We start from the raw sequence: 54,808 nt of genomic DNA on the forward strand, positions 1-54,808 counted from the left end.
GTCCGGTGAAGGTCTCCACCCATAAAGGATCAGCGCGCAACACCCCGCCCATACAAGGAAGATGCCCAACCACACGCTTCTGCAACAAGATTTAGAATCCGGCTGTGAGCAGCGATGACCTCGGCACGGTCGCGGCCCTGCACGATCCCGTGAGGCGGGCCGTCTACGAGTATGTGGCCTCCCTGGGGCGTGAGGCGGGGCGCAACGAGACCGCGGAGGCGGTCGGGGTGCAACGGACCCTGGCGGCCTTCCACCTCGACAAGCTGGTCGAGGCCGGCCTGCTGGAGGCGGGTTTCAAGCGCCTGACCGACAGGACGGGGCCGGGAAGCGGCCGTCCGGCGAAGGTCTACCGCAGGGCGCGAGGGGAGTGGCAGGTCAGCGTCCCGGCCAGGGACTACCGCTCCATGGCGTCGATGCTGGCCGAGGCGGTCGACCGCCTCGGCGGGGACGAGGTGGCCGACGAGGTCGCGCGGCGGGCGGGCGCGGAGCTGGCCGAACGGGGCGAGGACCTGGCCGGGGCGCTGCGCGGACGAGGATACGAACCCTACGAGGAGGACGGCGCGCTGCGGTTGCGCAACTGTCCCTTCCACGTGTTGTCGCAGGAGCAGCCGCTGCTGGTGTGCTCGATGAACCTGGCGCTGTGCCGGGGGCTGCTCGACGCCCTGGGAGAGGAGGACCGTACGGCCAGGCTGGACCCCCGTCCTGGGGAGTGCTGCGTCGCCTTTTCTAAAAACAATGAAGATTGACATAGAAGGGCGGTGGATGGTTTGCTGACGAGCATGCATCTCGCCCAGCTCAACGTCGGTCATCTGCGCGCGCCCCTCGAATCCCCCGAGATCGCCGACTTCGTCGCGGCCCTCGACCCCGTCAACCGTCTCGCAGAGGAGGCACCCGGCTATGTGTGGCGGCTCAAGGGAGGAGACGGGCCTCAGGACGTCGTCCATCACGACTACGGTGACCACCTGCTGATCAACTTCTCCGTGTGGGAGGACAGGGACAGCCTGTGGGACTTCGTCTACCGCAGCGCCCACCTGGGCTTCCTGCAGCGGCGCAGAGAGTGGTTCCAGCGCGTCGCGGAGCCGTACTCGGTGATGTGGTGGATTCCGCGCGGGCACGTGCCCACGCTGGAGGAGGGCATGGAACGCCTCGACCTGCTCAAGGCGCAGGGCCCCACGCCGGAGGCCTTCACCTTCAAGCAGTTCTACGAGAGCAGCGAGGCCGCGTGGCGTCCCGCCGCCGCCGAGGTCAGGAAGTAGGCCAGGTCCTCGTCAAGCCCGCGGCCCATCGTCGACAGCCTGACCGGGCAGTCCGCGAGGGCCTCGTAAAGCCCCTCGACCGAGACCCCGACCAGTTCGTGCCGTACGGCCAGCGGCGCGCACTGCTCGGCGACCCGGCTGCCGAAGTCGCCGGGCAACTCGGGCACCACCACCTGGGCGGGGGCGAGGGCGACCCTGCCGTAGGCGGTCAGTGAGTGGTGGGAGACCCCGATGTGGCGCTTACGCAGGTCGCCCTCGCTGACCCGCAGCGCCGCGACCGGCCTGCCGTCCAGCACGGAGGCCGCGTTGACCGCCTCGCCCGCCGAGACGCCGGAGAAGCCCCAGCGGGTGCCGGTGCCCAGGTTGCCGGGGCCCTGGGTGACGACCGCCACGTCGGCGCCCATGACGTGGCGGGCCGCGAGCAGGCCCGTGTGCAGCGTCACGGCCTCCACGTCGCCGCCGAACGCCTGGCCGACCGTAACCACCCCGTCGAGCCAGCCGATCTCTCTGAGCCTGGCGCAGGACATGGAGAACCAGGCGGGCAGCGCGCCGCCGTCGAGCATCACGTAGGCGACCCGGGCCCCGCCGGGGCGGGAACCGTAGAGGCCGCAGAGGATCGCGGGCAGCGCCGAGTGCAGGTCAGCGACCACGACCGGCATGCCGTCCAGCGAGTCGGCCTCGCGGAGCGCCTCGTGGAAGGGCGAGTCCTGCTCGTCCGCGCCGAGCACGGTGGCCTGCAAGGGGGTGTAGCGTGCCTTCACCAGGTGGCCGGGACCCTGTGGATCTTTCGGCAATCTGTTCGGGAGAGCCACCACCATGGCGTAACCTCCCGTACCGAGACCCATCGCGAGCGCGGTCGTGTTGAGGAGGACCGTGTCGCCCGGCTCAGGACGCCCGACCAGGGCGGGATAGGCCAGCGCGCGGACGACCCCCTCCTCGGTGGAGACCTCGATCTCCATCGCCCCCGACCACTCTCGCCGGACACGCGCGACCTCGCCCCTGCGCCATCTGATCACCGGGGAAGAGTAGCGCCACCTGGACGTAGAGTCATGTGAACAGGGAAGGAGGCCGGATGTCGCGCCGGAAGACCGAGCGGTTGCTGAACCTTGTGATCTGCCTGCTGGCCACGAGGCGGCCGCTCAGCGCCGAGCACATCCGCCAGGCGGTGCCGGGCTACGACGCCGCCAACGACGAGGCCTTCCAGCGGATGTTCGAGCGGGACAAGAACGAGCTGCGGGAGATCGGCATCCCGATCGAGGTCCAGAAGGACCCCTGGGAGGAGGACCCCGGCTACCGGATCGTCAGGGAGTCCTACGAACTGCCCGAGATCACCCTCGAACCCGACGAGGCCGCCGTGGTCGGTCTGGCCGCCCAGGTGTGGCAGCGCGCGAGCCTGGCCGAGGCCGCCAGCGGCGCGCTGCTGAAGCTGCGCGCGGGAGGAGTGGAGACCGACGAGGCGGACGGGATGCTCGGCGGGGCGCTCGAACTGCGCGTCGACACACGGGACCCGGCCTTCCCCGCGCTGTGGGAGGCCGTGCGCGACCGGCGCGCGGTCCGCTTCCCCTATCGGGCCGCGGCCAGCGAGAGCGTGCTGACCAGGACGGTCGAGCCGTGGGGAGTGGTCAGCCGCCGTGGCCGCTGGTACGTCGTCGGCCACGACCGCGACCGTGACGCGGCACGGGTGTTCCGGCTCAGCCGGATCAACGGCCCCGTCGTACCGGTCGGCCGCCCCGGCGCCGTCGTGGTCCCCGAGGGCGTCGACATCACCTCGATGGTCGGCTACCGCGACGAGATGACGGTCAGGGAGCGCACCGCCCTCATCCGGGTCCGCGAGGGCACCTGCCAGGGGCTGCGCCAGGTGGCCAAGGCCGTACGGCAGGGCACCGGCGGGTGGGACGAGCTGGACGTCGAGTTCACCGACACCGAGCGGCTCGCCGGGTGGGTGGCGGGCTTCGCCGCGGACGCCGAGGTGACCGGTCCGCCGGACGCCAGGGAGGCCGTGATCCGCCGCCTGAAGGGAGCCCTGGCGTGACGGGCGAGGACACACGAACGAGCAGGGGGAGCGCAGTATGAGCACGGCCGACCGGTTGCCCAGGCTGCTGGCGCTGGTGCCGTACCTGATGTCCCACCCCGGGGCGCAGGTGCCGGAGGTCGCCAAGGTCTTCGGACTGAGCGAGAAACAGCTCATCGACGACCTGCAACTGGTGTGGATGTGCGGGTTGCCCGGCCACACCCCGGGAGACCTGATCGACGTCTCCTGGGACGGCGGTGAGATCCTCATCGACAACGCCGAGACCATCGCCCGCCCGCTGCGGCTGGGCATCGACGAGGCGAGCGCGCTGCTGGTGGCCCTGCGGATGCTCGCCGAGCTGCCGGAGTTCGGCGACCGTGACGCGCTGGCGCGGGTCATCGCCAAGTTCGAGCAGGCCGCGGGAGAGGGCGCGGCGGCGGTCAGCAGCCAGGTCGCCGTCGAGGTCGGCGCGACCCCGGACGCCCTGCCGACCGTCAACGAGGCGTTGCGCCGCGGCCGGCGGTTGTCGCTGCGCTACCACGTGCCCGGCCGTGACGAGATCACCCCGCGCGAGGTCGACCCGATGCGCCTGGTCGTGGTGGACGGCCGTTCCTACCTGTCGGGCTGGTGCTACCGGGCCGAGGCGGTCCGGCTGTTCCGTCTCGACCGGATGCTCACCGTCGAGATCCTCGAAACGGCCGCCGACCCGCCCGCGGACGCGGTGCCCGACGAGGTGACACCCGGGGTGTTCCGTCCTTCGCCGACCGACGAGCTGGTCGAGCTCGAACTGACCCCCGCGGGTCGCTGGGTCGCCGAGTACTACGCGTGCGAGGAGGTCACCGAGCTGGGCGAGGGGCGCCTGAAGGTGGCGCTGCGGGCTCGCGACCAGGGCTGGCTGGTACGGCTCGCGCTGCGTCTCGGCGACACGGGCCGGGTGCTCTCACCCGCCTCACTGGCCGAGAGCGTCAGGCGGGCGGCGACCTCGGCGCTGAATCGTTACGAGTCGGTCTCCTGACGTGCGCCGTTATGATCGGCTGTCATGAGCTGGATCTTCGCCGCGGTCGGTCTCGCCTTCGCAGGCCTGCTGGTGCTGGGTTTTCTCGGGGTTCGCGTGCTGCTGGCCACCAGGGAACTGGGCAGGGAGGTCGACAGGATTCGCCGGACGATCACCCCCGCACACAGCGCCTTGAACGAGCAGGTCCGGACAATCCCATCCCGGAAGGGATGAGTCTGTGCCCGGGGGAGCGTACGATCGGGCAGGAGAGTGCGTGTCGTTCGGCCTAAGGATGTGTCATGCCTAACCTGGGACCCACCGAGCTGATCATCATCGGCGTGATCCTGATCCTGCTGTTCGGTGCGAAGAAACTGCCGGACGCGGCTCGCGGCCTGGGCCGGTCGCTGCGGATCTTCAAGTCGGAGACGGCCAAGCTTCGCGACGACGACGAGACGGATACCCACACGGCCACCCATACGGCCACCGTCGTCCAGGCGCAGCAGCCCGCCCCGGCTCCCCAGCCGCTCCCCACGGCTCCCACCGCCCAGACGGCCGAGGAGCAGGCGCGTGCCCTTGAGGAGCAGGCCGCGAAGCTGCGCGCCCAGGCCGGTGCGGCCAAGCCGCAGTAGGGGCCGTACCGCAGAGGCCGCAGCCAGGTCTGTGGCCGGCTCCCCACCACCTCACTCGTCAGACCGGGATTCGTGAATGGCGCTGCTGAAATGGCCCAAGCCGGGCTCGAACAGACCGGGATCGCCCACGGACTCCTCCGAGGGGCGCATGCCGCTCATGGAACACCTCCGTGAGCTGCGCAACCGCATCCTGATCTCCCTGCTCGCGCTGGTCGTCGGCATCGTTGTCGGCTTCCTGTTCTTCCAGCCGATCTGGACTTTCATCACCGAGCCCTACTGCAGCCTTCCCGCGTCGCAGACCCTGCGAGCCGGAGAGTGCACCTTCGCCATCCGCGGTGTCTTCGAGGCCTTCTTCGTCAACCTGAAGGTCGCGGTGATGTTCGCAATGGTCGTCTCCTCACCGGTCTGGCTGTATCAGATCTGGGCCTTCGTCACCCCTGGCCTGTACCGCAACGAGAAGCGCTACTCGCTGTCGTTCCTCGGCCTTGCGATCCCGCTGTTCCTGGCGGGTGCCGGTCTGGCCTACCTCATCATGGACACCGGTCTGGCGATCCTGCTCAGCTTCGCGCCCAACAACGCGATCCCGCTGCTGGAGATGGACGACTACCTCACCTACGCGCTGGTGATGCTGGTCATCTTCGGTGTCTCCTTCGAGCTGCCGTTGCTCATGGTCTTCCTCAACGTGATCGGCGTTCTGCCGCGCGCCACCGTGGCCAAGCACCGGCGCACGGTGATCTTCATCATGTTCGTCTTCGCCGCCCTCGCGACCCCGAGCACCGACCCGTTCTCGATGGTCGCCCTGGCGATCCCGATGGTCGTGCTGTTCGCCCTCGCCGAGGGCTTCATGTACCTCAGGGAGAAGAGAGCCCCCAAGGGCGAGGACTTCTCCAACCTGTCCGACGACGAGGCCTCCCCGCTCGACCTGGAGACGGATACCGATCCGCCGAAATAGGCGGTAGATTCCGGCCTCATGCCCGGAGAGATCGCCGTCCTCGTCAACCCCGCCGCCCGGGGCGGGCGCTCACGCGGGATGCTCGGCCCGGTGCTGCACCGGCTGCGCCGAGGCGACAGGAAGGTCTCCGTGCTCGTCGGTGACTCCGCCGCCGACGCCCTGGCCAGAGCCCGTACGGCTGTGGCCGCCGGCGCGAGCGCGCTGGTGGCCTTCGGCGGTGACGGGCTGGTGCACCTGGCCGTGCAGGCGGTCGCGGAGACCGGAGTCCCGCTGGGGATCATCCCTGCGGGCACAGGAAACGACATCGCCACCGCCCTCGGCGTCCCGCGGGGCAGACCTCTGGAGGCGGCCGACGCCGTACTCCGGGGCGGCAGCCGTACGGTGGACGCCGTGCGGACCGGGAACGGCGAATGGTTCGCAGGGGTGCTCGCCTGCGGCTTCGACTCCCGCGTCAACGAGCGGGCCAACCGGATCAGCGGGCCACCGGGCATGGCCAGATACCTGCTCGCACTGGCCACGGAACTGGGCTCCTACCGGCCGATCCCGTTCCGGATCACCCTGGACGGCCCCTCGGGGACCGAGACGATCGAACGGCGGGCCATGCTGGTCGCCGTCGGCAACACCTCCTCCTACGGCGCCGGGATGCGCGTGTGCCCCGGCGCAGTCCCCGACGACGGCCTGCTGGACGTGACGATCATCGACGCGGTGCCCGTCGGGCGTTTCCTGCGCGCCTTTCCCCGGGTCTACCGGGGCTCCCACATCACCCACCCCTTCGTCACGACCAGGCGCGTGCGCGGGATCACGCTGGAGGCACCGGACGTGGTCGCCTACGCCGACGGCGAGCGCCTGGGCCCGCTCCCTCTCAGCTGTGAGGTCGTCCCAGGGGCTCTGTCTCTTTGCTCCGCCTTGGGCGTCGCGGGGGCCTGGGCGCCCTGAGTCGGTGCTTTCCCTCGTCACTGCGTCGCTGCGCTCCTGCGTTCCTCAGTCCAAGCACCGACGCGCCCAAGCCGAAAACCCCTCACACACGGCACTGGGAAAGTGCAAACCGAACTTCTTACGCATGGCGTCGGGATCCTCCTCAACCCGGGTGGAGGGGGAGGCGGGCGATCTTCTGGGGTTCGTGGGGCGGACCGGAATCCTGATATCGGTAGGCTTGGAGACATGACGACCCCAGCGGAACGTTACGCTGCCTTCCGTCAGAGCCAGGCCGACAGCGGACCGGCGCTGACCTCGTTCCGCGGTCTTTACAGCTTCCAGCTGGACGACTTCCAGCTGGACGCCTGCCGGGCTCTTGAGGCGGGTGACGGGGTGCTCGTGGCGGCCCCCACCGGCTCGGGCAAGACCGTGGTGGGGGAGTTCGCGGTGCACCTGGCCCTGGAGGAGGGCCGTAAGTGCTTCTACACGACCCCCATCAAGGCGCTCTCCAACCAGAAGTACAACGACCTGGTCAAACGCTACGGCGCCGCCAAGGTCGGCCTGCTCACCGGTGACAACAGCGTCAACGGCGAGGCCCCGATCGTCGTCATGACGACCGAGGTGCTGCGCAACATGCTCTACGCCGGGTCGGGGACCCTCGCGGGGCTCGGCTTCGTCGTCATGGACGAGGTCCACTACCTGGCCGACCGGTTCCGCGGCGCGGTCTGGGAAGAGGTGATCATCCACCTTCCCGAGTCGGTACGGCTGGTCGCCCTGTCGGCCACGGTCAGTAACGCCGAGGAGTTCGGTGAGTGGCTGGGGGAGGTCCGCGGCGACACCAGCGTCATCGTCGACGAGCACCGGCCCGTCCCGCTCTGGCAGCACATGCTCGTCGGTCACCGCCTGTACGACCTCTTCGTCGGTGAGGAGGACGGCCGCAGGCCGCTGGTCAACCCCAACCTGCTGCGTCTGGCCAGAGACGAGGAGCGACAGGCGTACGGCAGAGGCCGCAGGGGCTACTCCCGCCCGCGCAGGGGCGGCCCGCCGGACCGTTCCCAGGCCATCGAGCGTCTCGACGTCGCGGGCCTGCTGCCCGCGATCACCTTCATCTTCTCCAGGGCCGGTTGTGACGCGGCCGTCATGCAGTGCCTGTACGCCGGGATCCGGCTCACCACGGACGCCGAGCGTCACGAGATCCGGCAGATCGTCGACGAGCGCACCGCCCACCTTCCGGACGAGGACCTCGCGGTGCTCGGCTACCTGGAGTGGCGCGACGCCCTGGAACGCGGCCTGGCGGCCCACCACGCGGGCATGCTTCCGGCCTTCAAGGAGGTCGTCGAGGAACTGTTCACCCGCAACCTGGTCAAGGCCGTGTTCGCCACGGAGACCCTCGCCCTGGGCATCAACATGCCCGCCCGCTCCGTGGTGATCGAGAAGCTCGACAAGTGGAACGGCGAGACCCACGCCGACCTCACCCCGGGTGAGTACACCCAGCTCACCGGAAGGGCGGGGCGGCGCGGCATCGACGTCGAGGGCCACGCGGTCGTCCACTGGCAGCCGGGCATGGACCCGTTGCAGGTCGCGGGCCTGGCCAGCACCCGCACCTACCCCCTGCGTTCCAGCTTCCGCCCCTCCTACAACATGGCGGTCAACCTGGTCGGCCAGGTGGGCAGGGAACGTGCCAGGTCGCTCCTTGAGTCCTCCTTCGCGCAGTTCCAGGCCGACCGGGCGGTCGTCGGCATCGCCAAGCAGCTGCGCCGTCATGAGGAGGCGCTGCGGGGCTACCGCGACTCGATGACCTGTCATCTGGGCGACTTCGAGGAGTACGCCGGGATGCGCAGGGCGCTGTCCGACCGGGAGGCCGAGCTGGCGCGTCAGCGCGGCGCGGCCCGCAGGGGCCAGGCGCTGCGCTCCCTTGAGGCGCTCAGGCCGGGAGACATCATCCGTGTGCCCGGCGGGCGCAGGGCCGGGGTCGCGGTCGTCCTGGACCCCGGGCTCAACTCCCGCGGTGAGGGGCCGGCCCCGCTGGTGCTGACCGCGGGCAAGCAGGTCAAGAAGCTCTCACCCGCCGACTTCCCCGTCCCCGTCGAGCCGGTCGAGCATCTGCGCATCCCGAAGAACTTCAACGCCCGGTCGCCGAGGGAGCGGGCCGACCTGGTCTCCTCCATGCACGCCAAGCTCGGTGACCGTGACCTCGGCAAGCCTCCCAGGGCGCGTGACCACGCCGCGGAGGACGAGGAGATCCTGCGCCTGCGCAGGGACCTCAGGCAGCATCCCTGCCACGGCTGTGACGAGCGGGAGGACCACGCCCGCTGGGCGGAGCGCTACTACAAGCTGCTCAGGGAGACCGAGGGCCTGCGCCGCAGGGTCGAGGGCCGCTCCCACGTCATCGCCCGCACCTTCGACAAGGTGTGCGGGGTGCTCGACCAGCTGGGATACCTCGACGGTGAGAACGTCACCGCGGAGGGTCGCAGGCTGGCCCAGCTCTACACCGAGCTGGATCTGCTCACCGCCGAGTGCCTGCGCGCCGGGCTCTGGGAGGGCCTGGACCCGGCGGAGCTGGCGGCCACCGTCTCCTCGCTGGTCTTCGAGTCCCGGCAGGCGGACGAGGCGCGTCAACCGAGGATTCCCGCGGGCGGGGTGCAGAAGGCGCTGGGCGACATGATGCGTCTGTGGGGCGACCTGGAGGCCGTCGAGAGCGACCACGGCCTGTCGTTCATCAGGGAGCCCGACTTCGGGTTCGCCTGGGCGGCCTTCCGCTGGGCCAGGGGGCACAACCTGGACGCGGTGCTCGGCGACGGGGTCAACGGTGGCGAGCTGGCCGCGGGAGACTTCGTGCGCTGGATCAAGCAGCTGCTCGACCTGCTCGGCCAGATCGCCGACGCGGCCCCGTCCGGCAGCAAGGTGAGGCAGAACGCGGGCAAGGCGATGGACGCGCTCAGACGCGGCGTCGTGGCCTACTCGTCCCTGAGCTGAGCGGATCCGGGGGAGGGCACGGGCCGACTGACCGTCCGGTCAATACCGCGTGACGGCGGGTGGGCGGAACGTCACCTTCAGGGCTGTTTTCCGGGATATCGCCTAGGAAATTCCCAAAGCGGAACCATGTTGGACCCCCGCCCAGGGAGGTAGGAATGCTCGCCCTCGTCGCCGCGCTGCTGTTCGTTCTCGCATTGATCTTCCAGATCGCCGGTGTGGCCGTCGGTTCCGTCGTGACCGTCACCACGCTCGTCCTCGCCGGACTGGCCCTCGTCGCCCTGCACCTGCTGGGCGTCGGCGCCGGCTGGACGCTCAAGAGGTAAGAGGCCCAGCAGGAGACCGGAGGCGGGCGGCCCGGCGGAGAACGCGGGAAGCCCGCCGTCAGGTCAGGCTGAAACGGACCTCCCGGGTCGCCGGGTCGGCGCGCGTCAGCCGTACCCGGACGGCCTCGCCGAGCGGGAGCCGTTCCCCGTCGCAGCGGGCCACCACGGCGGGGTCGGTGACCTGCACCAGCCCGCCGGACCGGCCCTCGTCCACGTCGATCACCACCGCGTCGAACGTCTGGCCGACCCGCTCACGCAGCACGAACGCCTCGACCAGGTCGACGCACGCCCGCTCGGCCGCGCCCGCGCGCCGTCCCGTCACCCGCATGACGCCGGGCAGCTCGCCCATGACCCGCTGGACCTCCTCGGGCACCGGCTCGCCCGCCGCGACCGACAGGCAGACCTCGGTGGCGTAGCGGTCGATGAGCCTGCGCAGCGGAGCGGTCACGTGCGCGTACGGCGCGGCGACCGCCGCGTGGCCCGCCTGGGCCGGGGGCGCGCCGTTGAAGGCCACGTATCCGGCCCCGCGCAGCAGGACTGTCGACTCCTCAAGAAAGGCGGCCTGCCCGGGGATCTTCGGGTCGAGGCCGTGGACGACCTCCCCGTAGCCAGCCCCGTCCGGCCACGGCACGCCCAGCGCGGCGGCGACCCGGCGAACCTGGGCGATCTTCTCGGCGGGGGCGGGCGGCAACACCCTCAGCAGGCCGATCTCGGCGTCAAGCATCATCGAGGCCGCGGCCATGCCGGTCAGCAACGAGATCTGCGCGTTCCAGGCCTCGGCCTCCATCGGGGCGCGCAGCTCGACCCGGTAGCCGTCCCCGTCCGGGACGACCTCCTGCTCCGGGGTCGGCAGCGTGACGCCGCCCCTGTCCCGTTCGAGTGCCAGCCTGAGCCTGCCGATCTCGGCCAGCAGCCGCAGCGTGCCGTCCGCGGTCCCGGTGTCGACCGCGGTCTGCACGTAGTCGTAGTCGAGGCGTTCCCGGCTGCGAACCAGAGCCCTGGTCACGTCGGCGCCGACGACCCTGCCCGCGGCGTCCAGGTCGACGCACCACAGCGCGGCGGGCCTGGTCGCGCCGGGCAGCAGGCTGGCGGCGCCCTCGGAGAGCACGGCGGGATGCAACGGCACCCGGGCGTCCGGCATGTAGACGGTCTCGCCCCGGGTACGGGCCTCGGCGTCGATCGCCCCGCCGGGCCGTACGAAGGCGGCGACGTCGGCGACGGCGTACCAGACGCGGTAGCCGCCGCGACGCTCCTCCAGGTGCATGGCCTGGTCCAGGTCCATGGCCCCCGGCGGATCGACCGTGACCAGGGGAAGGTCGGTGCGGTCGAGCGTGGGCAGCGTGGGTGTCCTGGTGACCTGCTCCGCCTCGGCGCGCACGGCCGGAGGGAACTCCCCGGGCAGCCTCAACTCACGCCTGATCCGCTCGAATCCGTCGCTCAGCCGCGGATGGGGGTCTTCGGGCACCCGGATGCTTTTGTGGGGCACGGGGGCCAACCTACCGCTCTCCGCGGTGCCCGAGCTCGGTCAGGGCGGGGCTCAGGGCCGCCAGGTCCAGGACAACGCATCGGCGAGGCGGCCGAGAGGACCGCCGAGTCCATGACGCCCGGCCAGGTCGGTGAGCGCCCGCGGGTCGCGCGGCTGCGCGGGCAGGGTCAGGCCGACGTCGGGCACGGGCACGTCGTGGGCGACCCGGACCACCTCGGGTGCCACCCGCAGGTAGTCACGGGCGGCCTCCAGCCTGTTCCGCTGCGCCCCGGTGAGGTCGCCGTCCCCGTCGAGGGCCTTGAGCAGCGCGTCGAGCGAGCCGAACCGGGTGATCAGGGCGGCGGCGGTCTTCTCGCCGACCCCGGGCACCCCGGGCAGGCCGTCACTGGGGTCGCCGCGCAGGACGGCGAAGTCGGCGTAGGAGCGGCCCGGCACGCCGTATTTGGCGGTGACTGCGGCCTCGTCGACGAGCTGGAGGTTCTTGACGCCCCTGGCGGTGTAGAGGACCCGGATCGGCACGCCGTCGTCGACGAGCTGGAACAGGTCCCGGTCACCGGTGACGATGTCGACTCCGCCGCCGGTTTCGCCCCGAGGACGCAGCGCGAGCGTGCCCATCAGGTCGTCGGCCTCGTAGCCCGGCACGCCGAGGCGGGCGATGCCCGCGGCGTCGAGGACCTGCTCGATCACCGGGACCTGCGGGGCGAGTGTGTCGGGGGTCTCCTCGCCGCCTCCAGGGGCGAGGCGGTGCGTCTTGTAGGACGGGATCGCCGCGACCCGGAAGGCGGGACGCCAGTCGGCGTCCATGCACGCGGCGAGCTCGCCGGGGGAGTGCTGCCTGACCAGCATGGCGATCATGTCGATGAGGCCGCGCACGGCGTTGACGGGCGTCCCGTCGGGGGCGGTCACCGACTCCGGGATTCCGTAGAAGGCGCGGTAGTACAGCGAAGGGGTGTCGAGAAGCATCAGCCCGGGCATGGCGACCATTTAACCAAGTCGTTCACCCGGGCAGGACGATCATCAGAACACAGGTGTCGTCCTCGGGGTTGGGGCCGCCGACCGCCTGGATCAGACGGTCCAGGGCGGCCTCCCCGTCCTGCCGCCGCAGGGCGGAGGCGGCCCTGAGGGTCAGGGCGAACCCCTCGTCGATGTCGCGGTCGCGCCGCTCGACGAGCCCGTCGGTGAACAGCAGCAGCGCGTCACCGTCGCACAGACGTACGGCCGAGCGTTCGTACCGTTCGGACAGGGTGGCGCCGAGCAGCACCCCCGAGGGCGGCTCAAGCTGGACGGCGGTCCCGTCGCGGACCAGGATCGGCGCCGGGTGCCCCGCCTGGCTCCAGGTGAACACGCGGCTCAGCGGGTCGAGGTGGCCGACGACCGCGGTCGCGGTGGTCTCCTCGAAGCGGTGCATCACCAGGTGGTTGAGCCAGGTCAGCAGCCGGTCGGGCGGCTCGCCCGTCATCGCGAGGCCGCCCAGCGCGTGCCTGAGCCTGCTCATCTGGGTGACCGCGGGCAGGCCGTGGCCGGACACGTCGCCGATGGTCAGCAGCACCCGTCCGTCGGGCATGGTCGTGGCGTCGTACCAGTCGCCGCCGAGGCCGTCCTTCTGCCCGGCGGGGACGTAGCGGACCTCCATCCGGGCACCGGGGAGGTCGACGGACGCCCCGAGGCGCGGCATGATCGCCTCGCGCAGGGCCGTGCTCACGCCCTGCTGCTGGGCGGCCCGCTCACGGACCTCCAGCAGTTGCCTGCGCGACTCGGAGGCGATCTGCTCGGCTCTGCGGCGGCCGGTGACGTCCTGGATCACTCCGTGCACGGAGGCGTGTCCTCCGCTCACGACGGGGTCCAGGGCCGCGCGGAGGTTGCGGACCTCCCCGCGGCGGCGGATGCGGAACTCCGCCTGCCCGGGCTTGGCCAGATCGACCACCGACCTGAGCAGCCCGTCGACGAGGGCCCGGTCCTGCGGTTCGACGTGGCCGACCAGGTCACGCAGGCCGATGGGGCCCTCGACGGGATCGCGGCCGAAGATGGCGTAGGCGTGGTCGGACCAGGTGGACTCGCCGCTGTGCAGGTGCCACTCGGCCCAGCCCAGATCGCCCAGCCGTTCGGCATGGGCCAGCCGCGTGCTGAGAAGTTGTCTTTCGACGGCCATGTGCTCGTCCAGCTCTCCGCGCAACGGCTGCACCATCTCTGCCGCGGTCAGCGGGGCGGAACCGGTCACGTGGTCGTTTCGTGGGTGGAGGGGTGGCTGGTGGCCGCCCACTACGCCGACCATTTAGCTCGCTCTCGAATGTGGGGACCTAGGGACATCCTATCCACAAAATGTGATCGTCCTTCAACGGATTGTAGTGGCACTGTCACCCGAACGACGTCCTTTCCCCGGACTTTCCCCGGTCGCGACGATCAAGGGTGTGGCCACAGGTGTGGTGCCGATCTGTTCACGATTACATTGGTCGGTGTGACAAAGGAGTCCTCTGACCTGTATCCCGTGACCCGTCTCGCCGCAGCGCAGGAGGCCACGGCCGCCGCCGGCCTCGGCGCGCTGCTGCTCACGCCGGGCCCCGACCTGCGCTACGTGACCGGCTACGAGGCGTTGCCGCTCGAACGGCTCACCTGCCTGGCGTTGCCCGCCGAGGGCCCCGCCTTCCTGGTGGTGCCCCGTCTGGAGCTGCCCGCGGCGGAGCAGTCCCCGGCGGCGCGGCTGGGTGTCGAGTTCGTGCCCTGGGACGAGACCGACGACCCCTACGCGCTCGTCGCCGCGCGGCTGGGCGGCGCGGGGAAGGTCGGCAGGGTCGGGCTGGCCGACCGGATGTGGGCCATGCAGTCGCTGCGTTTCCGCGACGCGTTGCCCGGCACGGAGCAGGTGCTCGCCGGATCGGTGCTGCGCGGCCTGCGCATGCGCAAGAGCGAGGCCGAGGCGGCCGCGCTCCGCGAGGCGGGGGCCGCGATCGACGCCGTGCACGCGCAGGTGCCGGACTTCCTGCGGGCGGGCCGTACCGAGCGGGAGGTCGGACGGGACATCGCGGATGCGATCATCGCGGCGGGGCACTCGACCGTCGACTTCGTCATCGTCGCCTCCGGCCACAACGGGGCCAGCCCGCACCACGACCTCTCCGACCGGATCATCCAGGAGGGCGAGCCCGTGGTCGTCGACATCGGCGGCCAGATGCCCAGCGGCTACTGCTCCGACTCGACCAGGGTCTACTGCGTCGGGGAGCCGCCCAAGGAGTTCACGCGATACTACGAGGTGCTCCAGCGGGCCCAGGAGGCCGCCTGCGCGGCCGTCAGGCCCGGGGCCTCGTGCGAGTCGGTCGACGCGGCGGCGCGCGAGGTGATCGCCGAGGAGGGCTACGGAGACTACTTCATCCACCGCACCGGGCACGGCATCGGCCTGGAGACCCACGAGGAGCCCTACATCGTCGCCGGCAACACCGAGCCGCTCGAACCGGGGCACGCCTTCTCCGTCGAGCCGGGCATCTACCTGCCGGGTGAGCACGGCGCCCGCATCGAGGACATCCTCATCTGCACCGAGGAGGGCGGCGAGCGGCTCAACCACCGCCCTCGGGAGCTCGTCATAGTGTGACAGGTGTAACAATCGGGTGGCCGGCGATCCCGGCCGCCCTTTTTGCTTAGCCCCTGACCTGGAGTAAGCGGATATGACCGTTGAGCGTACGCTGCCAACCGCCGAGGCCCACGACCTGCTGGATCTCGTCCGCGACCTGATCGCCAAGGAGGTCGCGCCCAGGGCGTCGGCCGACGAGTCCGCCAAGCGCTTCCCCCGCGAGGTCTTCACCGTCCTGGGCAGGTCCGGCCTGCTCGGCCTCCCCTATCCCGAGGAGCACGGCGGCGGCGCGCAGCCGTACGAGGTGTACCTCCAGGTCATCGAGGAGCTGGCCGCGGGCTGGCTGGCGGTCGGGCTGGGGCTGTCCGTGCACACCCTGGCCAGCTTCCCGGTCGCCGCGTACGGCTCCGCCGCCCAGCGCGCCGAACTGCTGCCGGAGCTGCTCGGAGGTGAGCTGCTCGGCGCCTACTGCCTGTCGGAGCCCCAGTCCGGCTCCGACGCCGCGGCCCTGAGCACCCGCGCGGTGCGTGACGCCGACGGCTATCTCGTCGACGGGGTCAAGGCCTGGATCACCCACGGCGGGCAGGCCGACTTCTACACCCTGATGGCCAGGACCTCCGACGACGGCAGCCGTGGCATCTCCTGCTTCCACGTCCCCGCGGGTACCGAGGGGGTGTCGTTCGGAGCGCCCGAGCGCAAGATGGGCCTGCGCTCCTCGCCGACGGCCCAGGTCCGCTTCGACGGCGTACGGCTCGCCGGGGACGCCCTGGTCGGCCAGGAGGGGGAGGGTTTCCGGGTGGCCCTCGCCGCCCTGGACGGGGGCAGGCTCGGCATCGCGGCCTGCGCGGTCGGCCTGGCCCAGGCGGCGCTCGACGCGGCGATCGCGTACGCGGGGGAGCGCAGGCAGTTCGGCTCGCGCGTCATCGACTTCCAGGGGATCGGGTTCATGCTCGCCGACATGGCCACCCAGGTCGCCGCGGCGCGGGCGCTCTACCTGGACGCCGCCAGGCTGCGCGACGCGGGCCGCCCGTACGGCACCCAGGCGGCGATGGCCAAGCTGTTCGCCACCGACGTGTGCATGAAGGTCACCACCGACGCCGTCCAGGTCTTCGGCGGCTACGGCTACGTCGAGGACTTCCCGGTGGAGCGTTACATGCGGGAGGCGAAGGTGCTGCAGATCGTCGAGGGCACCAACCAGATCCAGCGGCTGGTCATCGGCAGGGCCCTGGCCAAGAAGGCCTGAGCGGCGCCGGGGGCCTCGTCACAGCATGGACAGTCCGACCAGGACGGCTGCGCAGCCGACGGTGATCATCAGGGTGCGCAGCCGTGACGGGGCGGTCGGGCGGAGCAGGAGGGGAAGGCACACTCCGAGGAGCACCAGGGCCACCAGCGGCCACGGACCGGCCGGCGCCGGGCCGCCGTGCGGAACCAGGGCGGCCTGCTGCATCTCCCGCCCCTCGGTGCACACCAGGGCGGTGAACGCCCCGACCGCCACGTCGCCGCTCAGGCCGTTCCTGCGGCTGAGATAGCCCGCGACGCCGAAGCCGACCATCGTGACGCTCAGGGCGATCTGCCAGCTCTCGTTGGCCTGGGCGAGCAGGGTCTCGTCGTGGTTGAGGGCGTGGGCGACCACGTGGCCCGCGGTCAGGCCGGCGGTGGCCAGCAGCCCGTTGAGCGCGGCCCACCAGGCGTTGGTCGAACCGCGGGTCATGACGAGCACCAGTAGCCCGTAGACGTACGGGTCGTAGGCCATGGTGACCGACGGGGGAAGCACCTCGGCGAGTGACTCGCCGGCCACGGCCAGCACCATGCCCAGTGCGAGTCCGGCGAGCATTCGTTTGATGATCAGGCGTTCACGTCTGTCCAGCGCCTGGAAGTCGACCTGCCAGGGAGTTTCGTGCTGGTTGCTGTGCATGCCCTTCTCCATGGCTGCCATTTCGCCCCCCTTGCACGCCCTGGTCCGCTCCATGTACCTGCCGAAACCGTATCCTTTCCATTGGTTCCCGCCTGTTTCTAAAATATGACAAACCAGTCAAAAAACCATTTTTTTCGCTGGCCAAAACATGAACCTCGGCAGGTAGAGAGGTTATGGGACAAAAGCCGCGATCCCCGGTGGGCACGCGGAAGGAGCACCGGGGAGGGGACCGGGAAGATCTTCCATGACCGTCCCCCGCCCCCTCGCCCGGGCGTGTCCCCTCAGAGGCCGTACTCCTCAAGCAGCCGCAACCACACCTCGCTGACCGTGGGGAAGGCCGGTACGGCGTGCCAGAGCCGTTCGAGCGGCACCTCGGCGGTGACGGCGACCGTCGCCGCGTGCAGCAGCTCGGCCACCCCGGGACCGGCGAAGGTCACCCCGAGCAGGACCCGCCGCCGCTCGTCGACGACCGCCTTTGCCCTGCCCCGATAGCCGTCCCCCAGCAGGTAGGCACCGGAGACCGAGCCGAGGTCGTACTCGACCGCGCGCACGTCGAAGCCCTCGGCCCTGGCCGCGGCCTCGGTACGGCCGACCGCGCAGACCTGGGGGTCGGTGAAGACCACCTGCGGCGCGCCGTACCCGTCGGCGACGGCGCGCAGCGCGGGCAGGTCGTCGCGCTCCCCCCTGGCCCTGGCCACGATCACGTCGCCGCACACCCGCGCCTGGTACTTGCCCATGTGGGTGAGCAGGGCGCGGCCGTTGACGTCGCCGACGGCGTACAGCCAGCCGTCCCCGACGCCGACGGCGCGCATGCTGTCGTCGACCTCGACCGGGCCCCGCTCGGGCAGCCCGACGGAGGCCAGGCCCACGTCCCCCGTCGCGGGCGAGCGTCCGGTGGCGACCAGCAGCTCGTCGGCCTCCACGGGCGGCCCAGAGGCCAGGTGGACGGTCACCGGGCCGCCGGGCGCCGGCCGTTCGACCCGGGTCACCTCGGCCCGGGTGCGCACCTCGATCCCCCTGGCCGCCATCGACTCCGCGACCAGCTCCCCGGCGAACGGCTCGACCCTGCCGAGCAGTGAACCGCCGCGCACCAGGAGCGTCACCTCCCGCGCGCCGAGCCCGTGCAGGGCCTGCGCCATCTCACAGGCGACCACGCCTCCGCCGAGCACGGCCAGCCGCCCGGGGACCTCCCGCACCGAGGTGGCCTCGCGGCTCGTCCACGGAGAGGCCCCGGCCAGCCCGGCGACCGGCGGGAAGGCCGGGCGGCTCCCGGTGGCCAGCGCGACCGCGTGCCGGGCGCGCAACGTCCGGACGGAACCGTCGGGCCCGGTCACCTCGACCACTTTGGGGCCGGCCAGCCGTCCCCTGCCCCGCACGAACTCGGCGGGCAGGCCCTCGACCCAGCCGACCTGGCCGCCGTCGTCCAGGTGCGAGACCGCCTCGTCGCGCCGGGCGAGCACGGCGGCCGTGTCGATCGGCGTCGTCCCGAGACCCGGGACCCGCCCGACCTCGGCGGCCAGCTCGACCGGGCGCAGCAGAGCCTTGCTGGGGATGCACGCCCAGTAGGAGCACTCACCGCCGGCCAGCTCCTCCTCGACCACCGCGACGCTCAGCCCGCCCCGGGCCACACGTCCGGCGACGTTCTCCCCGGCGGGCCCGGCGCCCACAACGACCACGTCGAACTCATCGGCCACGACTGCCTCCCAGGACTTCGGAAACTCCACGTCCAGCTTGTCAGAGGCGCCGCCCGTGCCGGCGTCAGCGGTGCCGGCCCCGTGGTTTCAACGGGGTCCCGGGCAGGTCAGGCGCGGGCAGCCGGGTCCCCGGCGCGCCGGGGACGACGCCGAACGCCTCGCCCGTCATCCACTCCTGCCGGAACCGGACGATCTCGTCGTGGTCGCGGCCGACGAAGTTCCACCACATCACGATCCGCTCCTCGAACGGCTCGCCGCCGAGCAGCATGAGGCGCGCGGGCGCCCCGGCGCTCAGGGTGAGCTCCGAGCGGCCCGTGCCCAGGTAGAGCAGCGGCCCCGGAGCCAGGTCCGTTCCGCAGGCGCGCACCGCGCCGGACAGGCTCAGCACGGCGTGCTCGAAGTCCGGTCTGAGCGGGACCGTGACCCGTGCGCCCTCCTCCAGGGTGATCTCGGCGCCGGTCATCGGGCTGTGGACGCGGGCCGGAGAGACGACGCCGCCCAGCTCGCCCATCAGGACCTTCGCCGTGAAGCCGGGCCCGGTGAGCTCCGGCAGCACCGGGTGGTGCTCGAAGGAGGGTTCCGTCCCCCGGTGCGCGGCGGGGAGCGCGACCCACAGCTGCACGCCGTGCAGGTCACGCCCGGCGGGGGACTCCTCGGAGTGCGAGATGCCGCGGCCCGCCGTCATGAGGTTGAGACTGCCGGGCCGGATCACCTGCTCGCTGCCCAGGCAGTCGCGGTGCAGCACCTCGCCCTCGACGAGCCAGCTGACCGTCTGCAGGCCGGTGTGCGGGTGCGCGGGCACCCGCATGGCCGTCCGTTCGGGGCCGTAGTGGTCGAGGAAGCACCACGCCCCGACCATGCGCACGTCGCGGCCGGGCAGGGTCCGGGTCACCCTCATGCCCCGTGGGCCGCCCAGCACCACCTCACGGCCGGTGAGAAGCTCACCGGCCGGGCCCGCCGCGGCGCCGGCGCGGCCGGTCGGGCCGCCGCACTCCGTCTCCCGGGGCTCGCGTTCCAGGTTGCTCATGCCGAGAATGTACGGCCGCCGCCGACCGGCCGGCACACGTGGGGCGGTTGGGACCATGCCGTGACCATGCGGCTGCGCGCGCCGTCCCACGGCCCGTTACCGTTGTCCGGATGGAGGAGATCGACCGTCGGATCGTGACGTTACTGGCCAGAGACGGCCGGATGAGTTTCACCGACCTCGCGAGGGAGACCGGGCTTTCGGTCTCCGCGGTGCACCAGCGGGTGCGCAGGCTGGAGAAACGCGGGGTCGTCAGGGGATACGCGGCGCTCGTGGACTACGACGCGATCGGGCTGCCGCTCACCGCGTTCGTCTCCATCAAGCCCATCGACCCGGCCGCCGCCGACGACGCCCCGGAACGACTGGCCCACCTGGGCGCCATCGAGGCCTGTCACAGCGTGGCCGGGGACGAGAGCTACATCCTCAAGGTCAGGGTCGCCTCGCCGCTGGCGCTGGAGGAGCTGCTCAACCAGATCCGCACCTCGGCCAACGTCTCGACCAGGACGACGGTCGTGCTCAGCACGCCGTACGAACACCGGGCGCCCGAGCTGATCGGCGGGCAGGCGGGTAAGACCGACGACAAACCCGACGAGAAGGCCGTGGAACAGGCCTGAGTGCCCCGTACGGCCGTCGCGGGCCGTACGGGGCGACTTCCCTTACACCGCTGCGTGGAAGTGGGCGCGCAGCGCGGCCTTGGCCTCCTCGGTCGCGCCGAAGGCGTCCAGGCCGAGCAGGGCGGCGCCCATGATCGGCGGAGCGTCCGCCACGATCAGCTTGGCCTGGGGGGCCCGCTCGGCGAAGCGCTCCTCGATCAGGCCGTTCAGCAGCGGGTCGCGGGCCGTCAGCACGCCACCGCCGAGGACGACCTCCATCGGGGTCTCCAGCAGGCCGAGCCGGCGCAGCGCGACCACCGCGAGCACGGTGACCTCCTCGGCCATCCGCGTCACCAGGGACCGGGCGATCTCGTCCCCCGAGGACGCCACGGTCATCAGCACCGGCACCAGTTCGTGCAGCCTGTCGATCGGGGTGCGGCCGAAGTGGATGTCGAGGCAGGCCTCCTCGACCGTGCGGGTGCCGAAGTGCTCGCGCACCGCCTCCCGCAGCGCGGTCTCCGGGCCCCTGCCGTCCTCGGCGCGGATGGCGGACCACAGCGCCTCCTCGCCGAGGCCGAAGCCGCCGCCCCAGTCGCCGGTGAGCTTGCCCAGTGCCGGATACCTCGCCACCTCGCCGGTCGGGGAGACCGCCGCGGCGTTGACGCCCGCCCCGCAGACCACGGCGACCCCGGCGGGCCCCGAGGCTCCGGCGCGCAGCAGCGCGAAGGTGTCGTTGCCGACGACCACGTCCTCGCCGTATCCCCTGGCGAGGATCTCCGCACGCAGGATCTCCTCCTCCGCGGGCAGGTCGGCGCCGGCCACGTAGGCGGCCACGTGGCCGGCGAACGGGGGAGCGGCGTCCGGGCCGAGCATCGCCCTCACGGCCTCGGCGATCGCGTCGACGGCGGTGTCGACCCCCGAGATCTGCGGCTGGAAGGGGCCGCCACGGCCGGTGCCGAGGACGGAGCCGTCCTCGGCGACCAGCGCGACGTCGGTCTTGCTGTTGCCGCCGTCGACCGCCAGTACGGTCCTCACTCCGTCGCCCAGGGCAGGTGGGCGCGGTTGGCCTCGATGAGGCGCCGGGCGAGGTCGTCGGACAGTGAGGCCTGGCCGATCAGCGGGTGGGCGAGCAGCGCGTCGGAGACCCGCCGGAGGCCGCCGTGCAGCGCGGCGTCGAGGGCCAGGGTCTCGTAGGCCGTGACGTGAGCGATGAGCCCCGCGTAGAGCGGCTCGACCGGGGCCACGGGCAGCGCGCGCGCCCCGGCCGCGGTGATCGTGGCCGGGACCTCGATGACCGCCTCGTCGGGCAGGAAGGGCAGGGTGCCGTCGTTGCGCAGGTTGACCACCTGGGCGTCGCCCCGGTCGCCGAGCAGCGAGGCGATCAGCGCGACCGCCGCCTCCGAGTAGAACGCGCCGCCCCGCTTCTCCAGCAGTTCGGGCTTGGTGTTCACCGACGGGTCGGCGTACATCTCCAGGAGGCTGGCCTCCATCGCCGCGACCTCCGCGGCCCGTGAGGGCTTGCTGCGCTGCTCGGCGACCACGGCGTCGTGCTCGTAGTAGTAACGCAGGTAGTAGGAGGGAACCACGCCGAGGTGGCGCATCAGGGACAGCGGAAGGCCGATCGCCTCGGCGACCTCCTCGCCGAGGGGCTCCCGCAGCGTCCGCGGCAGCACGTCGACGCCGTCGAGGCTGACCGAGCGCACCCAGGTCAGGTGGTTCAGGCCGAAGTGGCCGAGGGAGATCCGTTCGGGGGCGACCCCGAGCCCCGCCGCGAAGCGGCGCTGCAGGCCGATGGCCACGTTGCACAGGCCGATGGCCCGGTGCCCGGCCTCGAGCAGCGCCCTGGTGACGATGCCGACCGGGTTGGTGAAGTCGACGATCCAGGCGTCGGGCGCGTGCGTGCGGATCTTCTCGGCGATGTCCAGCACCACGGGGACGGTGCGCAGGGCCTTGGCCAGGCCGCCCGCGCCGGTGGTCTCCTGGCCGACGCATCCGCATTCGAGGGGCAGCGTCTCGTCCACGTTGCGCGCGGCCTGGCCGCCGATCCGCAGCTGGAGCAGTACGGCGTCGGCTCCGGAGACGCCCTCCTCGACCGAGGCGGTCGCCACGACCCTGGCCGGGTGGCCGGCGTGCTCCAGCATGCGGCGGGCCATCCCCGAGACCAGCCCGAGCCGGGTGGGGTCGGGATCGACCAGCGCGATCTCGGTTATCGGCAGCTCGTCCCGCAGCCGGGCGAATCCGTCGATCAGCTCCGGTGTGTACGTCGAGCCGCCCCCGACTACGGCGAGCTTCATCTGTCTACTCCTGTCAACGTCACGCCCTGGACGGGAACTCTCCGGGCGTAGGGGAAAACGGTGATCACCGGTGCCGTGCCCGAGGACGGGCCGTCACCGTGCGGTTGGGCCGCGGCGGCCGGAAGGGGACTCACCCCGGCGGTGCCGGGACGCGGGCGGGAGGACGTCGGCGCACGACGGCTGCTCCTTGCTGGTGGGGGAGGGGGTGAAGGCGGCTCAGGTCGGCACGGTCGAGCTGAAGACCTCCTCGCGGGTGGCGGCGAGGGCGAGGTCGAGCGCGCCCGTGAGGACGGGGTTGCCCTCGACGGCCGACAGCAGCAGCGGGGGACGGGGGATGGTCAGCGTGTGCAGCTCGCGTTCGACGAGTCCCCGCAGGGTCTCGCCGCCGGCCATGAAGGTTCCGCCGGTCAGCACGATCAGCTCGGGGTCGACGACGGAGGTGATCGAGGCCAGGCCGACCGCCAGCCGGGAGGCGACCTCGCGCAGCCCGGCGCGGGCGTCGCCCGCCCGTGCCCCACCGCCCTCGGCGGCCAGTACGGCGTTGCTCACGGCCAGCCTGAAGGTCGCGCCCGGCACGCCGTACGATCTGAGGATCCTGAGCACGGCGGGGCCACCGGTGAGGGCCTGGTAGCCGTGGTTGGCGTAGCGGCCGCTCTCGCGGGCGGTGGGCGCCCCGGGCGCGGGCATGTAGCCGACCTCGCCCGCGCCGCCGGTCGCGCCCCGGTGCAGTCTGCCGCCGAGCACCAGCGCGGAGCCGAGGCCCTCGTCGGCCCACAGCAGCACGAAGTCCCGGTGCCCGCGCGCGGCGCCGTGCGCCTGCTCCGCCTGGGCGACGAGGTTGACGTTGTTCTCGACCGATACCGGGACGCCGAGTCCTTCGCCGAGGGTCTCGACGAGGCGGGGGATGTGCCAGCCGGGCAGGTCCCTGCTGGTGGCGTAGCCGATCCTGCCGGTGCCCGGGTCGAGCGCGCCCTGCACGCCGATGACGACGCGCCTCAGGTCCACGGGGGCGCCCGCGCCGTCGAGCGCGGCCCGGACCCGTCCGACCAGGTCGTCGGAGGGGTCGGGGGTCACCAGGCGGTGCATGCCGATCACGGTCCCGGTGATGTCGGCGACCCTGGCGTCGATGTGGGTGTGGGTGACGTCGAGCGCGGCGACGTGCGCGGCCTCGGGGTTGAGGCGGTAGACCTCCGCGGTGCGGCCGGGCAGTCCCTCACGGATGCCGTTGAGCACGACCAGCCCCGCCTCTTGCAACCGGGCGAGCAACTGGGATGCTGTGGGCTTGGACAGGCCTGTGAGGGCGCCGATCTCCGGGCGGGTCAGCGGCCCGCGCTCCAGAAGCGCCTGCAGGGCCGCCCGATCGTTGATCGCCCGCAGCAGGCTGGGAGTGCCCGGGGTGGGCTGGGTCACAGGTCCTCCGTGTCCGGGCATGTTCGTACGGTCACCCGCAGGGCGGAGTTAGGAAAGTTTCCTAACCTTAAATAAACTTAAGGAACCCTGCTCAGCCGCGTCAAGCGTCGTGAGGACGCCGCAATGAACCTGTGATGGCCGGAGAATGGCCGGGTGCCTCAACGGACCTGCTAAAGTGGTGGTTTGTCACAACAACTAGCACAATGGCCCGGAGTATCCCATTAGTATCAACCATAATGGAGCGAAGGCAACCCGTCAAATCGAGCTCGATCGGGAGCAGGAGTACGTCTCCGGGCTCTACGAGCGGCTCGACCTGCTGCGCGAACGCACCCAGCGTCAGCTTGACGACGTGCTGGCCCAGGGCGGGGGCGGCGGTACGCACCAGAACCGCTCCGAGCGCGACAGTTTCGCCGGGATGTACGCCCAGCGGCTGGGCCGGCTGTGGGCGGTGGAGAACGGCCTGTGCTTCGGGCGGCTCGACGGCGCCGACCAGACCACCCTCTACGTCGGCCGCATCGGCCTGGCCGACGACGACCAGCGGCGGCTGCTGATCGACTGGCGGGCCCCGGTCGCCAGGCCGTTCTACGCCGCGACCCCGGCGTCCTCGATGGGCGTGGTCCGGCGAAGGCACCTGCAGACCAAGGCCCGCACGGTGATCGGGATCGACGACGACCTGCTCGACCTGGACAACCTCGCAGAGGAGGACGTCAGCACCCTCAACGGTGAGGCCGCGCTGCTGGCCTCCATCGACGCCAGGCGGACCGGGCGGATGCGCGACATCGTGGCCACGATCCAGACCGAACAGGACCGGATCATCCGCTCCGGCCTCGACGGCGTGCTGGTCGTGCAGGGCGGGCCGGGCACCGGCAAGACCGTGGTCGCCCTGCACCGGGCCGCCTACCTGCTCTACACCCATCGGGAAAGACTCGCCCGCAGGGGAGTGCTCATCCTCGGGCCCAACTTGACCTTCCTGCGCTACATCGAGCAGGTGCTGCCCTCCCTCGGCGAGACCGACGTGCTGCTTTCCACCGTCGCCGAGCTCTACCCCGGGATCACCGCCACGGTCAGGGAACGCCCCGAGGTCGCCGCGATCAAGGGCGACGAGCGGATGGCCCAGGTCGTGGCCAGGGCCGTACGGGAGCGGCAGCGGGTGCCGCGCAAACCGGTCGAGATCCGCCTCGACCGCTACACCCTCACCCTCGACGCCCGCCTGCTCGACGCCGCGCGCAACCGGGCGGCCCGGTCGAGGAGGGCGCACAACGAGGCCCGCGCCGTGTTCGTCCGCCACCTGCTCAACGCCCTCGCCAGGCAGGCCGCCCGGCTGATCGGCAAGGGCGCGATCGACGACGACGAGCTGGCCGACCTGCGGGAGGAACTGCGCACCGAACAGCCCGTCAAGGCCGCGCTGAACAGGCTGTGGCCCTACACCACCCCGCAGCAGCTCCTCATCGGGCTGTTCACCTCCAGGGAGCGGCTCGACTACGCCGCCGCCGAACTGGGCGAGGCCGAGCGCGGGCTGCTGCTGCGCGAACCGCCCCGCAAGGGGGAGAGCTGGTGGGCCCCCTCCGACGTGCCGCTGCTCGACGAGGCCGCCGAACTGCTCGGCGACATCGACCCTGCGGTGCTGCGGGCCGGGGCGTGGATGGCGGAGGAGGAACAGGCCGCCGCGCGTGTCGCGGCCGAGGAGGAACAGCGCCACCGGCTCGACTACGCCAGGGAGGTGCTCGAACTGACCGGCCTCTCCGAGATCATGGACGCGGAGCGGTTCGCCGCCAGGCACATGGACGACGAGATATACCTCACAACCGCCGAGCGCGCCTCGGGCGACCGCACCTGGGCCTTCGGGCACGTCATCGTGGACGAGGCGCAGGAGCTCTCGCCGATGGACTGGCGGATGGTGATGCGGCGCTGCCCGAGCCGTTCGATGACGATCGTCGGCGACCTCGCGCAGACCGGCTCCTCGGCGGGCGTGCGCTCCTGGGGCAGGATGCTGGACCCGTACGTGGCCGGGCGCTGGCGGCAGGAGGAGCTCACCGTCAACTACCGCACCCCGAGCGAGCTGATGGCCGTGGCGGCCGACGTGCTCAGCCTGGTCGGTCCCGGCCTGAGCGCGCCGACCTCGGTCAGGGAGACCGGGACGAGCCCGTGGGTCGCCTCCCCGGCGGACCGCCTGTCCGAGCTGGTCAGGAGGGAGGCCGTCGAGGGCGGGCGGACGGTCGTGATCGTGCCGGAGTCGTCGGCGGAGGAGACCGGCGCGGCGCTCGCCGGGTCCGTCGAGGGCGCCGTCCGGGGACGCGGCAGCGCCGCGCTGGACGCCCCGGTCTCCGTGATGACCGTCGCCGAGGCCAAGGGTCTGGAGTTCGATGTGGTCATCGTGGTCGAACCGGAGCTGATCCTGAGCGAGTCGCCGCGCGGCGCGAGTGACCTTTACGTCGCGATGACCAGGGCGACCCAGCGTCTTGGCGTCGTGCACACCGGGCCGCTGCCCGAAGCGCTCGCTCGACTTGAGCGACATCGGATCACATGAGAGCATTGACGGCTCTCGTCGATCATGCCCCAGCTGCGGAAACTTGGTGTTTCCGCTGTTGGTGACACGGTTGACATCTGCGCTGGGGTCGGTAGTTTGCTGCCCAGTCCAGCACGGGACTGGCCGGTTGGCCGTCTTTCGGCATCGCCGGTTCCTGCGCCCGTGACGGGGGGTCACCCCGTCCGTACAGCCAGGCGCAGGGCGGGCGCTTCGTCGAGGCGGGGCACTCCATCCGGGCGGGGGGTTGGACCCAGGAGGGGCCTGGACACCCAGTAGACAACGGCAATCCGCGCTCGCCGCCGACGGGACGGAACCGGTCCGAAGGGTCGTCCGGGCCCTCTTCCCGCTCCCGTGCGAGCGCGCAAGCGTCGGGGCGGTTCCCAGCCGGGAGCCGCCCCGTTGCCGTTCGCGGGCCGTCGAACCCACGCCCGGCAGGCCTCTGAACTCGCGCTTTGGAACAGGGGCCGCAGACGCTTTGGGAGAGCGGCGGTGGGGCGGTACCGTTCGGGCTAGAAAGACGGGTCAGGATCGGATGTCAACCCGTCCAGACGTCATCGAGGAGCCCCGCCCGTGGTGCAGGAGAAGACGGCCGGCCCCGCGCCGGGGGCGGTCCCGCCGGGCGCTCCGCCGGGCACGGGACCGGGCACGCCCGCCACGCGCGGACGTCTGGCCATGCGGGCCGTGGGCGCCGTGGCGGGCGGGGCGCTGCTCTACCTCGCCTTCCCTCCGATCGGCCTGTGGTTCCTCGCGCTGCCCGGTGTCGCGCTGCTCACCCTCGCGGTGCACGGCGTCCGCGCCCGTCGCGCGCTGTGGCTCGGCCTTCTCGGCGGCCTGGCCTTCCTGCTGCCCGCCCTGCACTGGGTCAGCCCCATCGGAGACGACGCCTGGCTGGGCCTGGTCGCGCTTGAGAGCCTCTTCTACGGCGCCTGGGCGGTGGGTGCCACCCTGACCTCCCGGCTGCCGCTGTGGCCCTTGTGGGGCGCCGCGCTGTGGGTGGCGATGGAGTGGGCCAGGGGGACGTTCCCGGTCGGCGGCTTCCCCTGGGCGCGGGTCGCCTTCAGCCAGGGTGAGACGCCCTTCACCCCCTACGCGGCCCTCGGCGGCGCGCCGCTGGTGAGCTTCGCGGTCGTGCTGTGCGGCGGACTGCTCGCGCTCGCGGCCCTCAGGATCTCCAGGAGGGCCACGCGAGGCGCCGTGCCGGTCGTGCTGCCGCTGGTGGGGGCGCTGGCCGTACCGGCCGCCGCGTTCGCCGTGCCCAGGCCCGGCGACGAGGGCAGGACCGTCACCGTCGGGGTCATCCAGGGCAACGTCCCGGGAAGGGGCATGCACCCCCTGGGCGACGAACCCGCGGTGGTCCTGGGCAACCACGTCCGCATGCTCCACGAGATGGCACAGGCCGTACGGCAGGGCACGGTCAAGAAGCCCGACCTCGTCGTGCTGCCGGAGAACTCGACCGACATCGACCCCTACCGCAGCGACTTCGCCAGAGCGCAGATCGACGCGGCGGTCAAGGACATCGGGGTCCCGGTCCTGGTCGGCGCCGTGGTCGGGGTCGGCGAGAACAACCGCGCCACCCGCAGCCTGGTATGGGACCCGGTCACCGGGCCCGGCGCCTACTACGACAAGCAGAAGCTGGTCCCCTTCGGGGAGTACACCCCGTTCAAGGACGTCGTGCTGGCCCTGTTCGAGCGGGCCTCCCTGGTCGGCAAGCAGTCGGTGCCCGGCACCCGCGACGGAGACCTGAGGCTCGGCCCGGTGACCGTCGGCGCGATCAACTGCTACGAGGTGGCCTTCGACGAGGTCGTCGGCGACACCACGCGGACCGGCGCCAGCCCCCTGGTGGTGCAGACCAACAACGCCACCTACGCGCTGACGAACCTGCCGGCCCAGCAACTGGCCATGTCCCAGCTGCGCGCGGTCGAACACAACCGGGCGGTGATCACCTCCGCGATCACGGGTATATCCGCCTACGTGACCCCCCAAGGAAAAATCGCCTGGCGTACCGGTGAACTGGTTCCCGCCTCGGGCGTCCTCACCGTCCCGGTGCGGACCGCCCAGACCGTCGCCACCCGTGTCGGCTCACTGCCGCAGTGGCTCCTGATTCTTGTCGGTGCGGGCGCGCTCGCCGCCTCCCGGCTGCAGAGAAAGCGCATCCCGGCCCCGACCGAGGGCCCGGCGGAGCAGGTGGGAGAAGCATGATGGAGCAGATGCTCGGCCGGGTGCTCATCATCGTCCCGACGTACAACGAGCGGGAGAATCTGCCGATGATCGTCGGCAGGCTGCGCGCCGCGGTGCCCGAGGCGCACCTGCTGGTCGCCGACGACAACAGCCCCGACGGCACCGGAGAGGTCGCCGACGGCCTGGCGGCCGAGGACGACCACGTCCACGTACTGCACCGTCCCGGCAAGCAGGGACTCGGCGCGGCCTACATCGCGAGCTTCCGCTGGGGGCTCAAGGAGGGCTACGACGTCCTCGTCGAGATAGACGCCGACGGCTCCCACCAGCCGGAGGAACTGCCCAAGCTGCTCAAACGGCTGACCCGCGGGGCCGACCTGACGATCGGCTCCCGGTGGGTGCCCGGCGGCAGGGTCGTCAACTGGCCCATCCCCAGGGAACTGCTGTCCCGGGGCGCGAACCTCTACACCCGGGTGATGCTCGGCATGCCGGTCCGCGACGCCACGGCGGGCTTTCGCGCCTACCGCGCCTCGACCCTGGAGAAGATCGGGCTGGACAACGTCCAGTCGCAGGGCTACTGCTTCCAGGTCGACATGACCCTGCGGACCATCCGCAACGGCCTGCGTGTCGCCGAGGTGCCCATCACCTTCGTCGAACGCACCGCCGGGGCCAGCAAGATGAGCCGCAGCGTCTTCGTCGAGGCGCTGTGGCGGATCACCGTGTGGGGCCTGACCGGGCTTCCCCGGCGGCTGCGCCGTACACGCTGAGCGAACAGGGCGGTGGGGCGGGCGCGGAACGCGCCGCGGCCTCCGGACGTTGTCCCTGTCGTACGGCTTGTCGCGTGAGTCGAGGAAATGATGCGCTCTGTGCTGCTCCTGTTCTTCCTGGCGGTCCCGGTCCTGGAGGTCTGGGTGCTCATCCAGGTCGGCCAGGTCATCGGCGGCTGGCCCACGGTCCTTCTCCTGCTCGCGGGCAGCCTGCTGGGCGCCTGGATCGTCCGCAGGGAGGGCCGCAGGGCCTGGCGGAACCTGCAGGGCGCGCTGCAGAGCGGCCGGATGCCCGAGCGTGAGCTGGCCGACGGCGCCATGATCGTCGCGGGTGGCGGGCTCTTGCTCTTCCCCGGCCTCGTCACCGACGTGGCGGCCCTGCTGTTCCTCCTGCCCTTCACCAGGCCGCTGGTGCGCAGGTTCGGCGCCCGGTTCCTGGCCCGCAGGGTCGACGCGCTCGCCAGGACGGTCCCCGGCGCGGGCTCGCCGTTCGGCGACGTCCCGGGCTTCCCCTTCGGAGAGGCCCGGGCACCGGGCTCCGGCCCCGTCATCCACGGCGAGGTCATCCGTGAGGAGCCCGGCGCGCCGGGTCCACGTGAGGGCCGGCGCGGCCTCACCGAGCACTGAGGCCGCTCCTCCACAGACGGCAGGCCCGCCCCGCGAACCAGACTCGCGGGGCGGGCCCTTTTCGTGTACCGGGGCCCTTCCCCGGGACACGAAAAGGGCCCGCGCGAGGGTTTCCACGGCCGGTTCTGCCGTGCCGACCGGCGGCTCCAGTCGTTCACAAGTCATCCGCCAGGTGATCACAAGCGGAGGTTCATAGCGTTCTCTCCGTAAGCACGACAGGCCGGGACGACAAGCCCGGCACGGCAAGAAAGGGGGGGGCTGATGAAGGGCAAGATCAGCCTTGAGGACCTCGCGCTCGAAGGCGCGGAGCTGTCGGAGGCCGAGCTGGGTGAGGTGTCCGGTGGACGCTGGCACGTGACCTGGTACACCAAGGGCAAGCCCGCCGAGTGGGAGGTCTGATAGGCGGCGGGGCGGGCACACCCGTTCCGCCGCGCTGACCTGAACCGCCGGCCGGGCTCTCGCCCGGCCGGCGGTTTCGCGTTACGAGTCCCGATCTTTCTGTGACGAGTCCCATGACGAGGGCGACGTGATCCTGATTCTGAGCGACCGCGAGGACGAGGCGGTCGAGATGGTGCTCGCCGGGCTGAGGCGGCGTGGGGCGCCGGTCACCTGGTGGGACCCGGGCGACTTCCCGGCGCGCGGCCGCCTCACCGTGGCGTTCGACGGGACATCCGGCGGGCGGGGACACCGCGTCGTGCTCGACCCCGGGACGGGTGAGGCTCCCCTTGACCTGGCCGAGGTGCGCGCGGTGTGGCGGCGGCGCCCCAACCCGCCCACGCCGGCGGCGACCGTCACCGATCCCTCCCACCGCCGTCACGCGGTCGGCCAGGCGCGGTTCCTGCTCGACGGCGCGTGGGAGCTCACGCCCGCCCGGTGGATGCCCGCGCGCGGGGAGACCGAGCGCAGGGCGCACAACAAGATCGTGCACATGGCGCGCGCGACGGCCCTCGGCTTCCAGGTGCCGGAGACCGTCTACACCAACGACCCGTTCGAGCTGGTCCCCGCCTACGAGCGGGCCGGCGGTCGTCTCGTCGCCAAGCAGATCGACTCGGGGGAGTTCAGCCTCGACGGGGCCGACCACCGCGCCTACACCACCGTCCTGACCCGGCGCCATCTCACCTCACGCCACCGCCTCGGGCACGAGCCGGTCATCCTCCAGCCGTACGTCCCCAAGGCGGTCGAGCTGCGGGTGATCGTGGTCGGCGAGCGGGTCTTCGCCGCCGAGATCGACTCACAGGCCTCGCGCACGGCGAGGGACGACTGGCGGCACTACGACGACGACCGGGTGCGCTACGCCGCGCACCGGCTTCCCGGCGAGACGGAGCGCAGGTGCGCGGACCTGGTCGCCTCGCTCGGCCTGTCCTACGGCGCGATCGACCTCATCCTCACCCCGGAGGGGGAGTACGTGTTCCTTGAGATCAATCCCAACGGCGCCTGGGGGTTCGTCGAGCAGCGCACCGGGCTGCCCGTCGCCGACGCGATCGCCGACTGGCTCGCCGCCGCCGAGGCGGCGGGGACGGGGGCCGGGCGATGAGCACCGACTTCGCGGCCGCGCTCGAATCCGGAGTGCGGCTGCTGCGCGGCCTGCCCCGCCGTCGCGCCCACGTCGAGGAGGCCAGGCGGACGGTGGCCGGATGGGCGCTGGAACACCCGGACCTTCGGGCCCAGCTCGTCGTCGACGAACGGCCCGGCACCCCCGTGGTCGACTTCGACCTCCTGGTCGAGGACCCGCAGGGCGGTACGGTGGCCCTCACCGTCCAGGCCGAGGACGGCGTGCCCTGGCTGGTCGACCACTCGACGCACTGGGCGGCGGGCCAGCTCGTCAGCGTCGACGACGTCCACCTGTCGGTCGCCCAGGCGCTGACCATGATCAAGTCACTGTCCCGTCGTGACGCGACGCCGCACGACGAGATCGTCGACCAGTGCCTGATCCTCAACGAGGTCGGCAAGGAGACGGAGCCGGTCGCCACGGAGGACCTGCAGGCCGCGGCCGACGAGTTCCGCAGGGGCCGGGGACTGTACGACCGGGCCACGACGCTGGCCTGGCTGACCGAGATGGGCATGACGCCCGAGCAGTTCGAGACCTACATCGGCGGCATCGCCAGGCGCAGGGCCTTCCGGCGCCGCAAGGAGGCCGAGCTGGGCGCCGCCCGTCTCGCGGCCGATCCCCGGGCGTTCGACCTGGTGCGCGTGGTCTGGGTCACCGGGCAGGAGAACGCCGTCGCGGCCCGCGCGGGGGACCTCGCGCGCGTCCACGACGGGGGGCTCGCCGCCCTCGCGGCGGCCGGGGACGTCGAGACGACGATCGCGGAACGCCCGGCCGTCGAGCTCCCCGAGCCGCTGCGTGACGTGGCGCAGGGGGCGACGGCCGGGCCCGTGCCGTACGGCGGGGCCTGGCTGGCCGGGACGGTGCTGGCCCGGCAGGAGGCCCGTGCGGACGAGCGGACACTGGCCGTCGCGGGACGGGTCGCGTTCTCGGAATGGCTGGCCGGGCGCCGCGCCCAGGCCACGGTCGAATGGCACTGGTCGTGAGCGACGGCATCTACCGGGAGGAGTCCCTGCGCCGCTACCGGAGCAGGGCCAGGCGTGAGGACGTCCCGCTGACGGTGGGAACGGGCAGGCTGGTCGCGCTCTGGGCGGTCGTCGTGCTGCTGCTGGTCACGGCGGGCGTGTTCGCCCTGATGCTGTCGGAGCGGATGGGGGGCGGGACGTGAGACGCGTGCCCGTCGTACTGCAGAACACCGCGACCGAGTGCGGGGCCGCCTGCCTGGCGATGGTCCTGTCCTACCACGGCAGGCGCGTCTCCCTGCAGGAGATCAGCGACCGGCTCCAGATCGGCAGGGACGGCCTCAGCGCCAAGGCGCTGCGGGAGGGGGCCGTGGAGTGCGGCCTGAAGTCGCGGGCCTTCTCGCTGGCCCCGGCCGACCTGGCACGGGTACCGATGCCCGCGATCGTGCACTGGGAGTTCAAGCACTTCGTGGTCGTCGAGCGCTGGGCGCCGGACCGGGTCGACGTCGTCGATCCCGGGCTGGGCCGCCGCAGGCTCACCGCCGAGGAGTTCGACGAGGGCTTCACCGGCGTGCTGCTGGCCTTCGAACCGGGACCCGGTTTCGAGAAAGGCCGGTCGAGCGCGGGTGCCGCCTGGCGCCGCCGGTTCGTCCGGGCGCTGCTGGCCCGCAGGAAGGGCCTGCTCGCCCAGGTGGTCCTGGCCTCCCTGCTGCTGCAGCTCCTCGGCCTCGCGCTGCCGTTCTTCTCCGAGGCGCTGGTCGACCGGGTGCTGCCCTCCGGGGCGCGTGACCTGCTCCCGCTGATCGGTGTCGGGCTGGTGCTGGCCGCCGCGACCCAGCTCGCGGTCGGCTATCTCCGCTCGGTCCTGCTGGTGGCGATCAGGGCGAGCGCGGACGCCGAACTGACCGGCGGGGTGGTCTCCCATCTGGTCGCCCTGCCGTACCGCTATTTCGCGTTGCGCGGCAAGGGCGACCTGATGACGCGCGCGGGCAGCGTGGCGGTACTGCGTGACATGCTCACCGGGCAGGTCCTGTCGGCGCTGCTCGACGGGCCGCTCGCTCTGGGTTACATGGTCCTCGTCTTCGGCTGGGACGCGGTCATGGGGCTGTGCCTGCTCGGCTTCGCCGCGGCGCAGGTGCTGTTGCTGCTGGTCACGGCGCGTAAGGTCAGCCGCCTCACCCAGGAGGAGCTCAACGCCTTCTCCGCGACGCAGAGCCAGCTCATCCAGGCCATCGGCGGCATCGAGACGCTGAAGGCGTCGGGGGCCGAGCACCGGGCGGTCGAGCAGTGGTCGAGGCACTTCACCACCCAGCTCAACGCCGACATGCGGGGCGGCCTGGCCCAGGGGCTCCTGGAGGCCGCGCTCGGCACCCTGCGCCTGCTGGCCCCGCTCGCGCTGCTGTGGATCGGGGCGTGGCGGGTGCTCGACGGAGAGCTGACCCTGGGCGCGCTGCTCGCGCTCAACGCCCTGGCGGGCGCCGCCCTGACCCCTCTCGGCTCGCTGATGGCGAGCCTGCAGGGCCTCCAGCAGGCGGGGGCGCACTTCGACCGGCTGTCCGACATCCTCGCCTCGGAGCCCGAGCAGGCCGCGGGCATCGAGGTGCTCAGGCTGCGCGGGTCGATCGAGCTGCACGGGGTGGGCTTCCGGCACGATCCCCGGGGGCCGTGGACGCTGCGCGGCATCTCGGTCTCGATCAGCCCGGGGCAGAAGGTCGCCCTGGTCGGTCCCTCGGGGGCGGGCAAGAGCACCCTGGCCAGGTTGCTGCTCGCCCTGCACACCCCCTCGGAGGGGCGGGTCAGCTACGACGGGGTGCCGCTGTCGGAGCTCAACCTCCGTTCGCTGCGGCGCCAGTTCGGCGTGGTCACCCAGGAGCCGTCGCTGTTCACCGGGTCGATCAGGGAGAACATCGCGCTCAACGCCCCGGACGCGCCGATGGAGCGGATCGTGCAGGCCGCCGAGCTGGCCTGCCTGCACGAGGAGATCTGCGCGATGCCCATGGGGTACGAGACGGTCCTCATGGAGGGAGGCGGCCTGTCGGGCGGTCAGCGGCAGCGGCTCGCGCTCGCCCGCGCGCTGCTCTCCCGGCCGAGGATCCTGCTGCTCGACGAGGCGACCAGCAATCTCGACAGCACGACGGAGGCGCGGATCGAGGCCAACCTCGGCTGGCTCACCCAGACGCGCATCGTGATCGCCCACCGGCTGAGCACCGTGAAGGACGCCGATCTCATCCTGGTGGTCGACCAGGGCGGGATCGTGGAGCGGGGCACCCATGAGGGCCTGGTGGCCAGGGGTGGACGCTACGCCGCCCTGATCGCCGCGCAGACCGAGAAGGCGGACGTCACGGGCTGATCCCGTACGGCCTCCGTTTACCGTGTCCCGGTTGGGAGATGCCCGAAAACCCGGTTTTCCTATCGCTTAGATGGGTATTTTTGGGGACAAAACCTGGTTTGAGGATGTGGTGGTGTGTCGTACGACGTCGGGATCATCGGAGCCGGAGTCCACGGGGTCAGCGCGGCCTTCCACCTCGCGCGCAGGGGCCTCTCGACCGCCGTGTTCGACCGGAGCACCCCGGCCTCGGGGCCGACAGGGCGTTCGGGGGGCATCTGCCGGGCCTACTACACCGACGCCTTCCTCGCCGAGGTCGCCCGTGAGGGCATCGCGTTCCTTGCGGACTTCGGCGAGCGGACGGGCGGGGGACAGTCGGGCTTCCGCCGTACCGGGGCGTTCTACCTGCACGGGCCCGGCGACGTCCCGGCGGCGCGCCAGGCGGCGGCGCGGCTGGGACCCGGTGCGGAGATCGTCGGCCCCGAGGCCCTGCCCCACCTGGACACCGAGGGAGTCGCCGTCGCCGTGTGGGAGCCGGAGGCCGGTTACGCCGACCCCTTCGCCACCACGCTCGGCCTGGCCGAGGCGGCGCGCGGACACGGGGCGGAGCTCCACCTCAACCGGCCCGTGGTCGCCGTCGAGGAGGGCGCGCGAGGGGTGACCGTCACGACGGCCGACGGCGGCACGCACCACCTGGGCGCGCTGCTGGTGGCCGCGGGGCCGTGGACGGCGCCGCTGCTGCGGCCCCTCGGCGTCGATCTTCCGCTGACCGTGGAACGGCACGTCGTCGCGATCATGGAGCACGACCCCGCCGACACGGCGGAGCTCGTGCCGTACGTGCTGATCGACGTCGCCGGAGGCCACTACTCGACCCCGCAGCCCCGCACGCAGTACCTCGTCGGCGGCGTGGTGGCCGCCTCTCCGGCCGACCCCGACGACTTCGATCGCACGGCGGCCCCCGAGGAGAGGGCCGGGCTCGCCGCCGCCGCGGCCAGGCGCTCCCCCGCCCGCCGCAGGGCCCTGCCCGCCGGGGGGTGGGCCTCGCTGTACGACGTCAGCCCCGACTGGCAGCCGGTGACGGGGCGGGTCACGGAACACGTCTACGTCGACGCCGGGACCAGCGGTCACGGGTTCAAGCTCGCCCCCGCCTGGGGGGAGCACGTGGCCAGGCTCGTCCTCGGCGAGGCCGACCCCCGGCTCGCGGCCTTCGCGCCGTCCAGGTTCGCGAGCGGGACCGGGCTGGCGGCGGGCTTCGGGGCCGCCAGGATCCTGGGCTGAGGGAGCGGGGCCGCCAGGGGTCCGGGACGGGGGGCGGAATACCCTCGACCGGTGAGAGTCCCGTGAGCGACAGGCCCCGTGAACGAGAGGCAGGCAAGGCCACCATGACCGCATGCGCGGACGGAACCGATGTCGTCGAGGTCAGGGCGGTCGGCTGGGACGACGCCGCGGCCGTCGCGTTGCGCGGGGCGATGACGGAGGAGATGGGGGCGAGATACGCCGACCGGGTGGCCGGCAACCCCGACTACCTGCCCCGCGGCATGAACGTCGAGGCGGAAACCGTGGTCTACACCGGGGTCGCCTACGCCGGGGCCGACCTCGCCGTCGGCCACGTCGCGCTGCGCAGGCTCGGCGACGACCTGGAGCTCAAGCGGATGTTCGTCGCGCCCTCCCACCGGGGGACGGGCGTGGCCCGCGCGCTGATCGCCGCCGCCGAGGAGGCCGCCCGCGCGCTCGGCGCGCCGAGGATCGTCCTGCAGACCGGTGACCGCCAGCCGGACGCCGTGCGGCTGTACGAGCGGGAGGGGTACACCGCCATCCCGCTCTACGCGCCCTACGAGCGGCTCGCCGGTTCCCACTGCTTCGAGAAGCTCCTGCGCTGAGCCTCAGCCGGGCCTCAGCCGGGCCTCGGGTGAGGCCCGGTCACGGCGGCGGCCGGTACGGCGGAGCGCTCCGCCGTACCGGCCGTGTGACGTTCGTGTCCCGGCGGGCGGGACCCGGTGGGGGTCCCGCCCGCGGGTTCACCCGTGGGCCCGTTACCGCGCCAGGGCCTCCGGGCTGTTGACGTAGACCCTGCCGAAGTCGACGAGCGGGGTGAAGCCCCCGAAGTTACGCTCGACCTGGGCCTTCTCGGTCGCGTTCGGGTAGGGGTTGGTGCAGCCGGTGCCCGCGCTCGCGCCGGACATCAGGTCCGAGCACAGGCCGGTGCGCCGGTCGGGCAGCCCCAGGATGTGACCGATCTCGTGGGTGGCGATGCGCAGCGGGTTGTGGCCCTCGGAGGTGGCCTGCCTGCCCATCCAGACCGTGCCGCGGCCGAGGCTGGTCGGCTGGGCCCGGGGCCAGCCGTAGTCCGCGTACACGACGAAGTCGGCCGGGCTGCCTGCGACCAGCCGCACGCCGGTGACGCTGGAGTTCCACACCTGTGCCGCCTGGTCGATCGCGGAGCGGAACTCCGCGGCCCGGCTGGCGTCGTACCTGAGCACCCGTACGGCCACCGCCTCACCGGGAGTCGCCTGCGCCGTCCCCGCCTGCGCGGGGGAGACGGTCGCGAGGAAGGCGAGCCCGAGGACGAAGCCGACGGCCAGGCGCATGATTCTCAACACTTCGCTGATCTCCTCTGTCTGGGGGGTGGCTCGTGGGGACGAGCCGGGGAGGGGAGGAGAACGGTCAGCCGACCTTGAGGGTCAGCCCGTAGGTCTGCAGGATCTCGTTGACGGGCTGGAAGTAGGTCGTGCCGCCCGAGCTGCAGTTGCCCGAGCCGCCGGAGGTGACGCCCTGCGCCTGGCTGCCCGAGATGAACGAGCCGCCCGAGTCGCCGGGCTCGGCGCAGACGTTGGTGCGGGTCACCTGGTAGACCGTGCCCTGGGAGTAGGTGACGGAGGTGTTGTGCTGCTGGATGGTCCCGCAGCGCCAGCCGGTGGTCGAGCCGGAGCGGCAGACGGAGGCGCCGACCGTGGCCTGGGTCGAGCCCTTGACGATGACGTTGGTGCCGCCCGACCTCACCCACGGCTGGGGCGTGGAGCCGGGGGTGGAGACCCAGGCGTAGTCGTTGCCGGGGAACGAGGAGCCCTGGAAGGTGCCCGACGGACTGCTGGTGGTCTGGCCCGTCCTGCCGCAGTGGCCCGCGGTGACGAAGCCGGGGGTGCTTCCCTTGGTGACGGTGAATCCGATGCTGCACCGGCTGCCGCTGCCGATGTAGTACGGGTCGCCTCCCCTGATGTTGGCGTAGGTCTGCGGCTGCTCCGCGGAGACCTGGACCCGTACGGCGTCGCCGCCGACCCCGGCGGCCGACAGCAGGGCCTCGCCCGCCTCCCGCTGGCCGGCGACCACGACGACGCTGTTGGTCGGCAGGTCCACGTACCACAGGGAGGCGCCCGCCCGGGCCTGGGCGGGCGCCTGGTCCAGGCGTGCCTTGAGCGCGTCGAGCTGGGCCAGGGAGCGGCCGACGACCACGGGCTGGGCGCCCTTGGCCTTGATGGCGGAGACCGCGGTCGCGTCGCTGGTGGCGACGAGGAGCTGGGTGGCGTCGGCGTTGAGCCAGGCGCCGGCGTATCCGTCGCCGAGGGTCGTGCTCAGGAGGGCCTCGGTGCTCGCCGCGCGGGCCTCGTTGGCCAGCCGGGTGACGGCCTGTTCCGCGGTGAGGCCGAGGTCGCGCTGGAGTGCCTCGATCATCGAGGGGGCGGGCTGCGCGGCCGGTTGGGCGGTGGCGGGGGAGACGGTGGCCACCACACAGAGGGCGGCGACGGCGGCGCCGGACAGGAGAGAACGCTTACTCAACATATGCACTCCTTGTGAGGGGTGCTGTCAAAGTATTTGTCAGGGCATGACTGAGCAATGTGGCAAAAACTCCCTACCGCAGTGGTATGACGTCACCGCGTTATGACCCCTGCTCAGCGGGGGCAGGCAGCGCCATCCGCGTGCCTTCTGGGCCCGATCGGCGGCCTGGTGCGGACGGCGCGGCCCCGGCGAGGTAAGGCTCGCCGGGACCGGCCCGGGTCTGGCGGGACGAGCCGTCCCCCCGAGGGCTGCCCGTCTCGCCGTCGTCCTCCTCCCACCGTCCGCGAGGAGTCCGCGAACGTCTCTCCGCGGGGTGAGGCGACCGAAACGGCGAACGTGTGATCGCCGCCGGTTGTTCCCGCGCGGGGCGATTCCCGGACGAGCCTCGGGCGGAAAACAGGGCTATATCACCCGATGGGTGATGATTCCTGACAACGATCACGTGGGGGAGCGTCAAACCGCCGGTCCTGGGCCAGGCGGAACCCCCGGGATAGATTGCTTGACTCACGGATTCCACGGACTCCGCGCCCGGCACAGTCCAGGGCGTTCCGTCCGGCGGTCACAGGAGGATGCGCGCGATGACCCACCAGCCTGCCGAGGACGGCGAAATCGGGCTGGAAGAGGAGTCGCCGCTCCCGCGGCGTCTCGAAGCGCCCCGCTGCCCGCAGACCGAGTCGGGACGCCGGTGCGTCCTGCCCGTCGACCACGAGCTAGGGCACGTCTACCCGCACCGCAAGGCCGGCTGACCGGTCAGCCGGTCAAAGCCGTCTACAGCCGCCGCAGTGCGGGCAGCAGCTCCCTGGCCGACCAGTCGAGGAACTCCCGCTGGTGTTCGTGACCGATCTGGACCAGCGCGACGTGGGTGAAGCCCGCCTCGGTGTAGCGGCGCACCGCCTCGACGACCGCGTCCACGTCCGGGCCGCACGGCACCTTCCCGGCCACGTCCTCGGGGCGTACGGTCTGCGCGGCGGCGGCGAAGTTGACCGGAGCGGGCAGCTCGGCCATCACCTTCCAGCCCGCGACCGACCAGCGCCACAGCCGGTGGGCCCGCTCCTTGGCCGCCTCGGCGTCCCGGTCGTAGGAGAGGGCGAGCTGGCCGTAGACCGGCTTGCCCCGCCCTCCGGCGGCGGAGAAAAGGCCGACCAGCTCCGCGTCGGGGTCGACCGCGACGAGCGCGTCGCCGTACTCGGCGGCGATCTCCCCCGAGCGGCCGCCCGAGGCGGCGATCGCGATCGGCACGGGATCGCCGGGCAGGTCGAACAACCTGGCCGAGTCGACGTCGAAGTACTCGCCGTGATAGGTCGTGTAACGCCCCTCGAACAGCGCCTTGATGATCTCCACGGCCTCGCGGAACATCTCGTGCCGGGTGTCGGCGGGGGGCCACCCCTCGCCGATCACGTGTTCGTTGAGGTTCTCGCCCGCGCCCAGGCCGAGCGTGAAACGCCCCCCGGTCAGCGCCCCCATCGTGGCGGCCTTCTGCGCCACGACCGCAGGGTGGTAACGCATGATCGGGCAGGTCACGTACGTCATCAGCGGCAGCCGTTCGGTGGCGCGCGCCGCCGCGCCGAGCACCGACCAGGCGTACGGCGAGTGCCCCATCTCCTCAAGCCACGGGAAGTAGTGGTCGGAGATGACCGCGTAGTCGAACCCCGCCCGTTCGGCCTCGGCGACGTCGTCGACGAGCTGCCCGGGGGGAGTCTGCTCGCACATCATCGTGTAACCGATCTCCACCATGTCCGGGTCCCTACCCGCCTCTTTCACGAGACTCGCCGGAAAGGAGGAGATCTGGGCGTTCTTTGCCGTACGCCGGGCCGGCGCCCCGTCGAATAGCATGTGACCGCGCCTGAACGGCGGGCCATCAGGACGAGAAGGACGGAACGGGTCTTCCATGTTCGACGACAAGACACAGGAGACCCTCAGGCGCCTGCTCGACCTCGCCGGGCACCCCTCGACCCCGGAGCCGGAGCGGGCGCTGGCGGTGGCGAGGATCAGGGCGCTCGTCATGGTCCCCGAGGGAGACGCCAGACGCGCGCCGGTCACCACGGCCATGGACGCCGACATCCTCAGGAGGATCAGGCCGCTGGTCCGCGGGGTCGAGGAGGACACGGTCGAGGAGGTCCACGGCGACCTGTACGCCTTCGGCACCCGCCACCGGGTGATCGGCGAGGTCGCCGACGAGATGGCCCGCGCGCTCGAACGCTGGAGCGAGGTCGTCCCGGAGCGGCGGCACCGTCACGAGGAGGCGGTGCGCACGGCCGCCACGAAGCTCACCTATCTCCTGGAGCGTCGTGACCTGCTGCGCAGGCCCGGGTGGCGCGCCCGCACGCGTTAGGCGGCGTTCAGACCGGGGGGACGCGCACCTCGACCGTCCTGCCGTCCGGGTCGTGGAACAGGTGACGGCCGGGGGTGAGCGCGGTGCCGTCCAGGGTCAGGCCGGGATCGACGGTGAACCCGAGGCGCAGCGCGCCGGTCGTGCGACGCGGTGACGACGGATAGATCTCGAAGACGGTCCCGTCGTCGAGCACCGCGGCGTAGTGCGCCGGCCCCGTCCCGTGCCGTTCACCCCGGAGTTCGAGTCCGAGGGAGGCGTAGAAGGCGCGACAGGCCTCCAGAGCGGGGGTGTAGATCACGATCAGGGTGGATCTGGGTGCCATGCCGTCTCCTCGCGGGGTCGAACGCTGGACCGGATGTGAGGGGCGGGTCTCGTCGGCACCGACCAGGCTGTCGGACGCCGTTGTCAGAACAGCCGGTCAAGGCGGCCAGGTGGATCGGCCAGGTGGGGGATCGTCAGATCAGGCCGAGGGAGAGCATCGCGTCCGCGACCCTCTTGAACCCGTCGATGTTGGCGCCGGCCACGTAGTCGCCCGGCATGCCGTACTCGGCGGCGGTGTTCAGGCAGCGGGAGTGGATGTCCCGCATGATCTGCTGCAGGCGGTTCTCGGAGAACTCGAAGGTCCACGAGTCGCGGCTGGCGTTCTGCTGCATTTCGAGGGCGCTGGTCGCGACCCCGCCCGCGTTGGCGGCCTTGCCCGGGCCGAAGGCGACGCCCGCCTCCTGGAAGATGCGGATGCCCTCCGGCGTGGTGGGCATGTTGGCGCCCTCGCCGACGGCGACGCAGCCGTTGCCGACGAGCAGCCCGGCGTCGCGGCCGGTGATCTCGTTCTGGGTCGCCGAGGGCATCGCCACCTCGCAGGGCACCTCCCAGATGCTCCTGCCGGAGACGAAGACGGCCTGGGAACCCCTGCGCTCGGCGTAGACGTTCATCCGCTGGCGCTCGACCTGCTTGACCTGCTTGAGCAGGTCGAGGTCGATGCCCTTCTCGTCGACGACGTAGCCGGAGGAGTCGGAGCAGGCGACCACGACGCCGCCGAGCTGCCGGATCTTCTCGATCGTGTAGACGGCGACGTTGCCGGACCCGGAGACCACGACGCGCTTGCCGTCGAACGACGTGCCACGGGCCTTCAGCATCTCGTCGACGAAGAAGGCGCAGCCGTACCCGGTGGCCTCGGTGCGCACCTGCGCGCCGCCGTAGCTGAGTCCCTTGCCGGTGATGACGCCGGACTCGTAGCGGTTGGTGATGCGCTTGTACTGGCCGAACAGGTAGCCGACCTCGCGTCCGCCGACGCCGATGTCACCGGCGGGCACGTCGGTGTACTCACCGATGTGGCGGTACAGCTCCGTCATGAAGCTCTGGCAGAAGCGCATGATCTCGCGCTCGGAGCGGCCCTTGGGGTCGAAGTCGGAGCCGCCCTTGCCGCCGCCGATCGGCAGGCCGGTCAGGCTGTTCTTGAAGATCTGCTCGAAGCCGAGGAACTTGACGATGCCGAGGTAGACGGACGGGTGGAAGCGCAGCCCGCCCTTGTAGGGGCCGAGGGCGCTGTTGAACTCGACCCGGAAGCCCCGGTTGATGTGGACCTCGCCCCGGTCGTCCTCCCACGGGACCCGGAAGATGATCTGCCGCTCCGGCTCGCAGATCCGCTCGATGATCTTCGAATCGGCGTACTCGGGGTGCTTGCCGAGCACCGGGCCGATGCTCTCCAGGACCTCACGGACGGCCTGGTGGAACTCGATCTCGCCCGGGTTACGCCGGAGCACGTTCTCGTAGATCGACGACAGTCGTTCGTGCAGCATCAGATTTGTCCCCTGCCCTTCGTAGGCGCATTCCTGCGCCCCACCTTAGGGGGAGGTGTCCGGAGCGTCCGAATCGGCCTCCCTGGGTACGCGACCGCCACCCGCTCCGTGGGCGGCGGTCACGCCCGGGGCCCTCAGGGGCGCAGGACGATCTTCCCCGTCGTACGGCGGGCCAGAAGGTCCTCGATCGCCGTCCTGGCGTCGGAGAGCGCGTACTCGCCGCCCGCGATCGGCCGGATGCGGCGGGTCCCGGTGAGTTCGAGCAGTTCGCTGAGCTGCGCCTGGTAGCCCCCCGGCCTGGCGAGCACCGGCCGGATCCAGAAGCCCGCGACCGAGATGTTGGCCTCCAGCAGGCGGCCGACGTCGACCGGGCTCGGGTCCCGGTGCGAGGCGGTGCCGTAGCTGATCAGGCGGCCGAACTCGGCGACCGCGCCGAGCGCGGCGTCGAAGACCTCACCGCCGACCGCGTCCAGGATCACGTCGGCGCGCTCACCCAGGTTGGCCTCGATCACCCGCTCCGCGTAACCCTCGGCCGAACCGTCGACGGCCGCGTCCGCGCCCAGGCTCAGCGCCAGTTCGCGCTTCTCCGGGGTTGAGGCGGTCGCGATCACCCTGCCCGCGCCCAGTTCCCTGGCGAGCTGGACCGCGAGGTGGCCGACGCCGCCGGCGGCCGAGTTCACCACGACGCTCTCGCCCTTGCGGACCCGCGCCGCCGTGCCCAGCAGGTGCCAGGCGGTCAGGCCCTGCACCAGCAGCGCGAGGGCCTCGCCCGCGACGGCCTCGCCCGCGACGGCCTCCTCGGGCAGGTCGACGACGTCATCCAGCTTGATCAGGGCCTTGCTCGCGTAGGCCTGCCTGGCCAGGCCCATGACACGGCGGCCGTCCGAGGTCCGTCCCACGACCTCGCTGCCGGGGATGAACGGCAGGTCAGGGGAGAGGTAGGTCCCGGCGATCCGCTCGGCGTCGGCGTAGTTCACCCCCGCGGCCTCGACGTCCACCAGGATCTCGTCCGGGCCGGGAACCGGGTCGGGCACCTCGGACTCGACCAGCGTCTCGGGACCGCCGAGCCGGGTGATCTGGATGGCGCGCATGAATGTCCTCTGGTTCGTCGGTTGGTTGTGCCGGTCAGCGTAGGAAGCGCCACGAACGGGAACCAGGGGCCCGGGTTCATGAGATCGTTTTTTCCATGAGAGGCCTTCATATAACGTCTGCGACGTGACCAACGAGGATCTGACGCCAAGTGAACTGCGCGTTCTGGTCGCCGTCGAGAGCCGGCACGGTTTCTCCGCGGCCGCGGTCGAGCTCGGTCTCACCCAGTCCGCGGTCTCCCATGCCGTGAGGGCCGCCGAACGCAAGATGGGCACGGTGCTGTTCCGGCGCGGGCGCAACGGAGCACGGCCGACGGCGGCGGGGGCGGCGGCCGTCGGACACGCCCGGCGCATCCTGCGGCTCATGGACGTCATGAAGGCGGAGACGCACGCGGCCTCCGCGGGGGAGACGACCGGGACCATCAGGGTCGCGGCCTTCCGCAGCGCGGCCTTCCACCTGCTGCCCATCGTGCTCGCGCGCTTCGCCAGGCGCTACCCGAAGGTCACGGTCGACGTCCGCATCGTGCCGGAGCTCGGCAGGGGCATCGCCGGGGAGGTGCTGGACGGCCGGGCCGATCTCGGCATCGCCACGCTTCCCTCCCGGGTCGACGGGCTGGTCGGCCGTGACCTGTTCGCCGAGCCGTACGTGCTGGCCTATCCCGCCGGGCACCCCTGCCCGCGCAGCCTGCCGATGATCGACTGGCACGAGAACTGCTCGGCCGAGACCAGGCTGTGGCTGGCCAGGCAGGCCTGGATCCCGCCGGGCGACATCCAGGTCGAGGACGACGGCGTCGTGGTCTCCATGGTGGGCTACGGCCTCGGCGCCGCCATCGTGCCGAGGCTGACCCTCGTGGACGCGCCGCCGAAGGTCGCGATGGAGAAGCTCGGCGAGGACCCGCCGATGCGGCACGTCGGCTACGTCGCCACCTCGGAGATGCTCGGCTCCGCCGTCGTCCGCGACCTGGTCGGCGAGTTGCGGGCCCACTGCGCGGAACGGTTCGCCGCGGTGGGCTGAGCCTCAGCGCCCCGGGGAGGGCCAGGCGTTGGGGCGGCAGCCGTACAGGGACTTGGTCTGCTGGAGCATCACCGGGGCCCGCCTGCCCGGCCCCGGGCAGCGCGCGTGCCCGTGGCCGAGCCCGTGTCCGACCTCGTGGTTGACGACGTACTCGCGGTAGGAGGCGACGTCACGGCCGTAGCCCCGCGCGCCCGCGTTCCAGCGCCTGGCGTTGATGACCGCGCGCCCGTGGTTCCAGCACGACAGCGCGCCGAAGGTGATCAACGGCCTGCACATGCGGTCGGTCATCGCGGGGCTGGACAGCGAGACCCTGATCCGTGCCGGGCCGCGCCGTACCCGCTGGAACCGGAACCCCCAGCTCCTGCGGTCGTTGAGAACGCGGTGCACCTCGTCGGCGAACTCCTGTCCGTCGAAGGGCAGCCCGCGCTCGACCTCGACGACGTACCGGATCACCTTGCCCGCCCGGCGTCCTCGGGGCGGCGGGGGCGGGGCGGCCTCACTCGCGACGACGCGGTAGCGGCCCCCGGCCGAGGCGGGCACGGAGACCCGCGCGGGCTGGCGGCGTCCGTTGGCCAGCAGGAACGTCCGCTCGGGATCCGTACGGCGCGCGGACTCGGTCGGCGTGGGGGGAGGCGTGGGGGTCGGGGACGGGACAGGGGTCGCCTCCGGGGCCGCCGCTCCGTCCGCCAGGGGAGGGGCGGGCTCGTCGCGGTCCGGGACGGGGTGACCGGTCAGCACGGCGCCGCTCCCGATCGCGAGCGTGGCCGAGATGCCGACGGCAAGAGCCCACAAAAAGGGCTTACGCTCGCTAAGCCTGATGTTCCTCGACATAGGCCGTAAACCATATTACCCATCGGCGTCCCGATCACCTCGGAAGGCGGAAGCCGCCGGGGCCCCGGAGAGGCCGTCACTCGGTCCTCGCGGCACCCGCCCACGTCGCCGCCGACAGCCACGTCAGTGACGCGCAGCCCAGCAGGTGGACCACGCCGGTAAGCAGTGTGTCGGGCAGCGGCGCCAGTACGGCGAGCAGCGGCAGGAAGAACCCGTAGCCCGCGGCGGCGGGCCAGGGCAGCACCCGGGCTCTGAGCATCGAGAGGCCGAACAGGGCGACCCCGGTGACGAACACGACGATGGAGCCGAGCAACGCCGGCCTGGCTGGCCCCTCCAGCACCAGGGCGGCCGTGCTCTCGTCAAGGAAGAAGACCACCAGGTTCAGCGAGAACGCGACGCCGGCGAACAGCCCGAGACCCACGACGTTCACCGCGTACGCGATCGCCCCCAGCCGCCCGGCCACGGCACACTGCCGCAGGTGGAACGCGGTGACCGCCGGGGCGGCGAAGGCGGCTCCGATCCCCGCGACGAAGCTCGTCGCGGGTGTCTCGCCGGTGAAGGGCTCGATCGCCCCCGGTATGCCGAGGGAGAGGCCGGTCAGCATCCCGCAGATCGCGCCGAAGCGCAGCAACCAGGAGATGGACATGTGAAGAGCTCCTTTTCGGGTGAGCCGACGGGTTTTCCGCGTGGACCGACGACGCCCGGACGATGTACGGGACGGCTCTGCGGACGAGACGACCGTAGGAACGGCGCGATCCGGCGCGGAAGTGCCGTGGGTACCGGTGAACGCGTCCGGAGGTCATGGTTCGCGGACGCACCGGTGCCGTCCGGCACGTGCCGGACGGCCAATGCGAGGACGGCCGGGGGACGGATGCCCGGTGGCGGCGTACGCTGCCGGAGACGGCCCCTGTCCGGCCGCATCGTGATCGTTCGGAGGTGCGTGATGGCTCCTTCGCGGGCCGCGCCTGTGACGGGCGGGCATGTCCGCGCGGGACGGCGGGGGAGCGGGTTCGCCTGGCCTGTGCCGTGGGTGTCGTCCACGCTCTACGTCTCGGTGCTCGCCGGCGGCGTCTACTACGACGTGGCCGGGGCGGGGCAGGGCGAGCCGGCGCGGACGGCCGTCTTCGCCGGCGGTCTCGTCGCGCTGCTCGTTCTCGACGTCACCGGACGGCACCGCCTCGACGCCAGGCAGCCCGCCAGGTCGGCGCTCGCGCTGCTCGCCGTACGCCTGGGACTGTTCGCCCTGGTCACGCTCTTCGACGGCTCCGGGCTCTCCCGCGCCCTGTTCCTGCTGGTGCCGTTCACGGCGTACTTCGCCTTCGGGCGCAGAGCGGGTGTCACGCTGGGGCTGGCGTGCCTCGGGGTGCTGGTCACGGCGTTCACGTTGACCGCCCCTGGCTGGTACACGCGGGCGGAGTACATCTCGGACCTGCTCATGTTCGCCCTCGGACTGGTCCTCGTCGTCTCGACGGCCGAGGTCGCCGTGGGCGAGCGGGCAGGAAGGGCACGGCTTGAGCTCACCTTGAGGGAGCTTGAGGAGTCCCACCGTCTGCTCACGGCCTACGCCGGTCAGGTCGCCGAGTTGTCCACCGCGATGGAACGGACCCGGCTGGCCAGGGACATCCACGACAGCCTCGGCCACCACCTGACCGTGATCTCCATCCAGTTGGAGAAGGCGTCCGCCTTCCGCGACCTGGACGGCGCCGCAGCCGACCGGGCCCTCGCCGACGCCCGCCGGGCGGCCAGACGCGCCCTTGAGGAGGTGCGCGGGGCGGTGCGGGCGGCACGCGCGCAGACGCGGCACTTCTCGCTGTCGGAGGCTCTCGCCGAGCTGGCGGGCTACGACGACGGCGGGCGTCCGGTGGTCACCCTCGAACTCACCGGCCAGGAGGACGGCTACGGCGCCGCGGAGCTCGCCGCCCTCTACCGGGCCGCACAGGAGTGTCTGACCAACGCCCGCAGGCACGGCGACGCGGACCGCGTGTCGATCTCGGTGACGTTCGGCGAGTCGTCGGCACGGCTTGTCGTCACCGACGACGGAGAGGGTTTCTCCCCGTCGGCGGGGCGGGACGGGTTCGGCCTGCTCGGCATGCGGGAGCGTGCCCGCCTCCTCGGCGGGGCGTTCGACGTCAGGAGCGGCCAGGGAACGGGAACGGTGGTCACCGTGACGATTCCCCGGCGCGTGGAGACCGTCGGATGAGTCACGACGACCTGGGGAACGGGGAAGCCGGTGGAACCGTACGGGTGCTCGTGGTCGACGACCAGGAACTGGTCCGTGAGGGGATCGCCTCCCTGCTCGGCATCCAACCCGGCCTGACCGTGGTCGGGACCGCGAGAGACGGTCAGGAGGCGGTCCGCCGAGCCCTGGAACTCGCGCCGGACGTGGTCCTGATGGACGTCAGGATGCCCGTGGCCGACGGCGTCGAGGCGGTGGCGGTCCTGCGTCAGCGGATGCCCCGCTGCCGCGTCGTCATGCTGACCACCTTCGACGACGAGGAGTACGTTGTGCGGGCGCTAGCGGCGGGCGCGGCGGGCTATCTCCTGAAGGATCTGCCCGCCGCCGACCTCGCCGGTGCCGTCCGGCTGGCCGGCGCCGGCGTCACCCAGCTCGACTCCTCCGTCGCCAGACGGTTGGCGTCCACGCTGGCGTGCGCGAGGGAGGTGCCCACAGCGGTGAAGACGGGGGCGGGTGGGGAAGCGGCCGCGCTGACCGGCCGTGAGGTCGAGGTGCTGCGTCTCGTCGCGGTCGGCGCGACCAACAGGGAGATCGCCTCCCGCCTGTTCCTGAGCGAGGGAACGGTCAAGAACCACATCTCACGAATCCTCGGCAGGCTCGGTCTGCGCGACCGGACCCAGGCCGCTCTCCACGCACGCGATCACGGCCTGATCTGACGAACCGGTTCAGCCGCTCTTGCGGCGGAAGGAACGCTTCCCCGAGACGGGGCCGTGGGCGCCGTGGATCTTCGACGCCCCCTTGCCCCTGCCGCCCGAGGCCGCGTCCCCCTGGGCGGACTTCTTGCGCTCCAGAGCCTCGCGGAACCTGCGCCTGAGCTCGTCGTCGGCGCTTTCGGACCCCTCGGGACCCGGCGTGACGTCGGACATACGGACCTCCTGGATCTGGCCGAGCGGGATCATCATCCTCTCACGGCGGCCGTCCCGGCTCAGTGCACCCCCATGGCCATCAGCACCAGCAGGCCCAGGAGATGACCGACCACGACGAACACGATGACGAAGAGGAAGACGAACCTCGCGGGCCCGTGCTCGAAGTGCTTACCCTCCCGGAGGGCGGGGCGCCCGGCCTGACGCTCGGCGATGCGTTCCTCGATCGTCTTGCCGTGAAACATGGGACTTCCTCTCGTCGCCCACCGGCGGTTGGCACAACAATGATTTGTGCACCAACTATCGTACTGTGAGGGTCGGGAGGTGTCGTGACCGATGTGACCGATGTCCTAAGCCTGGACCGGCAGGTGTGTTTCGCCCTCGCCGTGGCCTCGCGTGCCGTCAACGGTGTGTACCGGCCGCTGCTGCAGCCGATGGGGCTGACCCACCCCCAGTATCTGGTGATGCTGGCCCTGTGGGAGCACGCGCCGCTGTCGGTGAAGGAGCTGAGCAAGCTACTGAGACTCGACCCCGGTACGCTGTCACCGCTCCTCAAGCGTCTTGAGGCGATCGGTTACGTCCGGCGGCAGCGGGACAGCCAGGACGAGCGCGTCCTGCTGGTCACACTCAGCCGGAGGGGCCGGGAACTGAGGAGCGAAGCTGAGAGGATCCCGTCGTCCGTGGTCGAACGCCTGGGTATGCCCCTGGAGGAGCTGCAGGAGCTCCACCGGTCGCTGACCCGTGTGATCGCCGCCGCGAACGACGCGCCTCACTGATCCACGGAGAGGAACAGGAGAAAGGCTCATGGCTGGAAGCCACGGAGGAAGCCCCAAGTCTTGGCTTGCGGTGATCGTCATTCTGATCGGGTTCACCGTCGGCGGTGTGGCCCTGTGCCTGGGCCCCAACTGGACCCTGTTCTGGGTGGGCGCCGGGATCATCGCGGTCGGCGGCGTGATCGCCCTGGTGGTCGACATCTTCTCCGACGTGATCATCGACGCCCCTCGGGTGTCCCAGGACAACCACAGCTGATCGAGACACCGGTTCACCCCCTCCGCGGAGCGTTCTCGGCGGAAGGGGAGGGCTCGGACCCGGCGTCCCACGACCTCTCCGTACGGCCGTGCGGCGGGACGCGAGACGGGTGGGAAAACGCGTAACGGTGACCGACGGTCACCGGATGCGCTCTCATGGTTACCCGGCTGGAGTTTCCGCCGAGGTAACCGGAGGCAGGGCGCCCATGTCGCGCGATCGGACCCGTCACCTTTACGCCGCCGTTCTCCTGGCGACGGCCGCCGGCGCCGTCGTGGGGCTGGTGGCCCCGGAGGCGGCCAGGGCGCTCGCCCCGCTGGGCACCGCCTTCGTCGCGCTGGTCAAGATGATGATCGGCCCCGTCGTGTTCCTCGGCGTAGTGCTCGGTGTGGGGTCGGTCGCGGGTACCGCCAGGGTCGGCCGGATCGGTGGACTGGCGCTCGCCTACTTCCTCGTCATGTCGGTTGTCGCGCTGGCCTTCGGGCTGGCCGCGGGCAACCTGGTCAACCCGGGCCGGGGCCTGCGCCTGGCCGGGGGAGCGCACCCGGCCGCCGCGCCCGCGACGGAGGCGGAGGACCTGACGACCTTCCTGCTCGGGATCATCCCGGACACCCCGGTCTCCGCGTTCACCGAGGGGCGGGTGCTGCAGGTTCTGCTGGTCGCGCTGCTCACCGGTTTCGCCCTGCAGGCCATGGGAGAGCGCGGGGCGGTAACGCTGGCCGTCGCCGGGCACCTGCACGCGCTCGTGCTGCGCGTCCTCTCCATGATCATGTGGGCCGCCCCCGCCGGGGCCCTCGGCGCGACGGCCGCCGTCGTCGGCGCGACCGGCGTGGCCGCGCTCGGGAGTCTCGCCGCCGTGGTGGCCTGCTTCTACGCGACCTGCCTGCTTTTCGTGCTGGCCGTACTGGGGCCGCTGCTGTGGCTGGTCACCAGGATCGGCCTGCTGTCGCTGCTGCGCTATCTCGGCGGGGAACTGCTGCTGGTGCTGTCCACCTCCTCCTCGGAGACCGCGCTGCCCCGCCTGATCGCCAAGCTGGAGCACCTCGGGGTGAGCCGCGCCGTGGCCGGGGTCACGGTGCCGACCGGTTACTCGTTCAACCTGGACGGCACGGCCGTCTATCTGACGATGGCCACCCTGTTCGTCGCGGGCGCCACCGGCGTCTCCCTTCCTGCGGGAGAGCAGGTGTCGCTGCTGGTGTTCATGCTCGTGGCCTCCAAGGGGGCGGCCGGGGTCACCGGGGCGGGCCTGGCGACCCTCGCGGGCGGGCTGCGGGCGCATCGTCCCGACCTGGCCGACGGGGTCGGGCTGCTCGTCGGCGTCGACCGTTTCATGTCGGAGGCCCGCGCGCTGACCAACTTCACGGGCAATGCGGTGGCCGCCGTCCTGGTGGGGGCGTGGACCGGAGGGTTCGACAGGGCGCGCGCCGCGCTGGTGCTGTCCGGGGGCGCGCCGTTCGACGAGGCCGGTGATCGGGCCCCCGCCCGGCCGGAGGATGTGTCCACGGGGCACGAGGCGCTGGAGCGCGACGACAGAGTGGGCTGATCCCACACGGACAATTCACCATCCACCCCACGTCCTTTATAGGTGATATGTCCGAAATGGGGTGTTTTTATGGCATGGGTCGGGGATCATGAGCAGAAGACCTGCCGGACCGTCCTGTCCCGCCTGCCGTACCGGCCTGGGAGAACCGTGGGGAGAGGACGGCCGGGCCGGGCGTACCCTCCGGCGCCCATCGGTGTCGTCGTTTCCGTTCCGCCCCGTGCCCCGGCTCGGGGTGGAAGAAGAGGAGGGGCCGTGAAGTTCATCGAATCGGCCAGGCCGTACGTCTTCGCCCTGTTCCGTCTTGTCGTCGGACTGCTCTTCACCTGCAACGGGGCCGCCAAGCTCTTCGGGGTTCTCGGCGGTGGGGCGCTGCCCTTCGGCTCATGGCCTGGGTGGTACGCGGGTGTCGTCGAACTCCTCGGAGGGGTTCTCGTCATGGCCGGGCTCGGCACCCGGATCGCGGCGTTGATCTGTTCGGGGGAGATGGCCTACGCGTACTTCGTCGTCCACCAGCCGCAGGCCCTGTGGCCGATCCAGAACGGCGGTGAGCTGTCGGCCCTCTACGCGTGGGCGTTCCTGCTGATCGCGATCGTGGGGCCGGGGGCGTGGGCGCTCGAAACCGTCTCGGCCCGCACCCGGGTCAGGGACCGTGGGGACGCGCGCCCGGCGGAACCGTCGGAGAACCCGCTGACGACCCTCTGAGCCGACCGGCGGTTTCCCGGGGCCCGCGTTCCCGGGAAACCGCCGCGCTCCCGTCTCAGCCTCCGTTCAGGACCTCACGCAGCCGGGGGGCGAACCCCGCCGGGTCGTCGACGAAGGCGATGTGGCCACCGGGGAAGACCGTCGGCTCCGTGCCGAGCGCCGTGGCGAGCGCGGCCGAGGTGAGGTCGCAGAACTGACCCGCCGAGTCCTGCCCGACGCCGACCACGACGCGGACCGGCCCGTCGCGCAGGGCCGCGATGTCGGGCCGCCAGCGGGTGGTCTCCCGCATCTCGTGCAGGAACCAGAAACGCTCGTCGGCCACCTGCCGCGGGTCGCGCTCGGCGGGCGCGCCGGACCCCTCATCAGGGGCCGGCGGGATGTTGGCGTTGACCAGGAACTTGACCCAGGCTCCTCCGACGTCGCCCGAGGCGTAGGTGGCGATGATGTCCTCGACCGCGGCGTCCCGCCCGGCGGGGTCGTCGAGCACGTGGTTCAGCGGGGCCTCGTGCGCGATCACGGTGTGCGCCCGCTCGGGGTGGGCGACGGCGAGCGCCAGCGCGGTGACGGCGCCGCCGCTCGAACCGAAGACCGCGGCCGGGCCCCGGCCGAGGTGCTCCAGGAGCAGGGAGAGGTCGTCGGCGCGCAGCCCGGGGGTCGAGTCCTGCTCGGGGGTGTCCAGGACACTGCGGTTGAGCCCCCGGGGGTCGGTGGTGAGCACGGTGTGGTCGGCGGCGAGCAGGTCCGCCAGCGGCGCGAAGAACGTGGCGTCCATCGGGGCGCCGACAAGCGCCACCAGGGGCCCCTCGCCCCGTACCTCGTAGTGCAGCGTGGCGTCGGAGACCCTGAGGGTCCCGGTGGTGACGGTCGTCGTGCGGTTCATCGGATCTCCCGTGATGCGGGCCTGAGGTTTTCGGTCGAAGAAGGAGACTCCGGCGGTGGGGCAGAATCGTCGTCTGTGAGGGAAGTTTTTTCCGGACAAAAGGAGACATCCGCCAGCGACCCCGACCTGGCGCGGGCGCGCGGTGGAGACGACGCCGCGTTCACCCGCCTCGTACGGCCGTTGCGCGGTGAGCTGCACGCGCACTGCTACCGGATGCTCGGTTCCTCCCACGACGCCGACGACGCGCTCCAGGACGCCCTGCTGCGCGCCTGGCGGGGGCTGGTGCGCTTCGAGGGACGTGGTTCGCTGCGCTCCTGGCTCTACACCGTGGCCACTCGGACCTGCCTGGACATCGTCGAGGCCCGTGGCAGGCGGGCCCTGCCCGTCGACCTCGGCCCGTCGAGCGATCGGGCCGTCACCGGGGACGTCCCGCGCACCGACATCGCCTGGCTCGGCCCCTACCCCGACGCGGACCTCCCCGAGGGACCCGCCGGGCGTTACGAGCGGCGCGAGGCCGTCGAACTCGCCTTCGTCGCCGCCCTGCAGCACCTGCCGGGCAACCAGCGGGCGGCGCTGCTGCTGTTCGAGGTGCTCGGATTCTCCGCCGCCGAGATCGCCGAGACGATGAACACCTCCACCGCCTCGGTGAACTCCGCCCTGGCGCGGGCCCGCCGGGTCGTCGCGGAGCGGGTCCCCGCCGTCACCCAGCAGCGGACGCTGCGCCGGATCGGCGACGCCCGGGTGCGGGAGATCGTCGCGGGATACTCCGCCGCGCTGGAACGCGGTGACGCCGACGCCCTGGTCGCGTTGCTCACCGAGGACGTCACCTGGTCGATGCCGCCCATGGCGCACTGGTACCGAGGCGTCGAGGCCGTCATGGACTTCGCCGTGCGGCTGCCGCTGACCTCGTGCGGAAGCTGGCGGCATCTGCCGGTCGGGGCGAACGGCCAGCTCGGTGTGGCCGGTTACCTGTGGGACGAGGAGGCGGGGGCACACCTCGGCTGGTCGATCGACGTGCTGACCCTGCGTGACGACCGGATCGAGGAGATCACCTCCTTCGTCGGCCCAGGCCACCTCGGGAGGTTCGGACTGCCCGCCTCACTGCCCTGACCAGCCCGGCAGGGCACGGCCGCACCGTGGCCCCGCCGTCTCATCCGGCCCGCGGCCTCACCTGGCTCCGGTCCTGGCCCCGGCGAGGTAGATCCGCCTGGCCAGGGTGGTGGTCTGCGCGGTCGAGCGGCTCCAGGTGGCCGTCGAGGGGTGGGCGGTGAGCAGCACCATGATCCAGCGCTCCTCCGGGCCGACGAGACCGGTGGTGTGCAGCACCGGATGCCCCAGGTCGGGGACCGTGACGGCCGCGGGACGGGCAGGGAGCGAGGCGGTCCTCCAGGTGGCGGGTACGGCACCGCCCGAGGCGGGGGCGGTCTTGGCGCACCGGACCGGGGGCGTCGAGCCGTACCCCGACCAGCCCTGCTTGACCGCCCAGGGCCGGGGCACCGCGCGGGGGATGCCGAAGTACTGGTCGAAGCCGTCGGAGCCGCACTGCTCGGCGGCGCGCAGGTGCCCGAGGACGATGTCTCGGACCCTCGGGGCGGCGCGGTCGAGGAGATAGCGGTAGGCGCGGACGACGTCCATCGCGCTGAGCGAGGTGTAGCCCCAGAATCCCGGCTTGTCGGCGGGCGGGGGAGCGGTGTCGGTCAGCCCGAGCCTGCGCGCCGCCCGCTCGACGATCCGGCCCCGGCCGCCCCTGGTCCAGAA

56 protein-coding genes (1 of these 56 cut by a window edge) are annotated in these 54,808 nt (G+C 71.8%); 34 read left to right on the forward strand and 22 right to left on the reverse strand.

From position 1 onward, the window contains the following. Positions 1-104: 104 nt before the first annotated feature. Positions 105-746 (forward strand): helix-turn-helix transcriptional regulator, encoded by a 642-nt coding sequence (locus ACIBVQ_RS32625; RefSeq protein WP_390049509.1) that lies wholly within the window; start codon positions 105-107, stop codon positions 744-746. A 33-nt stretch (positions 747-779) separates the two neighbouring features. Then, entirely contained in the window at positions 780-1,256 is a 477-nt protein-coding gene (locus ACIBVQ_RS32630; protein WP_352013232.1) for a DUF3291 domain-containing protein, read from the forward strand. On the opposite strand, the gene ACIBVQ_RS32635 is transcribed toward ACIBVQ_RS32630, so the two are convergent. Beyond that, complete coding sequence (locus tag ACIBVQ_RS32635) at positions 1,202-2,272, reverse strand: DUF3866 family protein (RefSeq protein WP_352013078.1); 1,071 nt, start codon at positions 2,270-2,272, stop codon at positions 1,202-1,204. The two genes, ACIBVQ_RS32630 and ACIBVQ_RS32635, sit on opposite strands and share 55 nt — an antisense overlap. Before the next feature lie 56 nt (positions 2,273-2,328). Between ACIBVQ_RS32635 and ACIBVQ_RS32640 the strand changes: the two genes are divergently transcribed. The 8 genes from ACIBVQ_RS32640 to ACIBVQ_RS32675 all read left to right on the forward strand — a co-directional run bounded on the left by ACIBVQ_RS32640 (position 2,329) and on the right by ACIBVQ_RS32675 (position 10,056). Next, positions 2,329-3,288: a WYL domain-containing protein gene (locus ACIBVQ_RS32640; protein ID WP_352013077.1), complete on the forward strand. Its 960-nt coding sequence runs from the start codon at positions 2,329-2,331 to the stop codon at positions 3,286-3,288. 37 nt (positions 3,289-3,325) lie between these two features. Then, positions 3,326-4,282 carry a WYL domain-containing protein gene (locus ACIBVQ_RS32645; protein WP_352013076.1) on the forward strand — a complete coding sequence of 319 codons (957 nt, stop codon included), beginning with the start codon at positions 3,326-3,328 and terminating at the stop codon, positions 4,280-4,282. Positions 4,283-4,306: 24 nt separating this feature from the next. Next, positions 4,307-4,495 (forward strand): hypothetical protein, encoded by a 189-nt coding sequence (locus ACIBVQ_RS32650; protein WP_352013075.1) that lies wholly within the window; start codon positions 4,307-4,309, stop codon positions 4,493-4,495. 65 nt (positions 4,496-4,560) lie between these two features. Beyond that, positions 4,561-4,890: a Sec-independent protein translocase subunit TatA gene (gene tatA / locus ACIBVQ_RS32655; RefSeq protein WP_352013074.1), complete on the forward strand. Its 330-nt coding sequence runs from the start codon at positions 4,561-4,563 to the stop codon at positions 4,888-4,890. A gap of 157 nt (positions 4,891-5,047) precedes the next feature. Continuing rightward, positions 5,048-5,842 (forward strand): twin-arginine translocase subunit TatC, encoded by a 795-nt coding sequence (tatC, locus tag ACIBVQ_RS32660; protein ID WP_362777467.1) that lies wholly within the window; start codon positions 5,048-5,050, stop codon positions 5,840-5,842. An 18-nt stretch (positions 5,843-5,860) separates the two neighbouring features. Next, positions 5,861-6,778, forward strand: coding sequence for a diacylglycerol/lipid kinase family protein (locus ACIBVQ_RS32665; protein ID WP_399182203.1), 918 nt, complete (start codon positions 5,861-5,863; stop codon positions 6,776-6,778). Between the two features lie 225 nt (positions 6,779-7,003). Beyond that, positions 7,004-9,733 carry a DEAD/DEAH box helicase gene (locus ACIBVQ_RS32670; protein ID WP_399182206.1) on the forward strand — a complete coding sequence of 910 codons (2,730 nt, stop codon included), beginning with the start codon at positions 7,004-7,006 and terminating at the stop codon, positions 9,731-9,733. Between the two features lie 155 nt (positions 9,734-9,888). After that, complete coding sequence (locus ACIBVQ_RS32675; protein ID WP_352013070.1) at positions 9,889-10,056, forward strand: hypothetical protein; 168 nt, start codon at positions 9,889-9,891, stop codon at positions 10,054-10,056. Positions 10,057-10,114: 58 nt separating this feature from the next. On the opposite strand, the gene ACIBVQ_RS32680 is transcribed toward ACIBVQ_RS32675, so the two are convergent. The 3 genes from ACIBVQ_RS32680 to ACIBVQ_RS32690 are packed head-to-tail and all read right to left on the reverse strand — an operon-like array spanning position 10,115 to position 13,760. Beyond that, positions 10,115-11,542 carry an RNB domain-containing ribonuclease gene (locus ACIBVQ_RS32680; RefSeq protein WP_399182208.1) on the reverse strand — a complete coding sequence of 476 codons (1,428 nt, stop codon included), beginning with the start codon at positions 11,540-11,542 and terminating at the stop codon, positions 10,115-10,117. A gap of 51 nt (positions 11,543-11,593) precedes the next feature. After that, a complete protein-coding gene (locus ACIBVQ_RS32685) occupies positions 11,594-12,517 on the reverse strand; it encodes a 5'-3' exonuclease H3TH domain-containing protein (protein ID WP_399182210.1) in 924 nt (307 codons plus the stop codon). Between the two features lie 22 nt (positions 12,518-12,539). Further along, positions 12,540-13,760, reverse strand: a complete 1,221-nt coding sequence (locus ACIBVQ_RS32690; protein WP_399182212.1) for a PP2C family protein-serine/threonine phosphatase — start codon at positions 13,758-13,760, stop codon at positions 12,540-12,542. Between the two features lie 237 nt (positions 13,761-13,997). Between ACIBVQ_RS32690 and ACIBVQ_RS32695 the strand changes: the two genes are divergently transcribed. Together ACIBVQ_RS32695 and ACIBVQ_RS32700 are read left to right on the forward strand one after the other, a co-directional pair. Next, entirely contained in the window at positions 13,998-15,122 is a 1,125-nt protein-coding gene (locus tag ACIBVQ_RS32695; protein WP_352013066.1) for an aminopeptidase P family protein, read from the forward strand. Between the two features lie 73 nt (positions 15,123-15,195). After that, complete coding sequence (locus ACIBVQ_RS32700; protein ID WP_352013065.1) at positions 15,196-16,344, forward strand: acyl-CoA dehydrogenase family protein; 1,149 nt, start codon at positions 15,196-15,198, stop codon at positions 16,342-16,344. 18 nt (positions 16,345-16,362) lie between these two features. On the opposite strand, the gene ACIBVQ_RS32705 is transcribed toward ACIBVQ_RS32700, so the two are convergent. The 3 genes from ACIBVQ_RS32705 to ACIBVQ_RS32715 form a co-directional block, all read right to left on the reverse strand. Then, positions 16,363-17,037, reverse strand: coding sequence for a hypothetical protein (locus ACIBVQ_RS32705; RefSeq protein ID WP_352013064.1), 675 nt, complete (start codon positions 17,035-17,037; stop codon positions 16,363-16,365). 260 nt (positions 17,038-17,297) lie between these two features. Continuing rightward, positions 17,298-18,710 carry an NAD(P)/FAD-dependent oxidoreductase gene (locus ACIBVQ_RS32710; protein ID WP_362777481.1) on the reverse strand — a complete coding sequence of 471 codons (1,413 nt, stop codon included), beginning with the start codon at positions 18,708-18,710 and terminating at the stop codon, positions 17,298-17,300. 64 nt (positions 18,711-18,774) lie between these two features. Further along, the gene (locus tag ACIBVQ_RS32715; RefSeq protein ID WP_399182215.1) at positions 18,775-19,737 is read right to left on the reverse strand and encodes a pirin family protein; all 963 of its coding nucleotides are present in this window, start codon (positions 19,735-19,737) and stop codon (positions 18,775-18,777) included. A gap of 110 nt (positions 19,738-19,847) precedes the next feature. Between ACIBVQ_RS32715 and ACIBVQ_RS32720 the strand changes: the two genes are divergently transcribed. Continuing rightward, on the forward strand, positions 19,848-20,348 hold the full coding sequence (locus ACIBVQ_RS32720; protein WP_352013061.1) for an Lrp/AsnC family transcriptional regulator: 501 nt from the start codon (positions 19,848-19,850) through the stop codon (positions 20,346-20,348). Positions 20,349-20,390: 42 nt separating this feature from the next. Here ACIBVQ_RS32720 and ACIBVQ_RS32725 read toward each other — a convergent pair whose 3' ends face one another. The 3 genes from ACIBVQ_RS32725 to ACIBVQ_RS32735 all read right to left on the reverse strand — a co-directional run bounded on the left by ACIBVQ_RS32725 (position 20,391) and on the right by ACIBVQ_RS32735 (position 24,031). Next, positions 20,391-21,362, reverse strand: coding sequence for an N-acetylglucosamine kinase (locus ACIBVQ_RS32725; protein WP_399182217.1), 972 nt, complete (start codon positions 21,360-21,362; stop codon positions 20,391-20,393). Further along, positions 21,359-22,621, reverse strand: coding sequence for a 6-phospho-beta-glucosidase (locus ACIBVQ_RS32730; protein ID WP_352013059.1), 1,263 nt, complete (start codon positions 22,619-22,621; stop codon positions 21,359-21,361). Before ACIBVQ_RS32730 ends, ACIBVQ_RS32725 begins: the two co-directional genes overlap by 4 nt. A 216-nt stretch (positions 22,622-22,837) precedes the next feature. Beyond that, positions 22,838-24,031 carry an ROK family transcriptional regulator gene (locus ACIBVQ_RS32735; protein WP_352013058.1) on the reverse strand — a complete coding sequence of 398 codons (1,194 nt, stop codon included), beginning with the start codon at positions 24,029-24,031 and terminating at the stop codon, positions 22,838-22,840. A 226-nt stretch (positions 24,032-24,257) separates the two neighbouring features. Between ACIBVQ_RS32735 and ACIBVQ_RS32740 the strand changes: the two genes are divergently transcribed. The 11 genes from ACIBVQ_RS32740 (at position 24,258) to ACIBVQ_RS32790 (ending at position 36,841) form a co-directional block, all read left to right on the forward strand. After that, positions 24,258-26,558, forward strand: a complete 2,301-nt coding sequence (locus ACIBVQ_RS32740; protein ID WP_399182321.1) for a HelD family protein — start codon at positions 24,258-24,260, stop codon at positions 26,556-26,558. A gap of 570 nt (positions 26,559-27,128) precedes the next feature. Continuing rightward, entirely contained in the window at positions 27,129-28,757 is a 1,629-nt protein-coding gene (lnt, locus tag ACIBVQ_RS32745) for an apolipoprotein N-acyltransferase (RefSeq protein ID WP_399182219.1), read from the forward strand. Continuing rightward, complete coding sequence (locus tag ACIBVQ_RS32750) at positions 28,757-29,500, forward strand: polyprenol monophosphomannose synthase (RefSeq protein WP_352013231.1); 744 nt, start codon at positions 28,757-28,759, stop codon at positions 29,498-29,500. Before lnt ends, ACIBVQ_RS32750 begins: the two co-directional genes overlap by 1 nt. Positions 29,501-29,587: 87 nt before the next feature. Beyond that, positions 29,588-30,127 carry an FxsA family protein gene (locus ACIBVQ_RS32755; protein ID WP_352013055.1) on the forward strand — a complete coding sequence of 180 codons (540 nt, stop codon included), beginning with the start codon at positions 29,588-29,590 and terminating at the stop codon, positions 30,125-30,127. Between the two features lie 261 nt (positions 30,128-30,388). Then, the gene (locus ACIBVQ_RS32760; protein WP_352013054.1) at positions 30,389-30,526 is read left to right on the forward strand and encodes a putative ATP-grasp target RiPP; all 138 of its coding nucleotides are present in this window, start codon (positions 30,389-30,391) and stop codon (positions 30,524-30,526) included. Positions 30,527-30,653: 127 nt separating this feature from the next. Next, the gene (locus tag ACIBVQ_RS32765) at positions 30,654-31,661 is read left to right on the forward strand and encodes an MvdC/MvdD family ATP grasp protein (protein ID WP_399182222.1); all 1,008 of its coding nucleotides are present in this window, start codon (positions 30,654-30,656) and stop codon (positions 31,659-31,661) included. After that, the gene (locus tag ACIBVQ_RS32770; protein ID WP_399182224.1) at positions 31,658-32,659 is read left to right on the forward strand and encodes a TIGR04500 family putative peptide maturation system protein; all 1,002 of its coding nucleotides are present in this window, start codon (positions 31,658-31,660) and stop codon (positions 32,657-32,659) included. Before ACIBVQ_RS32765 ends, ACIBVQ_RS32770 begins: the two co-directional genes overlap by 4 nt. Then, a complete protein-coding gene (locus ACIBVQ_RS32775; protein WP_352013051.1) occupies positions 32,644-32,841 on the forward strand; it encodes a hypothetical protein in 198 nt (65 codons plus the stop codon). The genes ACIBVQ_RS32770 and ACIBVQ_RS32775 overlap by 16 nt, the downstream gene beginning before the upstream one ends. Continuing rightward, entirely contained in the window at positions 32,838-34,985 is a 2,148-nt protein-coding gene (locus tag ACIBVQ_RS32780; protein WP_352013050.1) for a peptidase domain-containing ABC transporter, read from the forward strand. Before ACIBVQ_RS32775 ends, ACIBVQ_RS32780 begins: the two co-directional genes overlap by 4 nt. Before the next feature lie 114 nt (positions 34,986-35,099). Continuing rightward, the gene (locus ACIBVQ_RS32785; RefSeq protein WP_399182226.1) at positions 35,100-36,239 is read left to right on the forward strand and encodes an NAD(P)/FAD-dependent oxidoreductase; all 1,140 of its coding nucleotides are present in this window, start codon (positions 35,100-35,102) and stop codon (positions 36,237-36,239) included. Between the two features lie 62 nt (positions 36,240-36,301). Continuing rightward, the gene (locus tag ACIBVQ_RS32790; protein WP_399182228.1) at positions 36,302-36,841 is read left to right on the forward strand and encodes a GNAT family N-acetyltransferase; all 540 of its coding nucleotides are present in this window, start codon (positions 36,302-36,304) and stop codon (positions 36,839-36,841) included. A 153-nt stretch (positions 36,842-36,994) separates the two neighbouring features. On the opposite strand, the gene ACIBVQ_RS32795 is transcribed toward ACIBVQ_RS32790, so the two are convergent. Together ACIBVQ_RS32795 and ACIBVQ_RS32800 are read right to left on the reverse strand one after the other, a co-directional pair. Further along, positions 36,995-37,561 (reverse strand): snapalysin family zinc-dependent metalloprotease, encoded by a 567-nt coding sequence (locus ACIBVQ_RS32795; RefSeq protein WP_399182230.1) that lies wholly within the window; start codon positions 37,559-37,561, stop codon positions 36,995-36,997. Between the two features lie 64 nt (positions 37,562-37,625). Next, the gene (locus tag ACIBVQ_RS32800; protein ID WP_399182233.1) at positions 37,626-38,738 is read right to left on the reverse strand and encodes a S1 family peptidase; all 1,113 of its coding nucleotides are present in this window, start codon (positions 38,736-38,738) and stop codon (positions 37,626-37,628) included. 575 nt (positions 38,739-39,313) lie between these two features. On the opposite strand from ACIBVQ_RS32800, the gene ACIBVQ_RS32805 reads away from it, so the two are divergent. Further along, positions 39,314-39,481, forward strand: a complete 168-nt coding sequence (locus tag ACIBVQ_RS32805) for a hypothetical protein (RefSeq protein ID WP_362777501.1) — start codon at positions 39,314-39,316, stop codon at positions 39,479-39,481. 22 nt (positions 39,482-39,503) lie between these two features. Here the strand turns inward: ACIBVQ_RS32805 and ACIBVQ_RS32810 are convergent, their stop codons facing one another. Further along, on the reverse strand, positions 39,504-40,469 hold the full coding sequence (locus ACIBVQ_RS32810; protein ID WP_362915797.1) for a TIGR03557 family F420-dependent LLM class oxidoreductase: 966 nt from the start codon (positions 40,467-40,469) through the stop codon (positions 39,504-39,506). A gap of 154 nt (positions 40,470-40,623) precedes the next feature. On the opposite strand from ACIBVQ_RS32810, the gene ACIBVQ_RS32815 reads away from it, so the two are divergent. Continuing rightward, positions 40,624-41,067 carry a hypothetical protein gene (locus tag ACIBVQ_RS32815; protein ID WP_352013043.1) on the forward strand — a complete coding sequence of 148 codons (444 nt, stop codon included), beginning with the start codon at positions 40,624-40,626 and terminating at the stop codon, positions 41,065-41,067. Positions 41,068-41,074: 7 nt separating this feature from the next. Here ACIBVQ_RS32815 and ACIBVQ_RS32820 read toward each other — a convergent pair whose 3' ends face one another. The 3 genes from ACIBVQ_RS32820 to ACIBVQ_RS32830 all read right to left on the reverse strand — a co-directional run bounded on the left by ACIBVQ_RS32820 (position 41,075) and on the right by ACIBVQ_RS32830 (position 43,957). Further along, positions 41,075-41,389, reverse strand: a complete 315-nt coding sequence (locus ACIBVQ_RS32820) for a glyoxalase/bleomycin resistance/dioxygenase family protein (protein ID WP_362915795.1) — start codon at positions 41,387-41,389, stop codon at positions 41,075-41,077. 133 nt (positions 41,390-41,522) lie between these two features. After that, on the reverse strand, positions 41,523-42,866 hold the full coding sequence (gene gdhA / locus ACIBVQ_RS32825; protein WP_399182236.1) for an NADP-specific glutamate dehydrogenase: 1,344 nt from the start codon (positions 42,864-42,866) through the stop codon (positions 41,523-41,525). 134 nt (positions 42,867-43,000) lie between these two features. Beyond that, positions 43,001-43,957: a zinc-binding alcohol dehydrogenase family protein gene (locus ACIBVQ_RS32830; RefSeq protein WP_399182238.1), complete on the reverse strand. Its 957-nt coding sequence runs from the start codon at positions 43,955-43,957 to the stop codon at positions 43,001-43,003. 124 nt (positions 43,958-44,081) lie between these two features. On the opposite strand from ACIBVQ_RS32830, the gene ACIBVQ_RS32835 reads away from it, so the two are divergent. Then, a complete protein-coding gene (locus ACIBVQ_RS32835) occupies positions 44,082-44,969 on the forward strand; it encodes a LysR family transcriptional regulator (RefSeq protein WP_352013039.1) in 888 nt (295 codons plus the stop codon). Positions 44,970-44,972: 3 nt separating this feature from the next. On the opposite strand, the gene ACIBVQ_RS32840 is transcribed toward ACIBVQ_RS32835, so the two are convergent. After that, positions 44,973-45,707, reverse strand: a complete 735-nt coding sequence (locus ACIBVQ_RS32840; RefSeq protein ID WP_399182240.1) for a DUF3152 domain-containing protein — start codon at positions 45,705-45,707, stop codon at positions 44,973-44,975. Positions 45,708-45,876: 169 nt separating this feature from the next. Further along, the gene (locus tag ACIBVQ_RS32845; RefSeq protein ID WP_399182242.1) at positions 45,877-46,446 is read right to left on the reverse strand and encodes a hypothetical protein; all 570 of its coding nucleotides are present in this window, start codon (positions 46,444-46,446) and stop codon (positions 45,877-45,879) included. A 384-nt stretch (positions 46,447-46,830) separates the two neighbouring features. Here ACIBVQ_RS32845 and ACIBVQ_RS32850 point away from each other — a divergent pair, with 384 nt between their 5' ends. Both ACIBVQ_RS32850 and ACIBVQ_RS32855 read left to right on the forward strand, forming a co-directional pair. Next, positions 46,831-48,000, forward strand: coding sequence for a sensor histidine kinase (locus ACIBVQ_RS32850; protein WP_399182244.1), 1,170 nt, complete (start codon positions 46,831-46,833; stop codon positions 47,998-48,000). Further along, on the forward strand, positions 47,997-48,692 hold the full coding sequence (locus tag ACIBVQ_RS32855; protein ID WP_352013035.1) for a response regulator transcription factor: 696 nt from the start codon (positions 47,997-47,999) through the stop codon (positions 48,690-48,692). Before ACIBVQ_RS32850 ends, ACIBVQ_RS32855 begins: the two co-directional genes overlap by 4 nt. Before the next feature lie 9 nt (positions 48,693-48,701). Here ACIBVQ_RS32855 and ACIBVQ_RS32860 read toward each other — a convergent pair whose 3' ends face one another. Together ACIBVQ_RS32860 and ACIBVQ_RS32865 are read right to left on the reverse strand one after the other, a co-directional pair. Next, positions 48,702-48,902: a DUF5302 domain-containing protein gene (locus tag ACIBVQ_RS32860; RefSeq protein WP_352013034.1), complete on the reverse strand. Its 201-nt coding sequence runs from the start codon at positions 48,900-48,902 to the stop codon at positions 48,702-48,704. 59 nt (positions 48,903-48,961) lie between these two features. Continuing rightward, positions 48,962-49,144, reverse strand: coding sequence for a hypothetical protein (locus ACIBVQ_RS32865; protein WP_352013033.1), 183 nt, complete (start codon positions 49,142-49,144; stop codon positions 48,962-48,964). 84 nt (positions 49,145-49,228) lie between these two features. Between ACIBVQ_RS32865 and ACIBVQ_RS32870 the strand changes: the two genes are divergently transcribed. From ACIBVQ_RS32870 to ACIBVQ_RS32885, 4 genes are all read left to right on the forward strand, one after another. After that, positions 49,229-49,675, forward strand: coding sequence for a MarR family transcriptional regulator (locus ACIBVQ_RS32870; RefSeq protein ID WP_352013032.1), 447 nt, complete (start codon positions 49,229-49,231; stop codon positions 49,673-49,675). A gap of 28 nt (positions 49,676-49,703) precedes the next feature. After that, positions 49,704-49,928, forward strand: a complete 225-nt coding sequence (locus ACIBVQ_RS32875) for an HGxxPAAW family protein (protein WP_352013031.1) — start codon at positions 49,704-49,706, stop codon at positions 49,926-49,928. A 205-nt stretch (positions 49,929-50,133) separates the two neighbouring features. Continuing rightward, positions 50,134-51,468, forward strand: a complete 1,335-nt coding sequence (locus ACIBVQ_RS32880; protein ID WP_399182247.1) for a cation:dicarboxylate symporter family transporter — start codon at positions 50,134-50,136, stop codon at positions 51,466-51,468. 252 nt (positions 51,469-51,720) lie between these two features. Further along, a complete protein-coding gene (locus ACIBVQ_RS32885) occupies positions 51,721-52,170 on the forward strand; it encodes a DoxX family protein (protein ID WP_362777514.1) in 450 nt (149 codons plus the stop codon). A 55-nt stretch (positions 52,171-52,225) separates the two neighbouring features. On the opposite strand, the gene ACIBVQ_RS32890 is transcribed toward ACIBVQ_RS32885, so the two are convergent. After that, the gene (locus ACIBVQ_RS32890) at positions 52,226-53,050 is read right to left on the reverse strand and encodes an alpha/beta fold hydrolase (RefSeq protein ID WP_399182250.1); all 825 of its coding nucleotides are present in this window, start codon (positions 53,048-53,050) and stop codon (positions 52,226-52,228) included. 75 nt (positions 53,051-53,125) lie between these two features. On the opposite strand from ACIBVQ_RS32890, the gene ACIBVQ_RS32895 reads away from it, so the two are divergent. Further along, positions 53,126-54,160 carry a sigma-70 family RNA polymerase sigma factor gene (locus ACIBVQ_RS32895; protein WP_399182252.1) on the forward strand — a complete coding sequence of 345 codons (1,035 nt, stop codon included), beginning with the start codon at positions 53,126-53,128 and terminating at the stop codon, positions 54,158-54,160. A 57-nt stretch (positions 54,161-54,217) separates the two neighbouring features. Here the strand turns inward: ACIBVQ_RS32895 and ACIBVQ_RS32900 are convergent, their stop codons facing one another. After that, positions 54,218-54,808, reverse strand: the 3' portion of a protein-coding gene (locus ACIBVQ_RS32900; RefSeq protein WP_399182254.1) for a hypothetical protein. 303 nt of this gene lie beyond the right edge of the window; only the last 591 of its 894 coding nucleotides appear in the window; the start codon falls outside the window, past its right edge; its stop codon occupies positions 54,218-54,220.

Source organism: Streptosporangium sp. NPDC049376 (genome assembly GCF_044466505.1).
Taxonomy (GTDB): Bacteria; Actinomycetota; Actinomycetes; order Streptosporangiales; family Streptosporangiaceae; genus Streptosporangium.

Bases quoted from the DNA above. Each gene is read 5' to 3' on its own strand.
- ACIBVQ_RS32630 (WP_352013232.1), top strand. From the start codon at position 780: ATGCATCTCGCCCAGCTCAACGTCGGTCATCTGCGCGCGCCCCTCGAA.
- ACIBVQ_RS32640 (WP_352013077.1), top strand. From the start codon at position 2,329: ATGTCGCGCCGGAAGACCGAGCGGTTGCTGAACCTTGTGATCTGCCTG.
- ACIBVQ_RS32645 (WP_352013076.1), top strand. From the start codon at position 3,326: ATGAGCACGGCCGACCGGTTGCCCAGGCTGCTGGCGCTGGTGCCGTAC.
- ACIBVQ_RS32650 (WP_352013075.1), top strand. From the start codon at position 4,307: ATGAGCTGGATCTTCGCCGCGGTCGGTCTCGCCTTCGCAGGCCTGCTG.
- tatA (WP_352013074.1), top strand. From the start codon at position 4,561: ATGCCTAACCTGGGACCCACCGAGCTGATCATCATCGGCGTGATCCTG.
- tatC (WP_362777467.1), top strand. From the start codon at position 5,048: ATGGAACACCTCCGTGAGCTGCGCAACCGCATCCTGATCTCCCTGCTC.
- ACIBVQ_RS32665 (WP_399182203.1), top strand. From the start codon at position 5,861: ATGCCCGGAGAGATCGCCGTCCTCGTCAACCCCGCCGCCCGGGGCGGG.
- ACIBVQ_RS32670 (WP_399182206.1), top strand. From the start codon at position 7,004: ATGACGACCCCAGCGGAACGTTACGCTGCCTTCCGTCAGAGCCAGGCC.
- ACIBVQ_RS32675 (WP_352013070.1), top strand. From the start codon at position 9,889: ATGCTCGCCCTCGTCGCCGCGCTGCTGTTCGTTCTCGCATTGATCTTC.
- ACIBVQ_RS32685 (WP_399182210.1), bottom strand. From the start codon at position 12,517: ATGCCCGGGCTGATGCTTCTCGACACCCCTTCGCTGTACTACCGCGCC.
- ACIBVQ_RS32700 (WP_352013065.1), top strand. From the start codon at position 15,196: ATGACCGTTGAGCGTACGCTGCCAACCGCCGAGGCCCACGACCTGCTG.
- ACIBVQ_RS32705 (WP_352013064.1), bottom strand. From the start codon at position 17,037: ATGGCAGCCATGGAGAAGGGCATGCACAGCAACCAGCACGAAACTCCC.
- ACIBVQ_RS32715 (WP_399182215.1), bottom strand. From the start codon at position 19,737: ATGAGCAACCTGGAACGCGAGCCCCGGGAGACGGAGTGCGGCGGCCCG.
- ACIBVQ_RS32720 (WP_352013061.1), top strand. From the start codon at position 19,848: ATGGAGGAGATCGACCGTCGGATCGTGACGTTACTGGCCAGAGACGGC.
- ACIBVQ_RS32730 (WP_352013059.1), bottom strand. From the start codon at position 22,621: ATGAAGCTCGCCGTAGTCGGGGGCGGCTCGACGTACACACCGGAGCTG.
- ACIBVQ_RS32750 (WP_352013231.1), top strand. From the start codon at position 28,757: ATGGAGCAGATGCTCGGCCGGGTGCTCATCATCGTCCCGACGTACAAC.
- ACIBVQ_RS32755 (WP_352013055.1), top strand. From the start codon at position 29,588: ATGATGCGCTCTGTGCTGCTCCTGTTCTTCCTGGCGGTCCCGGTCCTG.
- ACIBVQ_RS32760 (WP_352013054.1), top strand. From the start codon at position 30,389: ATGAAGGGCAAGATCAGCCTTGAGGACCTCGCGCTCGAAGGCGCGGAG.
- ACIBVQ_RS32770 (WP_399182224.1), top strand. From the start codon at position 31,658: ATGAGCACCGACTTCGCGGCCGCGCTCGAATCCGGAGTGCGGCTGCTG.
- ACIBVQ_RS32775 (WP_352013051.1), top strand. From the start codon at position 32,644: ATGGCACTGGTCGTGAGCGACGGCATCTACCGGGAGGAGTCCCTGCGC.
- ACIBVQ_RS32800 (WP_399182233.1), bottom strand. From the start codon at position 38,738: ATGTTGAGTAAGCGTTCTCTCCTGTCCGGCGCCGCCGTCGCCGCCCTC.
- ACIBVQ_RS32805 (WP_362777501.1), top strand. From the start codon at position 39,314: ATGACCCACCAGCCTGCCGAGGACGGCGAAATCGGGCTGGAAGAGGAG.
- ACIBVQ_RS32810 (WP_362915797.1), bottom strand. From the start codon at position 40,469: ATGGTGGAGATCGGTTACACGATGATGTGCGAGCAGACTCCCCCCGGG.
- ACIBVQ_RS32815 (WP_352013043.1), top strand. From the start codon at position 40,624: ATGTTCGACGACAAGACACAGGAGACCCTCAGGCGCCTGCTCGACCTC.
- ACIBVQ_RS32820 (WP_362915795.1), bottom strand. From the start codon at position 41,389: ATGGCACCCAGATCCACCCTGATCGTGATCTACACCCCCGCTCTGGAG.
- gdhA (WP_399182236.1), bottom strand. From the start codon at position 42,866: ATGCTGCACGAACGACTGTCGTCGATCTACGAGAACGTGCTCCGGCGT.
- ACIBVQ_RS32830 (WP_399182238.1), bottom strand. From the start codon at position 43,957: ATGCGCGCCATCCAGATCACCCGGCTCGGCGGTCCCGAGACGCTGGTC.
- ACIBVQ_RS32845 (WP_399182242.1), bottom strand. From the start codon at position 46,446: ATGTCCATCTCCTGGTTGCTGCGCTTCGGCGCGATCTGCGGGATGCTG.
- ACIBVQ_RS32855 (WP_352013035.1), top strand. From the start codon at position 47,997: ATGAGTCACGACGACCTGGGGAACGGGGAAGCCGGTGGAACCGTACGG.
- ACIBVQ_RS32860 (WP_352013034.1), bottom strand. From the start codon at position 48,902: ATGTCCGACGTCACGCCGGGTCCCGAGGGGTCCGAAAGCGCCGACGAC.
- ACIBVQ_RS32865 (WP_352013033.1), bottom strand. From the start codon at position 49,144: ATGTTTCACGGCAAGACGATCGAGGAACGCATCGCCGAGCGTCAGGCC.
- ACIBVQ_RS32875 (WP_352013031.1), top strand. From the start codon at position 49,704: ATGGCTGGAAGCCACGGAGGAAGCCCCAAGTCTTGGCTTGCGGTGATC.
- ACIBVQ_RS32880 (WP_399182247.1), top strand. From the start codon at position 50,134: ATGTCGCGCGATCGGACCCGTCACCTTTACGCCGCCGTTCTCCTGGCG.
- ACIBVQ_RS32890 (WP_399182250.1), bottom strand. From the start codon at position 53,050: ATGAACCGCACGACGACCGTCACCACCGGGACCCTCAGGGTCTCCGAC.